This window comes from Pseudophaeobacter profundi (assembly GCF_029697505.1).
In the GTDB taxonomy this organism is placed as follows: Bacteria; Pseudomonadota; Alphaproteobacteria; order Rhodobacterales; family Rhodobacteraceae; genus Pseudophaeobacter; species Pseudophaeobacter profundi.
This window is the reverse complement of the sequence record NZ_JARJEF010000006.1, coordinates 1-55699: the sequence shown is the minus strand read 5'-3', so window position 1 is coordinate 55699 and position 55699 is coordinate 1. Positions and strand designations below refer to the sequence as shown.

Below are 55699 nucleotides of genomic sequence, written 5' to 3'. Positions count from 1 at the left end.
GTTGCTTAGTCGGCGCTGGGAACCAGCGGCGCATTGTCGCCTTCGGCCGGTGGCAGCAGATCGCTGCCCAGGGGCGCGCTTGGCGCTTCAGCGGCTTCACCACCCTCTGTGCTTTGTATCTGGATGCCATCGGCAACCGAAGAACCAGCAGATTTCTGTGCCGCCAGAATGGTGAGGGTGATTGAGGTCGCAATAAAGGCCGCGGCCAGGACCCAGGTGACTTTGCTCAGCGCGGTTGCGGCTGAACGACCAGACATGGCACCGCCACCTCCGCCACCGCCCATGCCAAGGCCACCGCCTTCAGAGCGCTGCAAAAGCACCACGGCAATCAGGCCAAGAGCCAAAAGAAGATGGATGATGAGAACAACGTTTTCCATAGGTTCCTGCGGCTGTTGGCTAAACTATCGGGCGGTTGATAGGCAAGAATGGCGACAGGGGCAAGGGCTCAGTTTGCTTTGTTGCCACTGAGCGGCAGGCCAGACGCCGGGGACCAGGGCTGCAACGGCTGAAACAACCGTCAAATTATTGTCTGTTTCATGGGCCAAGCCGCGCGAAGAGCTGGAAAAAGTGGCTGGACGTGGGCGGCAAGGCTGGGGCATTCTCGGCCTATGCCACATGATCATTCTGACCACCCGCACGCTCTTTTACCGTCTGACCCTGCCTTGCGGGTCAAGGCGCTTGAAACGATTCTGACACGCAAGGGGCTGATTGAACCGGCTGCGTTGGATGAAATCATTGATACCTATCAAAACAAGATCGGGCCGCAAAACGGCGCCCGCGTCGTTGCCAGGGCCTGGAGTGATCCGGCTTTCAAGGCGGCGCTGCTGGCCGATGCCGATCCGGTCTTGGCCGAGCTGGGCTATTATGGCCGTCAGGGGGAGCATATGGTGGTGGTGGAAAACACCCCCGCCCAGCACAACATGGTCGTCTGTACCCTGTGCAGCTGTTACCCATGGCCGCTGCTTGGAATTCCACCCGGCTGGTATAAATCTGATGCGTACCGCGCCCGCGCCGTGCGTGAACCCCGCAGGGTTCTGGCCGATTTTGGCGTGACACTGCCTGCCGATACTGCAGTGCGGGTTTGGGATTCGACGGCAGAGGTGCGCTATCTGGTTCTGCCCATGCGCCCGCAAGGCACTGCGGGTTTGGACGAGCCCGCGCTTGCGGCGTTGGTGTCGCGTGATTCCATGATCGGCACGGCGTTGGTCGGGGCGCCCCAAAGCAACAGCGAGGCACCAGCATGAGCCGGTTGCACGACATGGGCGGGCGAATCGGCGATGGCCCTGTGGTGCCCGATCCGGCGGATGCGCCTGTCTTTGAACATGACTGGCACGCCCGCGCCCTGGCGGTGACCCTGGCCTGTGGTTCTTTGGGCAAGTGGAACATTGATGTGTCACGCCACGCCCGCGAGCGGCTGTCCCCCAAGGATTACACCCGGTTTTCCTATTACGAGAAATGGATCTCGGCGTTGGCGGATCTGCTGGTTGAAAACGGCGTCCTGACCCGCGAAGACCTGCGCGGGCAGGGGGATGCGGGGCCGCATGTGCTGGCGTCCAGGGCGCTCAAGGCGGAAGCCGTTTCCGCAGTTCTGGCCAAGGGCGGCCCTGCCAATCGCGACAGTGATATTGCCGCCGCCTATCGCCCCGGCGACCGGGTAAAGACCCGCCACCCCGGTGGCAGCGCGCTGGTGGATGGCGGCCACACCCGTCTGCCCGACTATGCGGCTGGGGCCTGCGGCGAAATTTTGTTGCAGCATGGGGCGCATGTGCTGCCTGACAGCAATGCCCATGGATTGGGAGAGATGCCAGAACCGCTTTATGCGGTCGCTTTCAAGGCCGGTGAACTCTGGGCGCATCCGGAACACCCCAATGACGATGTCGTGCTGGATCTATGGCAAAGCTATCTGCAACCTGATCCAGAGGCAGCCGGGACATGAGTGACTGTATCAGCCATAGCGCCCCGGAACCCGCCTTTCTGGAACCATGGCATGCCCAGGTCTTTGCGCTGACTGTTTCCCTGAACGAAGCCGGGCGGTTCAGCTGGGCCGATTGGGTCGAGGCGTTTTCGGCAACGCTGCGCCGCAATGGCCTGTCGCGCGAATTGGATGGTGGCGCGGATTACTTCAATGCCTGGCTGCAAACCCTTGAGGCGATTCTGGCCGCCCAGGGCAGTGCCAGCCCGCAAGAGGTGGCGCTGGTGCGCCGTGACTGGGAAGAGGCCTATCTGAATACTCCGCACGGCGATCCGGTGCGGCTGGCGCGCTGAGCCGCAGCCTGCGCGCCATTACTATTTAGCCTGCGGCGTTTTAGTGGTTTCCACGCGGGCGCGGCATCGCTATACGGGGCTCTGGTTTCCACCTGCATACATTTAAACCAGCATACAAAGGACCTGAGATGGCCAATGTCGTGGTAGTCGGCGCCCAATGGGGTGATGAAGGAAAAGGCAAGATCGTTGATTGGCTCAGCGAACGTGCAGATGTGATCGCGCGTTTCCAGGGCGGCCATAACGCCGGCCATACGCTGGTGATCGACAGCAAGGTTTACAAGCTGCACGCGCTGCCCTCGGGTGTTGTGCGCGGCGGCAAGCTGAGCGTGATCGGCAATGGTGTGGTGCTGGACCCATGGCACCTGCTGAAAGAAATCGAAACCGTGCAGGCGCAGGGCGTCGAGATCAGCCCTGAAACGCTGATGATTGCGGAAAATACCCCACTGATTCTGCCCATCCACGGGGAGCTGGACCGCGCCCGCGAAGAGGCGGCCTCCAAGGGCACCAAGATCGGCACCACCGGTCGCGGCATTGGCCCCGCCTATGAAGACAAGGTTGGCCGTCGCGCCATCCGGGTTGCCGATCTGGCCGATGATGCCACCTTGGAAGCCCGCGTTGATCGCGCCTTGCAGCACCATGATCCGCTGCGCAAAGGTCTGGGCTTTGAGCCGGTTGACCGCGACGCGCTGATTGCCCAGCTGCGCGAGGTTGCGCCTGCGATTCTGAAATTTGCCGCCCCCGTGTGGAAAGTGCTGAATGAAAAGCGCAAAGCCGGCAAACGGATCCTGTTTGAAGGCGCCCAGGGTGCGTTGCTGGACATTGATTTTGGCACCTATCCCTTTGTCACCTCGTCAAATGTGATCGCAGGTCAGGCCGCCACCGGTGTGGGCATCGGTCCAGGCTCGATTGATTATGTGCTTGGGATCGTCAAAGCCTATACCACCCGCGTAGGTGAAGGCCCGTTCCCCACCGAACTGCTGGATGCCAATGGCAAGCCTGACGCCGATGGTGAGCGTCTGGGGACACGTGGCCATGAATTTGGCACCACCACGGGCCGTCAGCGCCGCTGTGGCTGGTTTGATGCCTGCCTGGTGCGCCAGACCTGCGCCACCTCCGGTATCACCGGGATCTCCCTGACCAAGCTGGACGTGCTGGACGGGTTTGAAACCCTGAAGATCTGCGTGGGCTATGATCTGGACGGGACCCGGCTCGATTATCTGCCCACTGCCGCCGATCAACAGGCCCGCTGCACCCCGATCTATGAGGAAATGCCGGGCTGGTCCGAGTCGACCGAGGGCGCGCGCAGTTGGAATGAACTGCCCGCCAATGCGATCAAATATGTGAAACGCGTCGAAGAGCTGATCGAATGCCCTGTGGCGCTGCTCTCCACCAGCCCGGAGCGGGACGACACCATTCTGGTGACCGACCCCTTTGCGGACTGATGGCGGATAAACCCGGTCTCAGCTACAAGGCGCGCCGCCGTTGGGCGCTGGTGATCCTGTTGATTGGCATGCCGCTCTATATCATTGTGGCCGTCAATGTTGTCAGCCTGTTCGAGCGCCCACCGATCCTGTTGGAACTGCTTGTCTACGCGGTGCTGGGGGTGCTTTGGGTCCTGCCGTTCAAGTTTGTCTTTCGCGGTGTTGGCAAGGAAGACCCTGAAGAGACGGACCAGTAGGCAGGTCAGTGACCTGTGGCATCTGGCCCGTTGAACCGGGTCTGCCCCAGGCAAAATGCGCCAAAGCCGCAAAGAGAAAGGCCCGACCAGAGGAAACTCTGGTCGGGCCTTCTTGCCATGTGGCGGTTGGGTTTCGCAACCGGCGCTGCCGTCTGGGTCCTAGCCTGCGGCACGCTTGGCAGGGCGGAACCCGATATCGTCTGTGACCGAGAATTGACCGTTGGTGGCACCGCGTTGAATTTTACCCTCGCGCAGCATCTGGCCAAAGAAGCGCAGCCCGTTTTCACGGTTGAAATCGGCATGGCCGACGCTGCGCACCTTGTTCATCAATTGGGGCCGCGAGAAGTAATCGCGCCCTTCCACAAAGCTGAGATAAGCGGCGGCGGCCTCCAGCATCTCGTGCAGTTCGGCTGCACCGCGTTCCTGCACATAGTCGGCAAAGCTGCCAAAGGCAGCAGCCTGCGCCGGAAGTGGTTCTTCCTTGGGGGCCGAAATCCGGCGGGGGCGCACGGGATCAACCGGGCCTTTGGCAGCCGGGTCGATGCGCTGTTCGGCAACCAGTTTCAACGGGGCCGGACGGCTGCCTTTGCTGCGGGCGCGCGGCGTTTTGGCCGCGTTGGTTTCGGGGCGGCGGGGGCGTACCACATTGGCCAGGTCGGCGCGGTAGGGTTCGGCCTCATCCGCCTGGGCGCTGTTGTCACCGGCTGAGCGATCAGCCTCGGCAGCGGCAACAGCGGCGCGCAGATGGCTATAGGTCTCGCGCGAGGTTGCATTGTCGGGATCGCCCAACTTGCTTTCGGCGGCGGCCATCAGGCGAGAGACATCGCTGTCCGGTGACGGGGTCTTGTCGGGGCGTGTCTCTGTGCCTTCCGCCTGCTCGGCCGGTTCCTCTTGCGCGGAGGGCTTGCGGGGCTGCGGGGGCGCGGTTTCGGCGCTGGTTTTGCTGCTGGCCAGAAGATCGGCTTCGACCTCTGCCAGCTCTCGCATCAGGTCGGCTTCTTCTTCCGGGTCCAGCGAGCTGGTGATCTGGCTCTCGGCGCTTTCAGCGCTCATGGTCAGATCGTCTGCGTCGTCTTCCTCTGTGATCTCTTCCAGGTCGCCCGCGGCCATGGCGCTTTCTAGATCTGCGCGCTTCACCTTGACGATGCGCGCCCGCCGCTGGGGCTTGCTGGCATCTGTGGTCGGCGCTGGGGACGGGATAGCCGCTGCGGCGACCTCGGCCTGGGGTGCGGGGCTGTCAGGGGCGGCTGGCTCTGGCTGCCCCATTTCAGTTGCTTCCGCTTCTGTCTGTTCTGGTTGTTGCTGCTGAGGCAGGTTGAGACGAATCCCGCGTTTGGGGCTGCGGGGGCTTTCGTTCTGGGCCTCTGGCAGTGTGTCGTCCCGCTGTGTTTCGGCGCGCTTTTCCTGCGGCACGGGTTTCGCTTCGGCTTCAGGCTCAGCTTCCGACACGGGCTCGGCTTCAAGTTCGGCGGTGTGGTCGGCAGGTGCAGCGGCTGCAAGGCTTCCGGCGAGGTCAAGCCGATCCAGAATGCGGGAAATTTCATCGCCTTCTGCCTCGTCCTCTCCCTCTTCAGAGGTAAGATCCGCGCCCTCTGTGTCGTCGGCCTGTGCGAGGTCTGCGTGGACGGCGTCGATAAAGGTTTCGGCGTGCTCGTCTTCAGAGAACTCGTCATCGGCTGGCTGGCTATCGGGTGATTTGGCCACGACAGCGCGAATACGCTGCAGCTTGGCGGCAATGCTGTCAGCAGCGGGCGCCGACGCATCTGCAGTGTCGCGTGTAGTGGCTTTGTCGTTGCCCATGTCTTCAGCAAGGTCTTCAGCAGGCGCTGTTGCGGCGGTCTCTGTGGGCTCGGCGGATACGGCGGCCGAGATGGCGGCAATGGTGGCCATATCAACCGAGGCCGCAGGGGCTGTATCTGGCTCGGGGACGGGCTGTTGCTCCGCCATTTTCCCTGCCACTTTCTCTGCCTGTGACGCGACCTGCATCTCAGCCTCAGGTTCTGGTTCTGGTTGTGCCTGGGGTTCGACTGGTACTTCGGCTGCGGGCTCTTCTTCCTCTGCCTCTGCGGCGGCGGCCTCTGGTGCGGTTTTTGCCATATCCTGTTGTGCCACGGCCTCTGGCGTATCCTCCGCAGGATTGGCATCTGCTTCAAACAGATCAACACTGCTGAGATCAAGTTCCTCTGCCTCGGTGGGCTGGGTCACCTCTTGTACTGGGGGCTGTTGCGGCGTTGTGGCTGCTGGCTCTTGTGCCTGTGCAGCTTGTGCGACCAAGGGGGCGCTGGGCACCGGAGCCGAGGTCCGCAGGTGGATACCTGTGCTGCTGGTGCGGGCTTCAACCTGGCGGGCAACTTCGCGCTGGGCAATCCGGGCCAGCATATCCGCATCGGGCTGCGGCGGTTCGGCACCAAAATACCGGTCATCCGAGGCGAGATCACGAAAGTACTCGGCGATGGCCTTCATGGTGTCAAAGGAATCTTCAAAGCCTTCAAGCGTGCAAGAAAAGGTTCCGTAGGAAACCGTGAGAACTTTGTTGTTTTGTACCATCGGTTCGTGCGTCCTCGCCAAAGTAATTGCAATTTACTATATGGGCTAGCTCGTCAAATTATGCTCAAATCCGTGCAATTCATCGTATCATTTTGTGTTTAGATTGTGGCTGGTTTCCAATTCTGCCAGTAATCTCGGCATGAATAAGCTGATTGTAGAACAAAATACCCCTGTGACCTTGATTGGTGGTGGCGAGTTGGGCGAGGCAGACCTTGATCTGGCGCTTTCGCTGGCCTCTTGTCTGGTGGCGGCGGATGGTGGCGCGGCCCACGCCTTGGCGCGGGGGCATCTGCCAAGCGCAATAATCGGAGATTTTGATTCGATTGCACAGGATATTCTTGTGCAGATCCCGCCGCAGCGCCGGTTCCATGAGGTCGAGCAAGACAGCACCGATTTTGAAAAGGCGCTGCGGGCTATCCATGCGCCGCTGGTTCTGGCGGTGGGCTTTCTGGGCGGGCGGGTTGATCATCAACTGGCGGTACTGAATGCGCTGGTGCAGAACCAGGGGCCACCCTGTATTGTGCTTGGCGCGCAGGAGGTGATCTTTCACCTTCCGCCGTGCATTGCCCTGCCGCTTCTGGCCGGAGAGACGGTTTCCGTGTTTCCGCTGCGCCGGGTGCAGGCGCGTTCAACCGGGTTGGAGTGGAAGCTGGACGGGCTGACAATGCAGCCGGGTGGGCAGATTGGCACCTCTAACCGCGCCCTTGGTCCGGTGGAAATCTGGGTGGATCAGCCTGGGCTTCTGGCGCTGGTGCCACGGCACCATCTTGCGGCGGTCATGCAGGCTCTATTGGCTGCTCCGCAGGGGTAGGCTCTTCTGTGGTGGTCAGCGGTGCAGCAGGCAGGCTGGTGCCTGGCGCGGCGGCCAGCATTGCCTCTTGCTGCGCCTGTTGCGCGGCCTGCTGCCGGAGGCTGTGGTGTTCGCGCAGGATTGCATAAAGCCCCGCCGCGACGGTCAGCCCAATCCCGACGCTGGCCAGGCTGTTGGGCAGCTCGTTGAAGATCAGCCAGCCGACCAGGGTGGCGATGGGAATTTCCAGATACTGCATAGAGGCGAGGGTTGCGGCGGGCGCGTAGCGCAGGCTCCAGGTCATCATCAGATGCGCGGCGGTGCCAAACCCGCCGGCCAGCGCCAGCAGGGTCCAGCTGTCCCGGTCGGGCAGGCTGGGGCTTAGGCTGGCGATGTTCCAGCCCTGGCCCAGCCAGAACAGCGGCAGCATCAGCCCTGCTGCAATCACACCGGACATCGCCTGGAGCGGGATCGGGGCGGTATCCTTGGCGATGCGGCGGGTGACCAGCATGAACAGGGCAAAGATAACGGCCACGGCCAGCGGCCACAGCGCATTTGCCCCAACCACCGCAAAGCTGGGCTGGATCACCAAGAGCGTACCGATAAAGCCAACCACACAGGCGGCCAGACGGCGATAGCCGACCTCTTCGCCCAGCACATATTTACCCAACAGCAACATGATAAAGGGCATGACAAAGGCAATTGCCACCGCATCGGCCAGCGGTAGATAGCGCAGAGCGTTGAACATGGCGGTGATGCCTGCCATCTGCAATAGGGTCCGCAGCAGCACCTGCGGCAGCACCGCGCCGGGGATGCGCAGCGATTGCCGCAGCAACAGTGACAGCGGCAGCAGGATCAGCGCCTGGGCGGCAAAGCGCACAAAGACGATCTGCCCCACCGGCACCCGATGGGACAGCAGTTTGGCAATTGCATCGCCAAGCGGGATAAGCAGGCAAAAGCCCAGCATCAGGGCGATGCCGAGCAGGGGGCGATCTTGGGTGGTGTCTTGTGTCATGGCGCCACGCTAGGCGCGGCCGTAGAAAGGTGCAAGCTAAGGTTGCCTTTGAGCCGGTGCTACACCCCCATCAGCAATTTGGCACATTCACCGCCAGGCCGCCAAGCGAGGTCTCTTTGTACTTTTCGTGCATGTCTGCCCCGGTCTGGCGCATGGTTTCGATACAGGCATCCAGCGGCACAAAATGCTGACCGTCGCCGCGCAGCGCCAGCGAGGCAGCCGAGACCGCCTTGATTGCCGCCAGCCCGTTGCGTTCGATACAGGGCACCTGCACCAGGCCCTTGACCGGATCGCAGGTCATGCCAAGGTGGTGCTCCAACGCGATTTCGGCGGCGTTTTCCACCTGTTCAGGCGTGCCGCCCATAACCGCGCAGAGGCCAGCGGCCGACATCGCCGCAGCAGAGCCGACTTCGGCCTGGCACCCGGCTTCGGCACCGGAGATGGAGGCGTTGAATTTGACCAGCCCGGCAATGGCGGCAGCGGTCAGCAGGAAATCCTCTACATGCGATTCTGACGCACTGGGCACATGATCGAGGTAGTAGCGGATCACCGCGGGCAGGGTGCCGGCCGCGCCGTTGGTGGGCGCGGTGACAACCTGACCGCCGGCCGCGTTTTCCTCGTTCACCGCCATGGCGTAGACGCTCATCCAGTCGTTGATGGTATGGGGCGGGCTTTGGTTCATGCCGCGTTCCGCCAGCAGACTGTCATGGATGGCCTTGGCGCGGCGGCGCACAAACAGACCGCCGGGCAGGATGCCTTCGCGTTCTAGCCCGCGATTGATGCAGTCGTTCATCACCTGCCAGATCCTTGCAGTGCCCTTGGACAGGCTTTCCGGGCAACCACGGGCCACCTCATTGGCCCGCTTCATCTGGGCAATGCTCTTGCCGCTGGATTTGGCCATGGCCAGCATCTCATTGGCGGACTTGAACGGGAAGGGAACCGGGGCGCCCTCGTCGGTGTCCTTTCCCTGGGCCAGTTCTTCTTCGGTGACGACGAAGCCGCCGCCGATGGAATAAAACACCTGCCGCAGGATGACATCGCCCTGGGCATCAGTCGCCATCAGGATCATGCCATTGGCATGGCCTTCAAGGGCGTGGTCATAGTCAAAGACCAGATCGGCCTTGGGATCAAAATGCAGCGCAGGCAGCCCTTCGGGCTGCATTTGGTGGGTCTTGGCCAGCTCCGCCAGAAAGGCCTCTGCCTTTTCGTCATCATAGGTGTCGGGCACAAAGCCGCCCAGGCCCAGAATGGTGGCGCGGTCGGTGGCATGGCCCACCCCGGTAAAGGCAAGAGAGCCATGCAGCGAGGCGCGCAGCCCGTGAAATTCGAAGGGCGAGGCGCGCATCATGTCAAGGAACCGCGCGGCGGCGACCATCGGGCCCATGGTATGCGAGGAGGAGGGGCCAATGCCCACTTTGAACATGTCAAAAACGGAGAGGAACATCAGGTGGCTGATCCTTCTGGGGGAATTGCAGGTTGGGGCTGGGTAAAGGGCGCAGGTCCCAGGCCCTCGGCGGTTTGGGCGGCATGGGTGGCTGGACGGTTTTCCAGCCCTGCCAGCATACGGTGCAGATGCGGGTAGTGGTCAAGCTGGTACCAGCTCAGATCATTCTTGGCAGGATAAAGCGCCATCCAGCGCATCATTGCAGCAATATAATAGTCCAGCACCGAGGGTTGTTCAGCCCCCAGCCAGGATGGCGCATGGCTGGCAAGGGTGTCCAAATGTCCCAGATGCACCGCCAGCCGAGACTGCATGCGACGGCGCAACACCGCCTGATCGCCTGGGTCGGGACCAATGTAGATGTCGGGATAGAACGAAATCCGTAGATCCGCATGCAGCGTGTTGGAGGCGAAAAACAGCCATTTCAAGAAGGCGGCCCGCTCTGGGTCGTCGGGCAATGGTGCCAGCTGCTGGTGGCGATCGGCCAGCCAGAGCAGAATGGCGGCGGTTTCAAAGATCGCCCCCTGCGGCGTTTCCAAGACGGGAATCAACCCGTTGGGGTTAAGACTGCGATAGGCGCTACTGTGTTGTGCCCGCGCGCGGCGGTCTACCAGGCAGGTCTCATAGGGTTGGCCAAGCTCTTCCAGCACCAAGCGGATCACCAGAGAGGCATTGTCAGGGGCATAGTGAAGGCGGTAGCTGTGCATCATAGGGCCGTTGTACGGAGCGTGCTGCGGAAAATAGCGCCCGTTTCCGGCGTTTCCAATCGGAAACCCGCCTTTTTGCGACAGTGAACCAACTGGCTGCGGCCGGTGCGGTATCGGGGCAGGCCCCAGGGGGCATGGGACTGGCGTTTCAATTGCCGCTCGCGCTTGTCGGGTGCTTTGCTTATAAGCAAGCAAACGCCAATCACGGAGCCAGCACCATGACCGGAGAACTGTCCCCCATTGACCGGGCCAAATTTGTCGCCGCCAAACGCGCGGCAGGCTTGGTCGAGCCGGGCATGCGGGTTGGTTTGGGAACCGGATCCACTGCCGCCTGGCTGGTGCGCTGCCTTGGCGAGATGGTGCGCGAAGAGGGGCTGCAGATCACCGCAGTGCCAACCTCGACCCGCACGGCTGACCTGGCGCGCGAGGTCGGCATCGCTGTCACCTCGCTGGATGAGGCAAAATGGCTGGACCTGACGATTGATGGCGCCGATGAATTTGACCGGGATCTGAACCTGATCAAAGGCGGCGGCGGGGCCCTGTTGCAGGAAAAGATTGTTGCCGCCGCCTCTGATCAAATGGTGGTGATCGCGGATGCGGGCAAAGAGGTGGAAAACCTTGGTGCCTTTGCCCTGCCGGTAGAGGTCGTGCCCTTTGGCTGGCAGACCAGCCATGCCCTGATCGAGGAAACCCTTGTTTCCATGGATGTTCTCGGTCGTTCCGCCAGTCTGCGGATGCACGGGGATCAGGCCTTTGTCACCGATGAAGGCAACTATATTCTGGATCTGCACCTGAACCGGATTGGCAATGCCCGCCAGTTGGCCCTGGTGTTGAACCAGGTCCCCGGAGTGGTTGAAAATGGCTTGTTTATCGATATCTGTGACACCGTCATTATCGGATACGGCGATGGCAATGTGGAACTGCGTGATATCAATGAAGGCACGGTAGAGCGGGAAAAACTGGATTTTGTCGAAAGCGACAATCTGTTTTCCGATCTCTCCGACTGAAAGGCAAAATTAGAATGAGCTTCGACTATGATCTTTTTGTAATTGGCGGCGGTTCTGGCGGTGTGCGGGCTGCGCGGGTGGCCGCACAGGAAGGTGCCAAGGTGGCCCTGGCCGAGGAAGACCGCTATGGTGGCACCTGCGTCATTCGCGGCTGTGTGCCCAAGAAGCTGATGGTCTTTGCCAGTGAATATTCTGCCATGGTGGGCGATGCCCAGGCCTATGGCTGGGATATCACCGGCGGCGCCTTTAACTGGGATGCCTTCAAGGGCAAGCTGCACGCCGAGCTGGACCGGCTGGAAGGAATCTATCGCAACCTGCTGAAAAACAGCGGCGTAACCAGTTATGATTCCCGCGCCACCCTGGTAGATGCCCATACGGTGGCCTTGGCCGACGGCAGCCAAAAGACTGCCAAGCATATTCTGATAGCGACTGGTGGCTGGCCCAGTGTGCCAGACCTCCCCGGAGCCGAGCTGGCGATCACCTCGAACGAGATGTTCCATCTGGATACCCTACCCGAGAAAATCCTGATTGTTGGCGGCGGCTATATTGCCTCGGAATTTGCCGGCATCATGAATGGGCTGGGGGTGAAAACCACCCAATTCTATCGCGGCACCCAGATCCTGCGCGGTTTTGACGAAGAGGCGCGCGCGGTCGTAGCCGAGGGTATGGTCGCGAACGGTGTTGATTTGCAGCTGGAAACCAATGTGGTTTCGATGGTCAAAGAGGGCGACAAGATCCGCGTTACCGATACCAAGGGGCACGAGCACCTGTTTGACCAGGTGATGTATGCCACTGGCCGTCATCCCAATGCCGACAACCTCGGCCTTGAGGCGCTGGGCGTTGCGCGTGGTAAAAAGGGTGAAATCCTTGTTGATGCTTACAGCCAGACGGGCGTGCCCTCGGTGTTTGCCATCGGCGATGTCACTGATCGGGCCAATCTGACGCCGGTTGCAATTCGCGAAGGCATGGCCTTTGTTGAAACCGTGTTCAAGGGCAACCCCACCAGCCCCGATCACGATCTGATCCCCACGGCGATTTTCACCCAGCCGGAAATGGGCACGGTCGGGCTCAGCGAAGAAGAGGCGGCGGCGCAGGAACCGGTCGAGATTTATTCGGCCAGCTTCAAACCCATGCAGCAAAGCTTTGCCGGGCGGGCGCAAAAGGTTCTGATGAAGCTGATCGTCAGCAAGGCAAGCCGACGGGTTTTGGGCTGTCACATCGTGGCGCCGGGCGCTGGCGAAATGATCCAGCTGGCCGGGATCGCGGTAAAAATGGGGGCAACCAAGGAAGATTTCGATCGCACGGTTGCGGTTCACCCCACCATGTCGGAAGAATTGGTAACACTGAAACAACCAAGTCGAACGACTTGAAATCACAAGACAAGACCATAAATTTGACGATCATGCCGCAGGCAGCGGCAGAAAAGGGATAGGAGACAGATGGCGGGCAATAGCGGTGGCCCCTGGGGGGGCGGAGGCTCTTCTGGTGGCGGAGGCAATCAGGGCGGCAACAACAGCGGCAATGGCAGCGGAAACAACTCTGGTGGGAATAAGGGTGGCGGCGGAGGTCGGCGCCCCGAAGACCCGCAGATCCCCGAAATCGACGAGTTGGTCAAAAAGGGCCAGGAACAGCTGCGCGTCCTGATGGGCGGTCGTGGTGGTGCTGGTCAGGGCGGCGGTCGTGGTCAGGGTGGGGGCGGTGCGCCCCTGTTTACCAAGGGCACCATCGGCATTGCGGCCATTGCGGGTGCGGTGCTCTGGGGTATGGCCAGCTTCTATTCGGTCAAAACCGAAGAGCGCTCGGTCGAGCTGTTCCTGGGGGAATATATGGATACCGGCATGCCGGGTCTGAACTTTGCCCCTTGGCCGCTGGTCACCTATGAGGTGATTCCGGTGCTGGTGGAGCAGACTGAAAACATCGGCTCGGGTTCACGCGGCAGCGATGCCGGGTTGATGCTGACTGGTGATGAAAACATCATCGATGTTGATTTCCAGGTGGTCTGGAACATCAGTGATCCGGCCTTGTACCTGTTCAACCTGCGCGATCCAAAGGCGACCATTCAGGCTGTTTCGGAATCTGCGATGCGTGAAATCATCGCCCAATCGGAATTGGCACCGATTCTGAACCGGGATCGTGGTGCGATCACCACCCGTCTGGAAGAGCTGATCCAATCGACGCTGGACAGCTACGACAGTGGTGTCAATGTGGTGCGGGTCAACTTTGACGGAGCCGATCCGCCAGAGCCGGTGAAAGATGCCTTCCGCGAAGTGCAGTCTGCGGGCCAGGAACGTGACCGGCTTGAAAAACAGGCGGATGCCTATGCCAACCGCAAACTTGCGGCGGCACGTGGTCAATCTGCCCAGACCCTGGAAGAGGCCGAAGGCTACCGCGCCCGCGTGGTGAACGAGGCCCAGGGTGAGGCAAGCCGTTTCTCTGCGGTTCTGACCGAATACGAAAAGGCGCCAGAGGTCACGCGCAAGCGTCTCTATCTGGAAACCATGGAGCGGGTCCTTGGCGATGTGGACAAGATCATTCTTGACCAGCCCACCGGCGAAGGTGGCCAGGGGATCGTGCCCTATCTGCCGCTCAATGAATTGCGCCGCACGGGAGATAAATGATGAATAAGACAACTTTCCTTCTCCCCATTCTGGTGTTGGCCGTGGTGGGGGTGCTGTCTTCGATCTTTATCGTGGACGAGCGTGAAAAAGCCCTGGTGCTGCGCTTTGGTCGTGTGGTTGCCGTACAAGAAGTTCCCGGTCTTGCCTTCAAGGTGCCGCTGATCGACGAGGTTGTCACCTATGATGACCGGATCCTCAGCATTGAGGTTGGCCCGCTGGAAGTCACCCCACTGGATGACCGGCGTCTGGTGGTGGATGCCTTTGCCCGCTACCGGATTGTTGATGTAAAACAATTCCGCGAAGCGGTTGGCGCAGTCGGGGTCAGCGGTGCTGAAACCCGTCTGGACAAGATCATGCGGGCCCAAACCCGCGAGGTCCTGGGCTCTGTCAGCTCCAATGACATTCTGTCATCGGACCGGGCGGCCCTGATGCTGCGGATCCGCAATGGTGCCATCACCGAAGCCGAAGGCTTTGGGCTGGAGGTCATTGACGTGCGCCTGAAACGTACCGATCTGCCGCAGGCCAACCTGGAAGCCACCTTTGCGCGGATGCGGGCGGAACGGGAACGCGAAGCCGCTGACGAAATCGCCCGTGGTGACGAGGCGGCGCAGCGTGTGCGTGCCCTGGCAGACCGGACCGAGGTTGAGCTGGTTTCCGATGCAGAGCGCGAAGCCGAGGTGATCCGCGGTGAAGCCGATGCGGAACGCAACGCGATCTTTGCCGAAGCCTATGGCCGCGACCCGGAATTCTTTGAATTCTACCGTAGCCTGAATGCCTATGAGGGCGCGCTGAAAGGGGGGAACTCTTCCCTGGTGCTGTCGCCGGATTCTGAATTTTTCAATTATCTGAAATCTTCGCGCGGCGCCGCCACATCTAACTAGATCTCTGACCTGAAGAGGTGGAGATCATCAAGGGGCTGACCTTCGGGTTGGCCCCTTTTGTTTTGCGCCTTGGCGATGAACGAAGGCGCGTGATCAAAGGTTCTACTGTTAATGCATTCTTTTCCTTCTTTGTTTTCGACGCCTGATATCGGCAAAAAGGATGCTAAGACTGCCAGAGAGGGGACAATTTGAAGGGGTAACAGGGCTGGGGCGTTGGACGGTTTGGCGTTTCAAGCGGGATGTTGCCTGCTCGATTTCATCACTGTGAAACTGGCCGGCCGTGTTTTACCAGTATTTTCAGGAGCGGCGTTTGACTATGCGGCATTTCACAACGACTTGAACGGCCCGACCGGGTGTTGCGATTGTAAAAACTCCCCCTACATTGAGAGCGTAGTACTATAGGATCTCTGTACCCCCCAAGAAGGATGGTTTGCATAGCAAGGCGGGCGGGCGTTAGGCCAGTGGCAAATGCTCTGACAGAGTTTGCAAGCCCGGTTCTGTGGGAAAGGGCAAGATGATGGCAAAAACAGGAATGGTGATGACAAGGAGTAGCTTCGTGCAGCCTCAGGCGATTGCAGTTTCAAAAGAACAAAACGGACAGGCCACACTGTGGCGGATGCTGTGGCTGGCTGGCGTCAGCCTGGTGATGGTCCTGATGCAGGTGCTCACCGCACAGGCCCGGCCCGAAAGCCTGGCCCCGCTGGCCGACAAGGTCAGCCCGGCGGTGGTGAACATCACCACAACCACGGTGATCGAAGGGCGGACTGGCCCCCAGGGCATCGTGCCAGAGGGATCACCTTTTGAAGATTTCTTCCGCGAGTTCCAGGACCGTAACGGCGGCGACAATGGCAACCGCCCGCAACGCTCTTCGGCGTTGGGGTCGGGGTTTGTGATCTCTGAAGATGGCTATATTGTTACCAATAACCACGTGATCGCAGACGCTGATGAAATCGAGATCGAGTTCTTCCCTGGTGATGGCCAACCCAGAAAGCTGTTACCTGCCAAGGTGATCGGTACCGATCCAAACACCGATATTGCCCTGCTCAAGGTAGAGGCACCGTCTCCCTTGAAATTTGTCACCTTTGGCGACAGTGACACGGCCCGCGTCGGTGACTGGGTGGTGGCGATGGGCAATCCGCTGGGGCAGGGGTTTTCGCTTTCGGCCGGGATCGTTTCTGCGCGCAATCGCGAATTGTCTGGGTCCTATGATGACTACATCCAGACCGATGCGGCGATTAACCGGGGGAATTCGGGCGGGCCGTTGTTCAATATGGATGGCGATGTGGTCGGTGTGAATACCGCAATCCTTTCTCCCAATGGGGGGTCTATCGGGATTGGCTTTTCGATGGCCTCTAATGTCGTCAGCAAGGTTGTGGTGCAGCTGAAAGAATTCGGGGAAACCCGTCGCGGCTGGTTGGGCGTGCGGATCCAGGATGTCGACACCGACGTGGCCGAAGCCATGGGGCTCGACACTGCCAAGGGTGCACTGATCACCGATGTTCCAGAGGGTCCCTCGAAAGAGGCAGGCCTGCTGGCCGGGGATGTGATCCTCAGCTTTGATGGCGCCGAAGTGGCAGATACCCGCAGCCTGGTGCGCACGGTTGGCAACACCGAAGTGGGCAAAACGGTTCGTGTGGTGGTCTACCGGGAGGGCAAGACCGAAACCCTGAAGGTGACCCTTGGCCGCCGTGAAGATGCAGAGCGCCAGTCTGGCGGTTCGGATGATGATGGGTCTGACCCAGATGTCACCGAGAAAGAGCTGCTCGGCCTATCGATTGGGGTGCTGACCGACAAGATGCGCAACGAACTGAACCTTTCGGCGGATACCGATGGGCTGATTGTTCTTTCAGTGAACGAAGCCTCTGAAGCCTGGGAAAAGGGCCTGCGCGGTGGTGATGTGATCACCGAGGCAGGCCAGCAAAAGGTGGCATCGATCAGCGCGCTGGAGGCCCGTATCTCTGAGGCGGAAGAGGCTGGTCGCAAGTCTCTCTTGCTCTTGGTGCGCCGCAACGGCGAGCCGCGCTTTGTCGCGCTGAACCTGCAGTAAGATTGCCAAGCCCTGCGCGCCAGGGCCGCGCATTATCAGGAAAGGCCGGGGGAGATCCCGGCCTTTTTCTATTCAGCGGTGGCTTTGGGCCGGAAGATCGAACCCACAGGTGTAAAAAGGGAAAGAGCCATATGCTGGCGGGCATATGGCTCTTGTTGGAACAGGCAGTCATCGGGATGGAATGATAATGTCTGTCTTGCAGTGACTATGGCAGGATCGGGCAGGGCGCTCTGTGATCTGGTTCACAGCCGGGGCGGGTTTTGAATTTTATTCACCCTCCTTCTGGCAAGAAATGAAGCACTCTCTTGCCGTGAACTGGCAAGAGTTAACGGATTCTTGGCCTCTTTGGGTGCAAAGTCAGGTTGGACGATGACCTAACCCACAACAAGAGTGGCCACCTGATGATGAAAAGAACCTTTGTAAGCGTTGTATTTGCTCTGGCTGCAAACACTGCTGCCGCCTCTGATCTGCCGTTGGGAGATTCCGCCTCGGCGAAGGTGTTTTTACAGCTTAGCGGTATTCAGCAGTTGGCCGCTGTCATGGATCCGCTGCTGTCGGTGCCCGGCGGTGCCTTTCGCATCGTAGAGGGTGATTTCCTGGCTTTGGGGAATTTGCGCATCCGCTTGGCGGGCATTGATGCGCCCGAAATTGCGCAGCGGTGCAACACTGCCCAGGGCATGCTCTGGGAATGTGCCGCGCAGGCAGAGGACCGTATGCGTGATATCCTGCGCGCGGCTGACCGGGTTGAATGCTTTAGCAACGATCAGGACAACTATGGATACTACGTGGCATCCTGCAAGGCGGATGGCGCAGACATCGGCGCCCAACTGGTCTCTGAAGGGCTGGCCTGGGCAGATGAAACACAGGGCTACTACCAGGCCGAAGCAGCCCGGGCACAGGCGGCAAGCTTAGGGATCTGGCAGGCCGAAACCGCCTCTCCATCGGAATGGCGCCGGGCGCATAAATAATCGATAGTATCAGACAGTCCAGCCTAGGCCCACGTTCTGAAACCTGGTTTTCAAGGTTCGGTTGTGAGCGGCGGCTGGTCCGGGGTTAGATTGATTCCGGTTCAGCCAAGAGCGCCAGAGCGCTGCGGTCCAGAATCTGCAGACCGCCACGACTGATTTCAATCAATTGGCTGCGTTTCCAATTCGACAGGGTCTTTGACACGGCTTCGCGGGTGGCGCCAACATATTCTGCCAGTTCGGCCTGAGACAGGGCCAGACGGCCATTGCCATTGTCCGGCGCCAGATACAGCAGTTTGCGCGCAAGACGCACGGGCATTGGCAAAAACACCTGTTCGTTCAATTGCATATTCATCCAGCGCATGCGCTGCCCGGCAAGGCGCAGCAGGTCCCCGGCAAGTTCGGGCTGCTGTTGGATCTGGGCCAGAATATCGCGATTGCGCAGGCGCAGCAGCCTGCTGGGTTCGGCAGCGGTGACGGTTGCAGTGCGCAGGCCGGGATCAAACAGCACGATTTCGCCAAATACTGCCCCGGGGCGCATCAGATCAAGCGAGAGCTTGCGCCCTGCCGCCGAGAGGGTGGAAAATTCCAGCGAGCCTTCGATGATGGCATAAAAGGCATCCCCCGTGTCGCCCTGTTCGAACAGGACCTCGCCATTGGACAGACGCAGCTCGCTCGCCTGGCTTTCCAGCATTTGGCGCAGGGGGGCCGAGGCGGCAGACAAAAAGCCGGTTTCTGGCAAGCGGTCGTTTCGCATGGGATCGGGTCTCCGTCAGTATTGCGTTACGTGCCCAGGCTGGCTGGAAGAGCTGGCGCATAGGGGCCGGGCGGGGACGGAACTGGCGTCGCCACCTGTTGCTGCTGGCTTCTAGCAGAGCGCGGCGGTTTGTGAAACTCTGGCGTTTGCGCTGGCCGCCCTTTGGCGCGGGGGCTTATGTGGCGGGCAGGTGACACGGCTGGCGGTGTCAGCGGCGGCGCGTCTGTTCTACCGGGCGATCGCCACCAGTCCCAACTGGCGTGCTGTCGCAAGTGAAAGCGTGCTGCTATCCAGCCCTGCCTCTTTCTGGTAACGGCGCAGGCCAATCCTGGTGGCGCGATCCATCCGCCCGGTGGGGGCACCGCGATAATAGCCCCGTACGGCAAGGGCCCGTTGAACCGAGGCGATAAAACCTGGGGTCAACTCTGCCGGGCAGGGGGTTTCGACCCAGGTGTCACGCCGCGGCTGAACGATTTCTTGCCGGGTTACAGTGCGAAACACGGCAGGGCGGGTGATCTGGCCTGTGGCATCCTGTTGTGCGGGTGTAACCATGACTTGATCGGTGACGGTCTCGATCACGGCGGGGCTGGTGTTGCGGTGCCAGCAGGTGCCGGGGGGCGCGCCTGGCGGGGCGACGGGCGGGGCATCTGTTGCGGTCGGCGGCGGGGCTGACGGATTGGCAGGGATACAGGCCGCCAGGCCAAGCAGCGCGGTCAGCGACAGGGCCGCAACAAGGAAGTTGTTAGGTCTGCTCATGGCTTGGTGCTCGATCCCTTGGGGTGGTTTAGTCTCGCCCTTTGGGCGAGACTAAACCAGATCTGCAAAGGGCGCAAAGGCGGGATCGTGGCGGGATCTGGTTCGTGTGACGAACCGGCATGCAACAAATATGGAACAGTGGCGGCGCGGATCGGCAGAGGCCTTCGGTTGTCGCAAATTGGGCTGGTGCCGGGGCGGGGCCTTGGCTACATAATCAGCTAAGAACCGAGAAGGGGAAGAACCGACGATGGCAAAGATCACTTATGTCGAACACAATGGCACCAAACATGTCGTGGATGTGGCCAATGGCCTGACCGTGATGGAAGGGGCTCGTGACAACAACATTCCAGGTATTGAAGCAGACTGTGGCGGCGCCTGCGCCTGTTCCACCTGCCATGTCTACATCCATCCCGATTGGGTTGAGAAGCTCCCGGCGAAGGATGACATGGAAGAAGACATGCTGGATTTTGCCTTCGAGCCGGACCCTGTCCGCTCGCGCTTGACCTGCCAGGTCAAGGTCAGCGATGCCCTGGATGGGCTGGTCGTGCAGATGCCTGAAAAGCAGATCTGATGCGCTTTGGGGCCAGGGCGCGGCGTCTGCCGCTTCGCCCTTGGCCCCGTCTTATGCGCCGCGCGCTGCATGTTATGGCGCTTGCGGCAGGTGTTGCTGGTGTAGAGCCGCTGGCGGCTGAGGGTGCCGCAGACCTGTGTTCTGATCCGACCCTTCACTAACAGCATGGCGCGCTTGGGGGGGATCGAATAGAACCGCCGTTTTGTTCATTGGCGCAATAGGGGTGACGTAAGGCGAAGGTCGGCTGCCGACGCGCGGACTGGCATAGCAGGCGTGACCTTGCCCTGAACGCGGGTGTTTGAAGATCTTGCCCCAGGTCTGGTCGATCTTGATGGCGATCAGCGTGGTCAAAAGCGATGTCCAACCGGGCGCGGGGCGGGCGATTTATGATCATCAGGGCAATCCCAGTCGCCACGCCTGCCATCGCCTCCGCTTTCGCTGGCTGCCCAGGATAGGGGCGACGGATCTTGATGGCGGCGAGGGGCTGGGATTGCCTATATCGACCGCCCGTTTGCCGGGCCACCACCCAGCCTGGAGAAGGCGCTGGATCGCCTGTGATTGGCTAGGCTTTAGTCGATCGGCCTGAAATTGATCCGCCTGCGTTCCACCAACCCGTGGGTCTGACGTTTGGGTCGCGATAGCAACCACCGCGCCGCGCCTTGGCGCGGCGCTCGGCCCAAGGGTGCGGCATTCTTTGAATGCCAGAGCGCGCGGGAGCTTCCCCCCTTTTTTCTGCCCTGTTTGCGCCACTTCGCGGGGGCTATGACAAAGATCACATGATGCCGAAGCGCCCCGACCGCAGCCTGCCCAAACAGGACGATCCGGGGACAAATGGCTATCGCTGCGCGACTACGTGATCGCCGCCAATATCCCCCAGCGAAGAAAACAGGCTGGCGGTGTTGTTCACCCCCATTTTCTTCAGCAGCCTTGCGCGATGGACCTCTACGGTGCGGTAGCTGAGATTGAGAGAACGGGCAATTTCCTTGCTGGTCTGGCCTTCGCCAAGCAGGGAATAGACCTCTCTTTCGCGGCGGGTCAGTGGCAGATAGGGGCGGGATCCGGATAGATCGACAAAGCTCCAGACGGCGCGCCCCAATGGGGTGTTGGGGGTGAAGCTATGGCCGCGCACCCGAACCCAGAACAATTCGCCGGACCTGCGTCGCATGACCCGTTCGTCCCAGTAGGGATTGCCTGCGCTCAGGTTTTTATCGCCACGGGTGCGCAGGTTCTGGAATTCTTCCTCGGATGGGTAGAGGAAGGCAAAGAGCTGATCCAGCAGATCCTCACGCGGATAGCCGAACATTTCGCAAAAGCGCTGATTGCATTCCCGCACCACCCGGTTTTCGGTGACCACAAGGCCAACAGGGGCAAAGTCAAAGGCAAGTTTCGCCAGATCCCGGTTTGCAAAAAGGGGGTCGAGCGTATCAGAGCAGGGGTATTGTTCCATCGTCCCTCCAGGAGCTTATGGCGATTGTAGCCGCTAAGGACGCGGGTTCAAACAGATTTGACCAGCCGCGCTGAATTGCCACCCGGAGGGGATAGGCACCGCCCGAAGGGGACGGCGCGCGTGTCGCCCCCCCCCTGTGATACGCCCCGCCTTGTTGAGCCCTGCAAGAGGTAGGCAATTGGCGACAGCTCACCCGAGGCAGGTCCAGATATCATTCAGCCCGTATCATTCAGCTTGCGAGGTCGCCGGGCGCTAGTCCAGCGCGCGCCAGCCGATGTCGCGGCGGCAAAAGCCCTGCGGCCAGTCGATCTGATCCACCATGGCATAGGCGCGATCACGGGCTTCTTGCAGGGTGTCACCCCGGGCCGTCACATTCAAAACCCGCCCACCGGTTGCAATGATCGCGCCGTCTTTTTGCGCGGTGCCTGCGTGAAAGACCATATTGGCACTATCCTCGGGCAGGGCATCCAGACCTTTGATCGGGCTACCCTTTTCATAGGCACCGGGATAGCCGTTGGCGGCCATGACCACGGTAATCGCGTGATCCTCGGCCCAGTTTACCTGGGCCTCGGCCAGGCGTGACTCGGCGGCGGCCTGCATCAGATCCAGCGCCTGTGCACCCAGGCGCATCATCAGAACCTGGCATTCAGGATCGCCAAAGCGCACGTTATATTCCACCAACCGGGGCTGACCGTCCTTGATCATCAGCCCGGCATAAAGCACGCCTTGGTAGGGCGTGCCACGCTCTGCCATCACTTTCATTGTCGGTTTGACAATCTGTTCCATGGCGCGGGCTTCGATTTCAGCGCTCAGCACTGGCGCGGGCGAATAGGCCCCCATGCCGCCGGTATTGGGGCCGGTGTCGCCTTCACCGACGCGTTTATGATCCTGGGCGGAACCAATGGACAGAACCTCTTCGCCATCAACCAGCACGAACAAGGAGGCCTCTTCCCCCTCCATGAATTCTTCGATCACCACCTCGGCGCCGGCGCCACCAAAGGCACCGCCAAACATATCGTCAATGGCGGCCTCGGCTTCGGCCTCGGTCATGGCGATGATCACGCCCTTGCCGGCGGCCAGCCCATCGGCCTTGACCACTGTCGGCGCGCCATGTTTACGGATATGCGCCTTGGCAGCCTCGGCATCGGTGAAATGCCCATAGCCTGCGGTCGGGGCCTGGGCCGCATCGCAGACCTCTTTGGTGAAACTCTTGGAGGCCTCCAGTCGCGCCGCCGCCTCGGAGGGGCCAAAGACCAGAACACCCGCATCGCGCAGCCGATCAGCGACCCCGGCTGCCAAGGGGGCTTCGGGGCCGATGATGACAAAGCCGATGGCATTTGCTTCGACAAAATTGGTGACTACGGCCCCATCCATGATGTCGAGGTTGGCGCATTCCGCGATCTGGGCAATTCCGGCGTTACCCGGCGCGACGATCAGCTTGTCGCATTTTGGGTTTTGCATCACAGCCCAGGCCAGGGCATGTTCACGCCCGCCGCTGCCGAGGATAAGAATATTCATTGCGTCGTCTCCGATCTGCTGACCCGGCGCTGCTGTGGCAGAGACCGTGATCAGTTGCGCCCATGAACCCCGAAGCCGCGCGCCGGGGCTTGTCTTGCTTGCGGCGGGTTCTATGCTGCGCGAGCCCGCAAAACAAGAACCCGCAGGTTCTGCGGGTTCAGAACGCAAACTTTGCCGCAGGAGTGCCCCCCGCGTGTCCGACCTATTTGACGACCCCCAACCTGGCCAGAACGCGCCGGAATTCAGCGTTTCCGAAATCTCGGGCGAGGTGAAGCGCACGCTAGAGGGGACCTTTGGCCGCATCCGGGTGCGCGGCGAGGTGGGCCGGGTGTTCAAGGCGCGTTCAGGCCATTTGTATTACGACATCAAGGATGATCGCTCGGTCTTGGCCTGCACCACCTGGAAGGGCCAGATTTCCAGCCTCGCCGTGGTGCCGGAAGAGGGACTGGAGGTGGTGGTCACCGGGCGGCTGACCGCATTTGGGGCGCAGTCGAAATACAACATGAATGTGGATGAGGTGGCCGTCGCGGGGCAGGGGGCCCTGATGGCCTTGCTGGAAAAGCGCAAGAAGCAGCTCGAATCAGAGGGTCTGTTTGCGCCGGAACGCAAGAAACCGCTGCCCTATCTGCCGCATATCATTGGTGTTGTGACCTCGCCGTCAGGCGCCGTGATCCGCGATATTCTGCACCGCCTGCGCGAGCGGTTCCCGCGCAAGGTTCTGGTCTGGCCAGTTGCGGTTCAGGGCAGCAACTGCGCGTCAGAAGTGGCACGCGCCATCGAGGGCTTCAACCAGATGACACCGGGGGGGGCCTTGCCGCGCCCAGATCTGATCATTGTCGCCCGCGGTGGTGGTTCCATCGAGGATCTCTGGGGCTTTAACGAAGAGGTCGTGGCCCGCGCTGCTGCGGCCTCGCAGATCCCGCTGATTTCGGCTGTGGGCCATGAAACCGATACCACGCTGATAGATTTTGTCTCTGACCGCCGGGCGCCAACACCGACGGCAGCGGCTGAACTGGCGGTGCCGGTGCGAATGGAACTGATGGCCTGGGTTGAGGATCAGGGCGCGCGGCTGTTGCGGGCCTCAAATCAGGCGGTGCAGCAGCGCAGCCAGCGGCTGAGCGACCTGTCCCGTGCCATGCCCCGCCCCGAGAGCCTGTTGGATACGCCGCGCCAGCGCCTGGATCATGTCTCTGACCGGCTGCCGCGCGCTCTGATTTCCGGGGTGCAGAATCGCCATGTTGCGCTTAGCCGGGCGTCTGCGGCGCTGCGCCCGGCAACCCTGCGCCATCTCATCGAATCCCGTCGCGAACGGCTGCGCAATCTATCCACGCGGTTGAGCCTGCGCCCCATTACCCAGGAGGCTGCGCGCCAGAAAGTGCAATTGGCCCGGTTGGCAACTGCCCTGGAAACCGCCCAGACATTGCGGCTGGATCGCAACCGGCAACAGCTGAAATCTGCCGGACGTCAGCTGGATATCCTTAGCTATAAGGGAACGCTGGCGCGGGGCTATGCGGTGGTGCGCAGTGAAGATGCTATTGTCACCAGCCGCAAAGAGGCCGCCGCCGCCAGTGGGCTGCGTATTGAATTTGCCGATGGCGAGTTTGATTTAACGGCCCGGCGGGCGGATCAGCACGGCGTGAGCTAGACCCCAACCTCTGGGCCGAGGCAGATCATTTCCTGGTCGACCTCGTTGGCCTCATACAGATGGGTTGCCTGCGGATCGTTCTGGAACCGCGCATTCAGCCCATCGGGCGTCAGAGTAAAGCTCCAGCATTGGGGCGGGCCCAGATTCTGATAGACGAAACAGATCTGGTCTGCCTCCTGGTACCAGATGCCCTCTTGGCAGCGGCCATCGAGAAAGGACCAGATCACCCGATGGTTGGGCAGGTAGCGTTCAGCCCCGTAGGGGCTGCCATCCAGGCCGTAGAACAGCGTCTTGCCCTGTGTGTAGCGATCAAATTCTGCCGCGCTCATGGGCTCAGCCGCCTGGGACGGCAGGGGCAGTACGGCCAGCTCGGCCAAAAAGACGGGCAAGACGGCAAAGGGAATCAACATCTGGCGCATGTCCCAACTGTGCCAGAGCACAAGCGCCAGGCCAAGAATTTAGCGCCAGGGATACAGTGTCGTCGCGGCTGATTTCCTGGCGGCTTGCCTTGGCGTTGCCTTTGACCTGACCCGGTAATCGCGACACAGAGGGTAGATGCGGGGTGCGGAGGGCATAATATGGTCGCAGTGACATGTATCGAGGCAGTGGCAGGGCTGGCGGCGCTGGCCTATCTTGGCTTTACCGCCCGCGCCCCCAATGCGCTGCGGAGCCTGCTCAAAACGGCGGCGGTGGCGTTGCTGGCAGGAGCGGCTTTGGCCACGGGCGCGCCGTTCTGGCTGGTGGTGGGGCTGGGAGCCTGCGCCTTGGGGGATTATTGCCTGTCGCGCAGTGGGGAGACGATGTTCGTGGCCGGGGTTTGGGCCTTTGCGATGGGGCATCTGGCCTATGTCGCGCTGTTTCTGGGCGATGACAGCGCTGTGCTGCGCCAGATCTGGACCCTGCCTGGCCTTGGGCTCACTTCGGTCCTTGTGCTCTTGGGGGGGGGCATGGCAGCGATATTGGCACCTGTTGCGGGGCAGCTGCGCGGCGCAGTGCTGGGCTATATCCCGATCATCCTTGCCATGGGGCTGGCGGCGCTGACCCTGACGGACCCGGGGCTGGTCTGGGTGCTGCCGGCGGCACTGGCCTTTGTGGCTTCGGATGTGGCGCTCGCCTTTGAAACCTTTGTGCTTTCGCCGCAGCATCAACTGCGCCGGGTACTGCCCTATGTGGTCTGGCCGCTCTATTGGGGGGCGCAGGCGGGGTTTTATCTGTCTTTTTCCTGACCAAGGGGCGCATCCGCTTTGCAACCGGGGACAATCCGCATTAGGTGAAGGGGAAACCCTTTTGCGGAGGCCCAGATGGCGTTTTTCTCAAAGCTCAAGGAGCGCTTGTTCAAATCCTCTTCCAAACTGGACGCGGGGCTGGACGCCATTGTCGAAGAGGGCGACGGCGCCGAGCCATTGGCTGCGCCCGTCGCCGCTGCCCCGATCGCCGACCCCGCGCCGAAATCAGCACCACCCGCAGAGCTGAGCGAACCGACATCGCCGCAAACGCCCCCGGTGGCCGCCGCGCCGGATGCAGAAAAACCAAGCGGCGTTCTGGGGCGCCTGATGGGGCGCAGCGGCGGTACAGAACAACGCCGCACCCTTGATGATGAGATGCTCGAACAGCTGGAAGAGCTGCTGATTGCCGCCGATATGGGGGTCAATACCGCGCTGCGCGTCACCGCCAATATGGCAGAGGGACGCCTGGGGAAGAAACTATCGGCTCGTGAAATCAAGGAACTGCTGGCCGCCGAAATCGCGCGGGTGATGGAGCATGTGGCAAAGCCGATGCCAATCTACCCGCATCGCCCGCAGGTGGTTCTGGTTGTTGGGGTCAATGGCTCTGGCAAGACCACCACCATTGGCAAACTGGCCAGTCAGTTCAAGGGCGCAGGCAAAAAGGTTGTTATTGCCGCTGGCGATACCTTCCGCGCTGCCGCAGTAGAACAACTGCAGGTCTGGGGAGAGCGAGCGGGCGTGCCGGTGCTGACAGCACCCGAAGGCTCTGATCCGGCCAGCCTGGCCTTTGACGCCATGACCAAGGCACAAGAGGAGGGGGCTGATCTCCTCATGATCGATACCGCCGGGCGGTTGCAAAACCGGGCAGATCTGATGGAAGAACTGGCCAAGATCATCCGCGTCATTCGTAAAAAGGACGAAAGCGCGCCGCATAATACGCTTTTGGTGCTGGATGCGACTACTGGTCAGAACGCCCTGCGCCAGGTCGAGACCTTTCAAAAACTGGCAGATGTTTCTGGCTTGGTAATGACCAAACTCGACGGCACCGCCAAGGGGGGGGTGCTGGTGGCACTGGCAGATAAATTTGGCCTGCCCATTCACGCCATCGGCGTTGGCGAACAGATCGACGACCTGGATGCGTTTGACCCGGAAGATTTTGCTGCTGCGCTGACCGGTTTGGACCGCACCCGATGATCGCAGCCTCCCGTCTGCCCGCCTTTCCGGACCGCGCTCCGGGCTCAGGCTTCATTTGGCTGCAAATATCCTCCGGGGGTTTGGGGGTGGAAAACCCCCAAGCGCTGCCCCTGCAAGCAATGGATAACGCATGAGCGACTGGCTGATCTCGCTGGAGGGCACCGAGGCGGGCCACCAGGCAGCACTTTGGCTGGCGCTGATGGCGGCCTTTTTACATGCGGTTTTTGGCGCGCTGCAAAAGGGAAAACACGATCCTTGGCTGTCGCGTGGGTCGATTGACGCCTCCTATGGGCTGATGGCGGCCCCCTTTGCGCTGTTTGTGGTGCCCTGGCCCGAACCGCATATGTGGCCTATTTTTGCCATGGTCTGGCTTATTCACGTTATCTACAAGGTCTTGCAGGCGCTGGCCTATACCAAGGGCAGCTATACGGTGGTCTACCCGGTGGTGCGCGGGACCGGGCCGCTGTTCACCGTCATCGGATCTTATTACCTGTTCGGAGAGGTGTTTTCTCTGGTGCAATGGGCCGGTATCGGCGTTTTGCTGGCAGGGATTTTTGGGCTTGCAGCCTATAATTACCGCTATCTGGTGACCGACCGCGATACTCTTGGTCTGGCGATGGCTTTGGCGCTGGTGACGGGTCTCTTTGTGGCGCTTTATACCACATATGATGCCTATGGGATCCGCGCCACTGTCGATCCTTTCACCTTTCTGGCGTGGTTCTTCCTGATAGATTCCCTGGCGCTGCCGCCCTATGCCTATCTGCGCTGGCGACGCATGGCTGATCGGCCAGCTCTGGCGCCGCTTGCCGTGCGCGGGGTGTTTGGCGGGCTGGTGGCCTTTGCCTCCTTTGGCGCGGTGATGCTGGCAACCCGGCTGGACAAGGTGGGCGAGGCCGCAGTCTTGCGCGAAACCTCCACCGTTTTTGCCGCCCTCATCGGCTGGCTGGTGTTAAAGGAAACCGTTGGTCCGCGCCGCATTGCCTTGATGGCTTTGATCGCGCTGGGGGCCGTGATAGTGGAAATGGGGGGCTGATCTCAGTTGGCAGACAGCCCATGGTACAGACCCCAGTCGGGTAAAGAGACAGCAACAGGAGAGCCCATGACGCGCCCAGAAAAAACTGCAGACAAGCAGATCAATCCCACCCTGAAGATGGTGCTGGAGCTTGGTCCTATTGTGCTGTTTTTCATTGGCTACCTGAAGCTGCGCGAGGATGTGTTCTTGATCGCAGGTCAGGAATACAAAGGCTTTATCGTGGTCACGGCCGCCTTTATCCCGCTGATGATCCTGTCGACCCTGGCCCTGTGGAAACTGACCGGGCATTTGTCAAAGATGCAGATTGCAACGCTGGTGCTGGTTGTCTTCATGGGGGGGCTGTCGGTCTGGCTCAATGATGAGCGGTTTTTCAAGATGAAACCGACGCTGATCTATTTGCTGTTTGGTGGCGCGCTGGGGGCTGGGCTGTTGCGGGGGCAAAGCTATCTAAAGCTGGTGATGGAAGAGCTGATGCCGCTGGAACACGAAGGCTGGATGATCCTGACCCGGCGCATCTGCCTGTTCTTTCTGGCGCTGGCCGTCGCAAACGAGGCGATCTGGCGCAGCCAGAGCACCGACACCTGGGTCTATTTCAAGACCTTCGGTTTGCCGGTTGCGATGTTTGCCTTCTTTATGTTTCAGGGGCAGGTCTTTCAGAAGCATGGTATTCCTGATGACGATGAGAACGAGGTCTAGGCCCCTAATCTCTTCAGTCGGCACCCCAGGGGCGAGCGCCTAGGCAATTGTCAAAGCCTTGTCCCGTCGGCGCCTGCCACTGATGCAATGCGATCATTTGCCAAACAATACCTTCTGCGCCTGGCTGTCAGAGCGATCGGCGCGCCTTTCGGCTTCCAATTTGCGCCCGGCAATGACGCCAGGCCGTGCCCATAGGTCCTGCAACCAGCGCGCCATATGCGGCTTGTCTTCAAGGGTTTGTTCCTGCCCCTCCCAGAGAGAGGCCCATGGCCAGATCGCCATATCGGCAATGGTAAAGCTGTCGCCTGCCACAAACTGATGATTGGCAAGCTGGCGGTTCAATACGCCGTAAAGCCGCGCAACTTCGGACCGGTAGCGATCCTGGGCATAGGGGATGGGATTCGGGGCATATTTCAGAAAGTGATGCGCCTGACCGGCCATCGGTCCCAGCCCGCCCATCTGCCACATCAGCCATTGATCCACGGCCAGCCGCTCTCGTTCGGTATCGCCGTAAAACTGCCCGGTTTTGCGTGCCAGATACTGCAGGATTGCACCGCTTTCAAACAGTGAAACGGGCGCGCCATCCGGCCCTTGCGGATCAATGATGGCGGGCATCCGGTTGTTGGGGGAGATTTGCAGGAAATCCGGTGCGAACTGATCCCCCTTGGAGATATCGATCAGGTTGACGCGATAGGGCAGGCACATTTCTTCAAGTGCGATAGAGATCTTCCAGCCATTTGGCGTTGGCCAATAATAAAGCGTAATTGGGTCCTGCATGATCCGTCCTTCTGTAAACCGCGTTGCGCCAAAGCAGAGCATGTGCCGCGCGCAAGAACAAGGTGGCCCTGTCTGGTCTGCGCAATCAGCAGGCTGGCGCGCGGACCCAGACCACCAGGGGCGGACAGGGGGGCTGCCGTTGCCAGACCGGCGTGCGTATCCGCGAAACTTTTTCAATCCGGTGATGGCTATAGTGGCGCAATATTTTTGCACGAGGACCTGTATTTGCGGACCCGGATTACCAAAGCGCTGGGCTATTTTGCGTCAATGGCATGCTGGCAAATCTTGCCGAGGTTCTGACCCAATCGGTCCCTTGCGGGCCAGATCATTCACCCCAATCCATGAGGCCAAACCATGCCACAGACCGATCCATTTGCGACCCAAGCCCGTGGGCTGACCAGCCCGGCGACCCATCATTTCACCATTGCGCCAGCCGATGGCACCGATCTGCCGACCCGCCCCCGCGTGTTGCGCGCGCTGACGTCGGGCGATGTTGCGCTGCGTGATGCCGCCGGGATGGTGATCACCTATCCCGTGGCTGCCGGGGAAACCCTGCAGTTTTCGGCGGTCGGGGTTGAGGCAACCGGCACCACTGCGGTCCTTGTGGGGTGGGTGTAATGCTGGGGCTGGGCCTGGATCTGTGGAGAGGGGGAGTGCCCCAGCCGAATGAGGGGGGCAGCGGATTTAATCCGGCGTCTCTTTTTGCGGGTGGGGAATTGGGGGTCTGGTATGACCCCGCAGACCTATCAACGCTCTGGGCTGATACATCCGGCACGACACAGGCGGGCCTTGGCGATGCCGTTGCACGCATGGATGATAAGTCCGGGAATGGAAATCACATTATCCAGGTCACGGCAGCCTCGCGGCCTATCCTGCGCCAATCAGGCGGTGGAGAGTATTGGCTGGAGTTTGACGGGGTGGATGATTACCTGCTCACTGCACCCGGCGCGCTTGGTGGCAGTGCCACAATCTTCACCATGGCCGCTGGGGTTTCAACTGATGTTGGTGCTGGGGCTTCTGGCAACCACCGCCCCCTGTCCTTGGGTAATGTAACCCATGGCACCGCTACCTCTGGCGCTAAAGAAGCATTCGGCCAAGCTCAGGACGGTACGCTGCGATACGATGGCGCCTTTACGGCTGGTGCCATTTCCGTGCCAAGTGAGATTGTCCGATTGTCCAGCCGCGACGGCGGATCAGTTGTGGATCGGGTGAATGCTGCTGCGAGCATCAACATGGTGGCCCCTCTGGCGCCAACCGTTGATGAGGTGGCAATATGCGCGCCCGGTGGATCAGTCTATGCCCAGGCAAATGTCCATGGCGTGATCGTCATTGGCCGAATTCTAACGGCCCAAGAGATCGCCGATACCGAGGTCTACTTGGCTGAAAAGAGCAGGGTGGCGCTATGAGGGGTACAGCAGCCGCACCAGTTGCCATGCTGAATGATTGCAATGAGTTTGCAATGGCCTTGGCCTTTGGCATCCAGCTGTCGAGCAATCCTTGTGAACTGTGCAGCATCACGCACTTTGGACTCACAGCCGACCTTGCTGTTAGGCGTACCATCGAAGGCTACTACTTAAACCTATAACGGTCTGCTGCCCTGCTGAGGTGTTCGGCGCGGTTGGTTTCAATCACGCCTCTGGGCAGGACGCCGGAACAGTTTTCGAGTAGATCTGTGGCAATGACGCTGGCGACCTGTTGCCAAAGGTCATGTGTGGGCCAGCGGGCGCGGTTGCTGTCACTGGTGGGGCAGGTGTAGCGGATCTTGTCGCAGAGCTCGGCATAGGCGTCGCCAACCATATCGCGCAGATCTTGCCAGCTTCGCATTTCCCAGCGATTGTGCCGTTGCTTGGACGCCATGCGTAGCGCGAACCGCCAGACTTGGCTTGCCAGTCGGTCAGACAGATCCAGGGGCGGGCGGTTCAGTTGGCCGCGAGCGTCGTTCCAGATGGTGAGCCAGCCCAGCTTGCCCCTTTTGCATCACCTCTAGTCGTTTGTCATAGATCGCCTATTGTCTGTTGGCGACGGCCCCGGCGCGCAGGCTGGGGAGGTGTGCGCCGGTGGCGTGGGTTTACTACCGCCGAAGCTGGTGGAGGCCAGGTCTTCCCTGGTCATGACAGAAGCAAACGACGCCTATCCGCAGAGCAAAGTGGACGTCGCCCTCAAACATCACAAAATTGCCTGGCTATATCGCCTGCTGTGAAGCCGTGAACGCGCGTATGGCCATGACAGCGGTGCTCAGAGAAAATTTGGCCCGTACCCTGCCGCGCTGGAAGTGAGCAATCCGGCAGTCATGGTGTCGTGTGAGTGGTCCCGCCTGACGGGGTGGTGCGGGGATGTGCGCCTATCGTTTTGGTTTAGCCTGCTTTATAGATTGGGGTCGCGGTGGAGACCGTTACCAATCATAAAGAAATGATGGCCGATGTCTGCTGGCTGCAGACCAGACATGCCAATAATCACACTCAGCCAAGGACGGCGCAATGACAGACACAACCGCAAACTCCGACAAGACGCACTATATCTGCCAGACATACGTTGAAAAGGCGGGGGCCGCTGGGCAGGTCAGCCTGCAGATCGACAAGCAATTGCAGTATTCGTCAGAATCGCAAGCGCAAGACAGGGCAGACCGAGAGTTTGAGAGGGGAAACTGTGTAGGTGCAGATGCCTATATGATTACGGAGGACGCAGGCTCGGGCGAGGTCAGCCCCCCAACCTTTATCGTAAGGCACGGGACTGTCCCGGATATCGACGATCTTTAATCTGTGGAAATCTAGAACATATCGTTCAAAAGCGTGTGCAAGTACTGCGCAACTAAAATAAGTGAAATCAAATTGGTAAGGCGTGATTTCTTGAGGTCAGCAAAGATCATGCCCACCAATTCTGATCGCCTTGGTGCGGTTGCCACCCTGCATTTCGGGTCAATCGGGCGTCGTGTCAGTCGTTCAATCCAGTATCGCGGCAACCGCACCGATCAGATCAAGCACTACTTTGGTGTCGCGGTCTACTTGGTAGACATAATCGCCAAGCCGATAGTAGGTCTTTCCCGGTTCCAGGCCATATCGGCCGGGTTTTTTGACCAGTGTATAATCGCCTTCAAGGTAGTCTCCGCGCCCAAGTATCCTCTTGGCGTGGCCAGGAGGCAGGCAGCCGTTGTTCTTTCGGGCCAAGCCAGGGGGGCAGCCTTTTGGTCCGCCTGCCAATACCGCAATAGGCGCAACGCAGAGCAGCGTTGCCATCGAGAACTGGATAAGTTTGCGCATCGCAATCTCCTGTAGCTGTGGGGACCGAACCTGGCAAAAACGTTGCGCTTTGCAACGCATCGGGCGGCAAAGCAGCAAGGCTCTGCCGAGCCTATTTGGCGATGGACAGCCTTGTTATCCTGGCACGCGACAGCGGATCGACTTCTGGGTATCTCGGGGCAGGTTCACATGTTTCCTTGCGCACGCGCGAGATTTCTTTTCTGTCGCTTGGGGGTCATTTTGCGCAAACGGTTCACCATAGAGAGCAGTGCCTTGAACTTTTGTCGCGACAGCAGTGCCTTGCATGCGGCCCGAAAAGGGGCGTTGAACAGTTCCAGCTGATACTCGGCGATTTCCAGCTTCTTCTGCAGCAGCTTGATCACGCCGGTCTGGTCGGGGCGCATCTTCTGACAGTCCTTCAGACGTTGGCGATAGGTGTCATGGGCCCGCTGCCAGTTCTTACGTTCCTGCGCGACACCTTGCTGAAAGGATTTTGCTTTTGGCTGAGAAAGCCCCACACCCAGGCGGTAATCGACCAGCGGTTCTGGCACATGGATAATCCGGTCCATCAACGTGGCGCGGAAGAAGAAGATCAGATCATCAAAGGTTGCGTCCCCTTCAATCGGACCAAAGAGGCGCCGAATGTCGGGGTGCCAGGCGCAGGTCGCCCCGATGCCAAGCGCCAGCGAGCCAGCAGTATCTTCCAGTGTCATATCGGCAAGGATCTTTTGGCGTGACGTCGTGGACCCGGTCAGCATGCCGTGCTGATCCATGTTGTTGACGTCCGAATGCACCAAAAGCGGCCGGTCCTGTGCAAAGGCATGATAGAGTTTACTACAACGATCGGGGTGCGAAATGTCATCGCCGGGGGCGTAGACGATCAGACCTCCACGGCTAAGGTCGAAGATCTTGTTGAGATGACCAATAAAGCCCAGGTTTGTTGGGTTTAGGTTCAGTCGCACCTGGTGCGGGCCCTGATAGTCTTGGGCCAGGCGCTGCATGATTTCAAAGGTGCCGTCGGTTGAACCGTCATCCGACAGGATGATTTCAAGATTTGCGTAGGTCTGGGCAAAGGCGGATTTTACCGTTGCCTCGATATAGTCTGCCTGATTGTACGACATGACAAACATCGAAACCAACTCTGGCTCAGGGTTGGGGGATGCTTCTGCAGGGGCGGCCGTTTGGTCGAGTGCAGTGTCTTTTTGTTGCGGCATGATTTTGTCTTCCACTCGTTGCAGGCCCGGGCTGGTCAATACAGCCTGAACAGTACTGGGTGTCCGTGTCATAGAACATGCCGAGCGGTTTATCCACTGGGGGCGATGCATGTCACGCAGGTCGCGGGGTGCGCAAAAAATTGCCAATATCCCGGTTCGAGCGCGCCTCGGCTATTGCCAGACGCAAAAAGCAGTCGCATATTTTGAGGGCTTGTGTATCTCTATGTCGACCTACTGTCTCCTATTTTACGGCGTTCAGACTTCGATTACAGACCAGACAACGCCGGGCTGTCGCACTCCTGCGGGCAGCAAATCAAAAGGGAGAATACGGAAATGGCCACTGGCACCGTGAAATGGTTTAACGCAACCAAAGGCTTTGGATTTATCGCCCCCGATGGCGGCACCAAGGATGTGTTTGTGCATATTTCGGCAGTCGAACGCTCTGGCTTGACCGGGCTGGCTGACAATCAGAAAGTCAGCTTCGATATCGAACCCGGCCGGGATGGTCGTGAAGCCGCTGTGAATCTGGCACTGCTGTAAGGATCCGGTAGGCCAACAAGGCCCGCCAGACTGTGTTTTGTGAACGCGGCCCCGGAAACGGGGGCGCGTTTGTGTTTTCCATGCTTGCACGCACTGCGGGCAGGGGGCGGTGGTTTGGGCATATAAAACATGCCAAGCCAAATACTGAACATGCAGGATTAATGGGGCCTGACCCTAGCGCAGCCCGTTGATGTTCTGCATCAGGGATTCACGCGCCCCCGTGATATGCTGCCGAGTCAAATCGGCCGCCTGGGCGGCATTGCCGTTCACGCAGGCCTCCCAGATTGCGATATGTTCCTCATTGGCCCGCTGCATGCCGTTGGACATGACCAATTGCGCCCGCAGATAGCGATCCACTCGGTCCATCGCATTGTCAATGATGTCCAGATGGTACTGCAGACCGCTGGCCCGGTAGAGCGTGGCGTGAAAGTCCCGGTTTAGCTCTCCCCAGCGCATTGGTTCGGAAGAGGTGGAAAAGGCAGTCCAGGATTCGCGGGCACGTTCTAACGTTTCCTGCGACATCAAAGGCACGGCCCGGCGGATCACCTCTGGTTCTATCAGGGCGCGGAAATCGAAAATTTCTTCGGCCTCAGTTTGCGACAGCCCAGAGACAACGGCCCCCTTGTAGCGCTGGGTTTTGACAAGGCCTTGTTCTTCCAGCCGTGAAATCGCCTCGCGGACAGGGATTCGGCTGGTGTTGAATAGTCGGGCAATTTCATCCTGGCGCAGGGGTTCCCCTTCTTTGACGTCCCCTTCGATGATCGCCTTGCGCAGGGCATCAAAGACGATCGAAGACGCCGAAGCGGTCTTTGAAATATCGACGGAATTCAATTTCATAGGGGCCTCCTTGCGTATTTATACCGGCTTTTCCCGGGGGATGAAAGTTATGAAACAAAATATATTGTAAATTGGATCCAATATGAAATAGAAGATTGGCAGGTGCCGCACCTTCTGCCTTGCTGATACCCAGGGGCAATCCCCTTGGGGCCGTAGGGTTTGCGGCTGTCAATTGCCTGTCGCTTTGTCACCCGCTGGCTGGCCCGCTCGTAAGGAAAAGACCATGACCACAGATATCTTCTCCGGTTGCATTCCAGCCCTGATGACACCCTGCACGGCTGATCGCGGCCCGAATTTTGACGCCTTGGTGCGCAGGGGCCAAGAGCTGATCGCGGCAGGCATGACGGCGGTGATCTACAACAGTCCCTATTACGGCTTTGCCACCCGTGCCGATCTGTCTCTGGTGCTCTACTACAAGCATCTCATGGCGCTGAATGAAGATTGTGAATATGCGCTACGCCTCAACAAGAGTGATGCCCTGACCGATAGCCAGTGCGGCTATGCCGAGGCGCAGTATAGTCTGTTCAAAGCCTGGTATCAGACCTGGACTGCCCAGTCTAAGGCCCGGATCTGATCATGCGTGTCATTGACAGCCACACCGGCGGAGAGCCAACACGTCTGATCCTGACTGGTGGGCCAGACCTTGGCACTGGCCCCCTGGCAGAGCGGGCGGCGCAACTGGCAACCAGCCATGCGGATTTCTGTGCCGCAGTCCTGGCAGAGCCCCGCGGGCATGATGCCATGGTGGGCGCGCTGCTCTTGCCGCCAGAGGATCCGGCCTGTGTGGCTGCGGTGATCTATTTCAACCCGGCTGGCCCTTTGGGCATGTGCGGCCATGCTACCATCGGCCTGCTTGTCAGCCTGTATCATCTGGGGCGTATCGGGCTGGGGCAGCATAAGATTGAAACCCCGGTTGGGGTGATCCTGGCAGAGCTAACCTCGCCCAATCGGGGGGTGGTGCAAAATGTGGCCAGCTATCGCCACTCCAAGGACGTCCACATCGATGTGCCAGGGCAGGGCAGGGTGACTGGTGATGTCGCCTGGGGTGGCAATTGGTTCTTTTTGACCGCCGATTGTCCGGCCCCCCTGCTGCCCGCACAGGTGGGGCGCCTGACCGGGGCGGCGCTTGCCATTCGTGCTGCGCTGGACCGCGCCGGGGTAACTGGTGCACAGGGTGCACGGATTGACCATGTGGAATTCTGCGGTGCCGCCATGTCGCCCCAGGCCGATGGGCGTAACTTTGTGCTATGCCCTGGTGGGGCCTATGATCGTTCGCCCTGTGGTACGGGAAGTTCCGCCAAACTGGCCTGCCTGGCCGCAGATGACCTGCTGGCGCCCGATACGCCCTGGGTGCAGGAAAGCGTCATCGGCAGTTGCTACACCATGCGATATCATCTTGATGGGGCAGGGCAGGTGATCCCCACCATCGCGGGTGAGGCCTATGTCACGGCAGAGGCCTGTTTGGTCTTTGCCGCGCAGGATCCCTATCGCAGTGGGATCCCGGTCTGAGAACAGTGCCACAGAGACCGGGGCACGGCCTTTGCCATTAGCGGGATTGCCTCGCCGACTTTGCTAGGAGGCTGGGCCAGGCACCGCTTTGGTTGCTGGACCCAAAGGACCCGCTGTCGACCCTGCGGCGCTGTGCTTTGTAGCTTGCCCCCCTAGAGATCTTTGATCTGCCCCGGTCGGGCAAAACCTGGCGAACTTCAGGGATGATCTGTGCGTTTTGCGCGCGAAACGGCCGAAGTCAATCTTTTATAAGGCTTTCTGAAACATCATTCAGGCTGCTCACCTCATATGTGGCGAGGCCAGTAGTGCTGGCGAACGAAGGGCAGGATGGCCGCCCCAGATAAGGATCCGGTGATGTTTAATATGAAAAAGCTCCCCCTTACGGCAAAACTGCCGATAGTCATGGTGGCGCTGACAGCGACCTTTCTCGTTACTGTTGCCTTTCTGGTCTATTCGATGGCCGAGAAGAGTATTCGCAAAAACATCTATACGGCACATGAGAGCGAGGCCAAGGCTGGTGCGCAGGCGCTGGAATTCCTGATCTCTTCGGCCCATGCGAACCTGGCAAGCCAAGCAGCCCAGCCAACGGTTTTTCGCGCGGTCAGCAATTTTACCCGTGTGATCGGCATGATCGAAGAGCCGGACCCAATTGCCTATCTCAAGCGTGTCTATGGCAGCGAAAACCCCAATCCGGTTGATCAACGGGCGCAGCTGGTCGATCCGGGGGATGGGTCCTATTACAGCCAGTCGCATGCCAGCTATCACCCGACCTTTCAGCGCATCGTTGACCTGAATGGCTATGAAGATCTCTATCTTTTTGATGAGGCGGGACTTCTGATCTATTCGGTCAACAAGCTGGACGACTACGCCAATAGCTTTGCCACAGGGGAATTGGCCGAAACCGGGTTGGGGCACCTGTTTGCCGAAGCTCTGGCCGTGGAACCGGGCCAAGTGGTGAATTCCGACTTTACCCTCTACGGCCCGGCCGGCGATGTGCCCTCTGCCTTTCTGGCGACCCCGGTGGTCAACAAGCAGCAAAAGACTGTTGGCGTGATCGCCGTGCGTCTGGGCAGTGCTGGGGTGGTTCAGGCCCTGACGAAAAATCTGGAAGACCTGGGGCATCAGAACATCTATCTGGTCAGCCCGGATGGACTGGCGCGCAGCCCCTCTTCGCTGGGGGATCAGTTCGGTGTGTTGGATGCCTTGCCGGATCTGCCGCAAACCCAGGCGGCCCGCACCAGAGAGACAGCCCGTTTTGATGGGGTTCCTGCCATGGCAGGGGGCACGGCAACCGCCCTGGTCATGCCGCTGGAGCTGCCTGGTTTTACCTGGTCTCTGGTGCTGGAAACCGACGAGGCAACCGCCTTTGCAGAGCTGAACCAAATTCGCCTGATTGCCATGGCGGTAATTGGCGGGGCTGTGTTGATTGCTATTGTCGTGTCCTTTGTCGCTGCACGCCGTGTGACGGTGCCTATCCAGGCCCTGCGTCAGGTAACTAATGCCCTGGCCGAAGATGATTATCATATTGAGATTACGGGAAAATCACGCGGAGATGAGCTGGGCGACCTGGCCCGCAGCCTGGACAGTTTCCGTGATAAACTGAAGCAGGCGGATGCCGCCGCCGCCCGCGAGGAGCAGACCGCCCGGCAAACTGCGGCTGTGGTTGATGAAATGAGCCGAGCGCTGTCGCAGTTGCAGGCTGGCAACCTGGCCTGTGATATCCGCGCGCCCTTTGCGGATAACTATGAAACGCTGCGCGAAAACTTCAATCATAGCCTGGCCAACCTGCGCGATTCCATGGGCGAAGTTGTCAGCGCCTCGGAGCATGTCGGTAGGTTTTCCCAAGAACAAAGTACCGCAGCAGATGAGATGGCACATCGTACCGAAAGCCAGGCCTCTACGCTGGAACAGACAGCCACGGCGCTGCGTGATCTGACCGCGAATATCCGAACCACCGCCGAGCAGGCGGCGCAGATGGACAAGGCAATGGGCCGAACCCGGTCCGAGGCCGAAGGCAGTACCAAGGTTGTGACCGCAGCCGTAGGGGCAATGGATCAGATCCAGCAGACCTCTAACGAGATTTCCAAGATTATCAACATGATCGATGACATCGCCTTTCAGACCAACCTGTTGGCGCTGAATGCCGGGGTCGAGGCGGCGCGGGCGGGTTCTTCCGGGGCAGGGTTTGCCGTGGTGGCCTCGGAGGTGCGCGCCCTGGCGCTGCGGACCTCAACGGCGGCCGGGGAAATCCAGCAGTTGACCTCGGCGAGCGAGGCCCATGTGGCCAATGGCGTGGATATGGTGGGCCAGGCCGGAGAGGCCTTGTCGAGGATCATTGGCAAGGTGAGCGAGGTTTCCGGTCTGGTGAGCGAGATCGCTGGCGGGGTGCGCAAGCAATCCAAGGGTCTGGAGGATATCAATGGTTCGATGGAGACCATGGATGGGGTCACCCAGCAGAATGCTGCCATGGCGGAAGAGGCCTCTGCCGCCAGCCAGCTGTTGCAGCAAGAGGCGACCAGCCTGTCAGGCATCGTCGGCCGTTTTGATCTTGGGCAGGGCCAGCTGCCTGCAGATTGGAGAGTGGCGCAGGCCGTCGGTTGGCAAGAACCCACAGACTGGGCGGATGCAGCGGATCAGCAGCAATCAGCCTAGATATGCGCGAAGACCGCTGCAAACGGCAAGGGGCGCAAACAGACGCCGGATACCACACAATGGACGGGCAGGGCCAATGGCGCTGCTATTGGCCTGTAGTGAAAGGGTGGTGGTCGAAAGTGGCGGCGTCAGGGAGAGGCGACAGGCATGAAACTGCGCTGCAAGATCGCCGTGGCCGAGGGCATGCCGTCAGTGCTTGACGCGGAGGAGCGGGAGGCCATGCGCTCCAGGTTGACGATGGTCGACAGCATCAACCGGTCATGACTCCAGTCGCCGGGGCGCTGTATCAACATGGCGGTGGCGAGCACGGCAGTGATCATCATGCCCGAAACCAGTGCCCAGCCAAGGCCCGCTTCGCCATGTGGGGCATTGGTGGTGACCGCAATGATCCGCTGCTGCAGGGTGGAACTGCTCCGGGTTTCGCGGCGATCCACCAGGGCCACAGCAGGGCTGCGGCGGGTAAAGAAGACCCGCTCTCTTGCGGCTTCGGCGCAGGCACGGATCAGGCATTCGCAATAGGCGCGCAGATCCAGACCTGGCCGCGCCATTAGCGCCTGATCACAGGCAAATTCACGCAGATGGCGCACTTCACGACGCCAGAGGAAAAAAGCAGGATTCCAAAACAGCGCCGGGCGCAGCATTTCCAGCAGGAACTCGCATTCGATGTCGCGCTGGCGAAAATGCTGCAGTTCATGCGCCAGGGTCAGCTTGAGATCCTGCGGCGCGGTCAGCAGGGGAGATGGCAGCACCACGTAGCGGTTAATCAGCCCCCGGGTGGAATAGGCTACCGGGGTCTCATCCGAGACCAGGATCCGGGTTTTGCCAATGCTTTTCCACAGGAACGCCCGGCCCAGGGCGCGGCGCAGACGCAGCACCGAGATGACCACATGGATGGCGCAGACCAGCCCGCCCATGGCAAGTGCGGCAGCAACCAGCCGGGTCCAGAGCAGTTGCTGGGAGGACAGTACCCGCACGGTGTCTTCGCGCAGGCCCAGAAGGGTTTCAAAACTGGCGGCGCTCATGCTGACGTTGCCTTGCAAAAACTGCGAGACCATCAGGTCGGAAATATTGGGGGGGTGGGCCATTACCAGCCGGGTGAAGCCAAACATCAAGAGCGGCGACAGCGCCAGCAGCAGCGTCAGCGCATTCATCAGCCGCAGTTGTGCGCCAAAGGCATGTGCCAGCCTGGTAAGGGACAAGAGTTTTCGCGCTGAAAGCCAAAGCAGGGTGCCTGCAAGCACCAGAAGATTCAGATCCAGATATCCATTGATCAGCGCGTCAGTTTCCATTGTCCCCCAACCTTTCGTTCAGCAGCGCCCGCATCTCAACGAGCATGTCGTCGGTAACTTCCTCATCATCAACAAGGCGGGCGACCAGAGCCGCAGGCGCGCCGTTGAACAGCTTGCTCGAAAGGTTTTTCAGAGAGATTTTTTGATACTCTGCTTTGGGAATGGCGGGGCGATAGATCAGCGAACGGTCTGCCCTTTCGCTGGTTAGAAAGCCCTTTTGTTCCATGATCTTGAGCACCGTTGCCACCGATGTGTAGGCGCGTTCCTGTGCCTGGTTCAGCACCGCAAGGATTTCCCTTACGGTACCGCCCCCGGTAGCCCAGACGACGGTCATGAATTCAAGCTCAACCTCGGTCAGCAGTGAATTGTCCTGTTTCTTACGCATGTCGTCTGATGTCCGGTCCATTTTGGTCTTTTCATGATGATAGGGGATGGCGGTGTCTATTGAAAACTATTTCTTTAGCAGCGTGCTGGTTCAGGGCCGAGGGATGTCACAATGAGCGCTTCCGCGCGCCTATTTCTGCCTGGGGCGGGGGTGATATGCCGGCCCTGGCCAGGGGGAAGCTGGCCAGGGGGAAACTGGTAAGGATTTGCTGAGAAGGTCTGAATGGGCAGGACTGTCCATTCAGACCCTTGGCAATTTTGTTCAGGTAGACGCGTCAAGGGCAAGCCGCTGGCGCGGGGCCTTTGTCCCCCTTGACCCGCCACTCCAAGGCGGCGCTGTTACACCTTCCAGAAGGTGAAGATGCCCCAGAGAATGGAAAGCCCCAGCGGGTACCAGAGCGGCATGCCGAACAATCCAAGCCAGGCGAGGAAGATGTAGCTGGTGCCCAGAAGGGTGATGAACAAACGGTCACCGCGTGTGGTGGAGAGCCCCAACACACCTTTGCGTGTATCCCCACCGGGGCTGCGAATTTCCAGCAGGACAAGCACGCCAATGGCAGAGAAAATACCGATAAAGACCAGGGCTGTCGGCCAGGTCCAGGCCATCCAAGAAAGCATTATACCCTCCCCATCGCAAAACCTTTTGCGATATAGTTTCGGACGAACCAGATCACGATGGCCCCCGGAATGATTGTCAATGTGCCCGCGGCCGCCAAGAGGCCCAGTTCATAGCCGGCACTTGATGCGGTTTTGGTCATGGTGGCGGCGATGGGTTTTGCCGCCACGGCTGTCAGGGTCTTGGCCAAGAGCAGCTCCACCCAGGAGAACATGAAGCAGAAGAAGGCGGCAACGCCGACGCCTGCCTTGATCGAGGGGATAAAGATGGTGCCAAAGAAACGCGGGAAGGAATAGCCGTCCACATAGGCGGTCTCGTCCAGCTCCTTGGGGATGCCGCCCATGAAGCCCTCTAAGATCCAGACTGCCAGCGGGATGTTGAACAGGCAATGGGCCAGGGCCACCGCCAGATGGGTGTCAAAGATTCCCACCGCCGAATAGAGCTGAAAGAAGGGCAGCGCAAAGACCGCAGCCGGTGCCATCCGGTTGGTCAGCAGCCAGAAGAACAGCTGCTTGTCGCCCAGAAAGCGGTAGCGCGAAAACGCATAGGCGGCCGGCAGCGCCACGGCGACCGAGATCACCGTGTTGATGCTGACGTAGAGTATCGAGTTGATATAGCCCCAGTACCAGGTCGGATCGGTAAAGATGGTGACGTAGTTTTCCAGCGTGAAGGTCTGCGGGAACAGCGAGAAGCCCGAGAGGATTTCATTGGTGGTCTTGAAGCTCATCGCGACCAGCCAGTAGATTGGCAGCATCAGGAAGAGAATATAGACAATGGGGATGATGGATCGTTTTTGCATCTCTCAAACCCTCCTTAGTTCAGGTCGTCTTTGGTCATCAGCGTATAAAACAGCCAGGAGACCAGAAGCGTGATTGCGAAATAGATGAGCGACATGGCAGCAGCCGGGCCAAGGTCAAACTGACCCAGGGCGATTTTCACCAGATCAATCGACAACAGCGTGGTGGAGTTGCCAGGGCCACCACCGGTGAGCACAAATGGCTCGGTGTAGATGTTGAAACTGTCCATAAAGCGCAACAGAATGGCGATGGTGAGGACGGTTTTCATTTTGGGCAGCTGGATGAACCGGAACACGGCCCAGTTGGAGGCGCCGTCGATTTTTGCCGCCTGGTAATAGGCATCCGGGATCGACACCAGGCCAGCATAGGCCAAGAGCACCACCAATGATGTCCAGTGCCAGACATCCATGGTGACAATGGTCACCCAGGCCGCCAGCGGATTCTGGGTCATGTCATAGGAGACGCCCAGCACATGGTTGAGGAAATAGCCCAGGAGGCCAATGTCGGGCAGGGTAAAGATGTTCCACATCGCGCCAACCACGTTCCAGGGGATCAGCATCGGCAGCGCCATGGTGACCAGACAGACCGGCACCCAGAAGCCTTTGCGCGGCATCGCCAGGGCGATGATAATGCCAAGCGGCACCTCGATGATGAGGATCAGAAAGGTAAACAGGAACTGCCGCCCCAGCGCAGCATGAAAGCGATCAGAGCGCAGGATTTGTTCGAACCAATCCAGGCCCTGCCAGAAAAACACATTGTCGCCAAAGGTTTCCTGCACCGAGTAATTCACCACGGTCATCATCGGGATCAGCGCGTTAAAGGCCACCAGCACCAGCACGGGCAGCACAAAGAACCAGGCTTTTTGGTTTTCGGTTTTCATTGTGTCGCCTCCGCTGCGGTGTCGGGGGTGTCGGGGGTGCTGGCCAGCCAGCCGTCCACATAAAGCCGGGTTTGGTCCCGGCGAAAATCAAGATGCACCGGGGTGCCGGTTGCAGGGCCGGCGCCCTCGATCACTGCGTTGATGCGGCTGCCACTGGCCTGGCACTCCACCACCGTGTGGCGTCCCACATCGGACACTTTGGTCACCGTTGCGGGCAGGCCGGTGTCAGCCAGCGAGACAAATTCCGGGCGGATGCCGACTTCGGTTTTGCCCTGGGGCTTGCCACGGATTGGTCCTTCCAGCGCAATGGTCTGGTCTGCAAAACGGGCCGCGCCGGCCTGCAGGGTGCAGGGCAGGATATTCATCCCCGGCGAGCCGATGAAATGGCCGACAAATGTATGGGCGGGGCGATCAAACAGCTCGACCGGCGTGCCGATCTGCACCACTTCACCGTCCTGCATCACCACCACCTGATCGGCAAAGGTCAGCGCCTCTGTCTGGTCGTGGGTGACGTAGATCATCGTGGCCTTGACGCGCTGGTGCAGTTCTTTCAGTTTTGAGCGCAGCTTCCATTTCAGATGTGGGTCGATCACTGTCAGGGGTTCGTCAAACATCACCACATTGACGTCTTCGCGCACCAATCCGCGCCCCATGGAGATCTTTTGCTTGTTGTCAGGGCTGAGGTTCGCCGCGCGGGTCTGGAGCATGTCGGTGACTTCCAGCATTTCGGCAATCGCCATCACGCGGGTTTTTACCGTCGCTTCATCGCGGCCGCGATTGCGCAGCGGGAAGGCAAGATTGTCGTAGACCGTCATGGTGTCGTAGATCACCGGGAACTGAAACACCTGGGCAATGTTGCGCTGATCCGGCGGCAGGGCGGTAACGTCCTGACCATCAAACAGGATCTGGCCCTCCGAGGGCACCAGCAGCCCCGAAATGATGTTGAGCAGGGTGGATTTGCCGCAGCCGGATGGGCCAAGCAGCGCATAGGCGCCGCCGTCGCTCCAGTCCAGATCAATCTCTTTCAGCGCATAGTCTGACGGGGATTGGGGGGCGGGCATATAGCTGTGTCGCAGCTTTGAGAGTGTAATTTTTGCCATTCTTGAGCCTCAGGCTGCGCGGGAGCCATCGGGTGCAAAGAAGTAGCACGCCGAAGGGTCCATATAGAAATCATGCATTTCGCCAATCTTGTAGGGGTGGACGCCCGCCGAGAGGGATACCCAGTTGGCCTGGGCCTCGCCGCCTGCGGTGCCGCCAAGGCCAAGATCGAAATGCGCAGAACTTTCCGAGCCTGACAGCTCGGTCACCAGTACCCGGCCATCAAGGCGCACAGAGGCCTTTTCGCTGGCGCTGGGCAGGACGTGATAGGGGCGGATGGCGATGGAATAGCTGCCATCGCGCAGACCCGCAGCAGCGCCGTCCAGCTGCCACTGCACATCGGCGCCCAAACGGGCAGTGGTGCCTTCTTTGGTCACCGTTGCGGTATTGATCGGCGGGTCCGAAAACACCCGCGCCGCATCCAGATTGCCGGGGTCGCGGTAGATTTCGGCCGTAGGGCCAAACTGGGTGACGCGCCCGTCGCGCATCAGGGCGGTTTTGCCGCCCAACAGCAGCGCCTCTTCGGGTTCCGATGTGGCATAGACCACCACGGCACCGCGTCCGGCAAACAGCTCGGGCAGCTGGTCGCGCAGCTCTTCGCGCAGCTTGTAGTCGAGGTTGGCCAGCGGCTCATCCAGGAACACCGCGCGGCTTTCCTTGGCGATGGCGCGGGCCAGGGCACAGCGCTGTTGCTGGCCGCCGGACAATTCGTGCGGGCGGCGGTGCAGCATTGGCTCCAGTTGCAGGATTTTGGCCGCTTCCGCGACGCGATCTTCGATCTCGGATTTTGCCATTCCGACCACTTTCAGCGGCGAGGCGATGTTCTCGTAGACCGTCATATGGGGGTAGTTGATGAAAAACTGGTGCACCAGACTGATGTTGCGCTTCTGGGTGCTGAGCCGCGAGACATCCTCGCCCTCCATAAGCACCTGACCGCTGGCCATCGGGTCCAGCCCGGCCATCAGTTTGATCAGCGAGGTCTTGCCCGACCCGGTGGCGCCCAACAGGACGTTAAAGTGACCAGGTTCCAGCAGCAGGGACGTGTCCTTGATATGCTCGATCGCGCCAACGCGCTTGGTCACGTTTCTTAGTTCAAGTGCCATCGTTATTTAACTTTCCGGCAACCGGCCATGCAGCAAAAGCTGACTGGGGCCGTGTCTGTATTTTGCGGGGGAGAAAGAGCCCCGAAGCATTGCAAAACAACGCTCCGGGGCAAAGTGTCGGGCCAGAGACCGAAAGGGTCAGGCCCGACGGGGAGGAGCGGTTACTGCGAGGCCCAGCGGGCGACCAGTTCGTCATAGTTGACGGTCTGGCCTGCAGGTTTTTCGTTCTCCAGTGGTGGCTTGGCGCCGCCATTGGCATACCACCACTCAGCGTCTTTTTCCTCGTTCAGACGCGGGCCGCAGCCGCCGTAGATCTCAGCCTGCTCGTCTGCACGCTGCATCCGGGCCATGGTGATATCCATTTCTTCGGCCAGACGGTTCATCGCTTCTTGCGGGGTAAAGGCCCCCGAGTTCACGTCGCCGATCTGCTGCCACCAGATCTGGGCCAGCTTTGGATAGTCGGGCACGTTCACGCCGGTTGGCGACCAGGCCACACGATCCGGCGAGCGGTAGAATTCTACCAGACCGCCCAGGTTTTCGGCCCGCTCCGAGAAGCTCTCGTGGTTGACCGAGCTGTCACGAATGAAGGTCAGACCCACATGGGACTTCTTCACGTCGACAGTTTTGGACACAACAAACTGAGCATAAAGCCAGGCTGCCTGCGACCGCTCCAGCGGGGTCGATTTGAGGAAGGTCCAGGAGCCAACGTCCTGATAGCCAACTTTCTGACCTTCTTCCCAGTAGGGGCCATGTGGGCTTGGCGCCATCCGCCACAGCGGCTTGCCAGCTTCGTCCACTGTGTTGTTGCCTTCGGACTGCGGCTTTACCATATCGGCGGTAAAGGCGGTGTACCAAAAGATCTGCTGGGCAACATTGCCCTGCGCCAAGGCTGGCAGCGACTGGTAGAAGTCATATGACGCGGCACCGGGAGGCGCATATTTGCGCAGCCATTCGTCCCATTTGCGGATCGCATAAACAGCGGCCGGACCGTTTGCAGCACCGCCACGGGTGACAGATGCGCCAACGGGGTTACAGGTGCCGGCTTCCATGCGGATGCCCCATTCGTCGATTGGCACGCCGTTTGGTTCCCCCTTGGAACCGGCACCGGCCATCGACAGCCAGGCATCGGTCATACGCCAGCCAAGGTCAGGCGCACGTTTGCCGTAATCCATATGGCCATAGATCGCTGTGCCGTCGATTTCCTTTACGTCTTCGCTAAAGAATTCGGCGATGTCCTCATAGGCAGACCAGTTGACCGGAACACCCAGATCATAGCCGTATTTTGCCTTGAAGGCCTCTTGCAGATCGGCGCGGTCAAACCAGTCTTTGCGGAACCAGTAGAGGTTGGCAAACTGCTGGTCGGGCAGCTGATACAGATCCCCATCGGGACCGGTGGTGAACTGGGTCCCCATGAAATCGTCAAGGTCCAGGCCAGGGTTGGTCACCGACTTGAAATCGCCCGCCATCATATCCGTCAGGTTATGGGCCAGCTGCAGCCGCGAGTGGGTGCCGATCAGATCCGAGTCATTGACATAGGCATCATACAGATTGCGCTGTGTCTGCATCTGGGTCTGAACCGCCTGTACCACTTCGCCTTCGCCGAGGATCTGGTGGTTGACCTTGATCCCGGTGATTTCTTCAAACGCCTTGGTCAGAACTTCCGACTCGTAAGAATGCGTCGGAATCCCCTCGGAGAGCACGTTGATCTCCATCCCTTTGAAGGGCTCCGCGGCGGTGATAAACCACTGCATCTCGCTCATCTGTTCATCTTTGGTCAGGACCGAGGGCTGAAATTCCTCATCGATCCATTTAAGTGCGGCTGCTTCATCGGCATAAACCGCCTGTCCCGCAGCCACGGCGCATACCGCTGCTGCGGACAAAAGATACCTGCGCATCTTTTCCCTCCCTAAAAGTCTGTAAGGCCAGCTACGCTTTTTCGCATCTGACTGCTAATTAGCTTTCATGTTGGCGTCACAGTTGTCAAACTAATTTTTTAGTTTGTTTTATTGCATTGAAATATAAATGTTTTCATGGGGGCGCTGTGGTGGCTACGGTTTCCAAACTTGGACACAGATTATAGGGGGTGGTTGTAGTTGTAGCGGGACACCGATATCTGCAGCAAATGATTTTGGGCAGCAGATAGCCCCGCGCGCCCCGCTAGCGCATTGGCTTGAGGCTTTGCAAGGCCGTTTCAAATGGCGCGTTAAAGGCGGTTTGAAAGCCCCCTTTCAACGGTCCTGGATGTGACTGTAATCCGGCCTGAGGTGCCCCCCAGGTGGCGATGACCTGCGCCGCACTCAAGGGCTTGGACGGCGCAAACACGGCTATCTTTCGGGATCGACTAAAGGCCCCGGCTGACTGCCGAAATACCAGCTTCATTTTAGTTGCAACCGCACCCTAGCCAAGGGATTGACGCGGTGCCGAGATCAGCCCAGCCGCAGCCTGCAGGACCGCACATGTCGAGATGTAAATGGCCCACCATCGTTGTGGGCCATTTCGCTTGTTGCCGTATCAGTCAGGCTGGAACGATGATCCCGGGCAGGTCGTTTACCAGCATGGTGTCCGACGGCTGGAAATGGATCACCGACCGGATCGACTTGCCTGCGTGTAACAGGTCAAAGGCCGTGTTGATCTGATCGTGCGTCATATTGTGGGTGATGTAGGGATCGACGTCAAAATCCCCCCGCAGCCATTCATCCACCATGCCCGGTAGCTGGCTGCGCCCCAGCACGCCACCAAAGGCCGATCCGCGCCAGACCCGTCCGGTCACCAACTGGAACGGACGCGTGGCGATCTCGTCACCGGCACCGGCGACACCGATGACCGTGCATTCGCCCCAGCCTTTGTGGCAGCACTCCAGGGCCGCGCGCATGACATTGACGTTGCCGATGCACTCAAAGGAGTAATCGACGCCGCCGCCCGTCATCTCGACGATCACGTCCTGAATGGGCAGTGAGAAGTCCGCCGGGTTGATGCAATCATGCGCACCGAGGCTGCGGGCCAGTTCGAACTTGTTCGGGTTGGTGTCGATGCCGATGATGCGGGAGGCGCCTTGCATTTTAGCGCCCTGGATGACGGCCATACCGACCGCCCCGAGACCAAAAACCGCTACCGTTGCCCCAGGTTCGACCTTGGCCGTGTTGCGCACCGCGCCCATGCCGGTGGGAATGGCGCAGCCCATAACGGAAGCTTTGGCCAGCGGGGCCTCCTTTGAGATCTTTGCCACCGCGATTTCAGGGAGAACCGTGTATTCGCTGAAGGTGGATGTGCCCATATAGTGATGGATCATCTTGCCTTTGTAGCTGAACCGCGAGGTGCCGTCGGGCATCACGCCCTGGCCTTGGGTCTTTCGGATGGTCTGGCAGAGGTTGGTCTTGCCCGACTTGATATAGGGGCAGTTCGGATCCTCGGGCGTATAAAGTGGGATGACATGGTCGCCGGGCGTCAGCGAGGTTACGCCCTTGCCCAGTTCCTCGACGATGCCGACGGCCTCATGGCCCAGAACAGCCGGGAACAGGCCTTCGGGATCAGCGCCGGACAAGGTGAACATATCGGTATGGCACAGGCTGGTTGTGACGATACGGATAAGCACCTCGCCCTCTTTTGGCCCATCGAGATCAATCTCTTCGATTTCAAGCGGACGGTTGGGTTCCCAAGCGATGGCGGCACGGGTTTTCATGGCATTTCTCTCTGTTATGGAGTGGTTGCCTGATGATACACTATCACATTGCAGGGGCGAGGCGTTCGATCCCTCAGATCTGGCCAATCAACGGGCCGTATTGGCCACAATGGGGATCAGACATGTCTGCATATCAGCATCTTGCATCAAGAATGGATCAACGGCGGCCAGTTGCTTTGGTGATCTACCCGGGCTTCAAGACACTGGAGGCGACGGGGCCGCTCAGTGTTCTGGGTTATGCCACGCGACATCTGGCCGAGGCGGGGCACGCCGGGGGGTATGACGTCACCATCGCAGCTCCCGAGGTCGGTCATGTCCCCTCGGATACGGCAATGTCGCTCGAGGCAACGGTCGCCCTAGAGGATTTTGGCGCGCCGGATACGGTCCTGATCGCTGGCGCTGCCCGGATCGAAGAGGTGCTCGGTGGACAACACGCGCTGGTGGACTGGTGTCGCGAGAACGGACCGAGGGTTCGGCGCTGTGCCGCGCTTTGTACGGGGTCGTATTTTCTGGCGGAGGCTGGTCTTCTGGAGGGTCAGCGCGCGGCAACACATTGGAATTACGCCGAACGGCTGCGCCAGCGCTACCCGGAGATTGATGTGGATGCCGATGCGATCTTTGTACAGGCGGGCCGTTTCTGGACCTCTGCGGGGGTCACGGCGGCGATCGACCTGACGCTGGCCTTTGTCGAACAGGATTACGGTCGTGACATTGCGCTCGGGGTGGCGCGCGACATGGTGATGTACCTCAAACGCCCCGGCGGGCAATCACAATTCAGCACCTTGCTGACGGGGCAGATGGCGGGCGCAACCAGCATGACCAAGGTGCTCACCTGGATGAGCGACCGGCTGGATCAACCGCTGAGCCTGAGCGATATCGCCGCCGCGCATGGGATGAGCGTGCGCAGCCTGACCCGCGCGTTCACGGCCGAGTTTGCAGTCGCCCCGATGACCATGCTCGAAGCCCTGCGATGTGATCGGGCCAAGGCGTTGCTGCTCGATACGGACCTGCCATTAAAGACCCTGGCCTACCGCGCCGGGTTTCAGTCGGACGAGCAAATGCGCAAGGCCTTTCGCCGCCGCTTTTCCCTGTCGCCGCGCGACTACCGGGCGCGGTTTGCGACCTCTGGCACACAGCCTGAGTAGCGCCCCGCAGTGCGAACACCTGGGGCGCGTTGCGGTCAGTGCTTGTAGGCCGCCGCCGCTTCCTCTGCCGGATCATTGATCGGGTCGAGCACCAGCAGCAGCCGTGTTTCACCGGTGCCCGCGATGGGCGGCGAGCGGTGCAGCAGCCCCGAGACCGGAGTTTCCGGCCACCGCGTGCCGCGCAGAATGATCGGCGCGCCCGTTGGGACGGTCAGGATCTGCGCGGGGTCGTGGCCATTTTCGGACAGGCCATACTGCGTGCCGGTTCCGCGATAGGTGCAGACCAGACGGGCCTTCACGGCATCGATATGAAACTTGCGACACGCATTGGTATCGACGACGTCCAAGCGCATCCTGACGTAGGCACTGTCCATGACATTCGCAAAAATGGACGCCAGTGCAGAGGCATCTTCGATCAACATGTTGCGCTCCTCACATGTCGGCGTACCGCATTGATTGGCAATATTGATGAGCGCGTCACAGACCGCATCCGGCCGCAGGATCAGCCGCGTCTTTGGCAATTGTTCGGGCGGCAACGCATCGATCCAGCTCTGGAATCGTGGCAGCGGATCGCGCTTCCAGATCGTCGCCGCGCAGGCGGGCTGGTGAATGGCCGTCAGGCCGCTTGGTGCGGTGACCGATGTCGTACAGTCGTCGAGCGCGGGGGGCGTGTCGAGGATCATCTGGCGAACTCCTGTTTCAGGCATTGATTTCAGGGCTGGTAGGGCAGGGACGAATGATGAAGGACGATGCGCAGGGTGCCTGTTTCATCCTTCGTGTAGCCAAAGCTCTTGTCCACCGTGGTGACGGACCCGTCCTTGTTGGTGAGCTTGACCCAGCCCATCCACATCGCGACATCTCCCTGGATGAAGTGGGCCGAAGGGATGCTCTCCATGGCGCGCCAGCCCATGATCGCAAAACCGTTGTCGAGGGGGTATTCATCGGAATGGCCGCAGAAATAGGCCAAGGCCCCGGCTTTGGTCGGACGAAAGGTCTGCGCGCCGCTGGCCATGGTCGGTTTGAACAAGACAGGCCCGAGGGTGTAGCCGTAGTAAGTGTCGATATTGGTAGCGGCGACCGCGCGGGCAGCCTCGATACCGCCGTTCTCAAAGGCCTTCGAGATGGCGATTTTTCCATTCCCCCAGATGGTCAGGGCGTTCTGGATGTCTTTTTCGGTGATCTGCAAGGAAAAATCCTTTTGTTTGTTGGGGTCACAAGGGGGGGCGGTCAGCCCCCTACGGCAGAGTGGGCGACGGGGCCTTATGCGCCGCTGGGAGAACGCGCCTCTGTCACCAGCAGTCGGACCGCCTCTTCCAGGGGCAGGGTCTCGGTCTTGTCGGTTCCGTGGCGCCGGATGGTCACGCTGCACGCGTCTGCCTCGCGCCCGCCGAGCGCGATCTGGACGGGGATCTTTTGCAGCGCGTGTTCGCGCACCTTGTAGCCGATCTTCTCATTGCGCAGATCGGTCTCGACCCGCAGCCCCGCCGCCTTCAGCGCCTGTGCAACCTCGGTGGCCCAGCCATCGGCGGCTCCGGTCACCGTGGCGACAACCGCCTGCACCGGTGCCAGCCACAGCGGCAAATGCCCGGCGTGGTGTTCAATCAGAATGCCGGTGAACCGCTCCAGCGATCCAAACAGTGCGCGGTGCAGCATGACCGGTGCCAGCTTGTCGCCTGACGAGGCCACATAGGTGGTGCCGAACCGTTCCGGCAGATTGAAATCCACCTGAAGCGTGCCGCATTGCCAGTCCCGCCCGATGGCGTCGCGCAGGACATATTCGAGCTTTGGCCCGTAAAACGCGCCTTCGCCTTCAAAGATCGTATAGGGATGACCGGCCTGATCCAGCGCCTGACGCAGCGCATCCTCGGAGCGGTCCCAGCTTTCGTCACTGCCGATACGGTTCTCCGGGCGGGTCGAGAGCTTGATGCGCACATCGTCAAAACCGAAGTCGCGATAGATCGACATCACCAGATCGTTGACCTTCAGGCATTCCTCGGTCAGCTGCTCCGGCGTGCAATAGATATGGGCATCATCCTGCGTGAAACTGCGCACGCGCAAAAGCCCGTGCAAGGCGCCTGACGGCTCGTAGCGATGCACCTTGCCAAATTCGGCGATCTTCAGCGGCAGGTCGCGATAGCTCTTGGTGCCTTGCCCGTAGATCAGCATATGGCCGGGGCAGTTCATCGGTTTGAGCGCGTAGTCGCGGTCGTCCTCGGTCTTGGCGAGGAACATGTTCTGGCGGTAGTTCTGCCAATGGCCCGAGGTCTCCCACAGGGCGCGGTCCATGATGTCGGGAGAGTTGACCTCGATATAGCCCGCTTCCTCCTGGCGCTCGCGCATGTAGCCGATCAGCGTCTGGAACAGGCGCCAGCCCTTTGCGTGCCAAAAGACAGACCCGGGCGCGACCTCCTCAAAGTGGAACAGGTTCATCTCGCGCCCCAGTCGGCGGTGATCGCGTTTTTCGGCCTCGGCCATCATGGACGTATGCGCATCGAGCGCGGCTTTGTCGGCAAAGGCGACCCCATAGATGCGGCTGAGCATCGGGTTGTTGCTGTCCCCACGCCAATAGGCGCCCGCCACGCGGGTCAGTTTGAACGCGCTGCCGGCATCAGCGGTGCTGCGCATATGCGGCCCCCGGCAGAGGTCGAGCCAGTCCCCCTGGCGATAGATCGTGACGGTCTCGCCCTCGGGGATCGCATCAAGCAGCGCCAGTTTGTATCCTTCGCCTGCGGCCTCAAAATGCTGGCGGGCCTCTTCGCGGGTCCATTCCTCGCGGGTGAAGGGGGTTCTGGCGGCGATGATCTGGCGCATCTTTTTCTCGATCACGGGCAGATCCTCGGCGGTGAACGGCGTGTCCCGCTCGAAATCATAGTAGAACCCGTGTTCGATGGCCGGTCCGATGGCGGTCCTGGTGCCGGGCCACAGCGCCTGAACCGCTTCGGCCAACACATGCGCGAGGTCGTGGCGGATCAGCCCCAGCGCCCGCGGGTCATCCCGCGTCACCAGCTCCACCACGGCACCGTCGGGCAGGGGGCGGGACAGATCCGTGACCTCTCCGTCAACAACCGCAGCGACCGTGCGCTTGGCAAGGCTCGGGCTGATGGCGGCGGCAAGGTCGGCGGCGGTGCTGGCAGGCTCAAGCGCGCGGGTTGCGCCATCGGGCAGGCGGATATGGATCATTTCGGGGTCTTTCTGTCAGGGAGGGGAGGCACCGGGTCATAGCCGGATCCTCCCCAGGGATTGCAGCGGGCGAGACGCCGGAGCACAAGCCATGCCCCGCGCCACGGGCCATGGATGTCGAGCGCCTCGATCGCATAGGCAGAGCAGGTGGGTTGAAAGCGGCAGGCATGTCCCAGCCAGGGCGAGAGCAGCAGCCGATAGCCGCGCACGGGAAGGATCATCAGCCAGATCACAAGTCGCGCCAACGGGCCGCGCGACGGATGCGACGGGGCGGCGTCGCGGGTGCAGTAGCAACAGACCGGCATGGCTCAGAACGGCAATTCCAGGGTGTCGACCATCATCCCGCCGGGCAGATCCGGCGGTGCGGCCTCGGCCTTTGGTTTCATCAGGAGCATGTCGAGGCTGGCCTTGAGGTCGGCCTCGTCCATGTCGCGCGCGATGACAACGACCCGGCTTGTGGTATCCGTGCCCGACCAGCTTTTGAGCGGCACAGGGGCGTCAAAAATATGTTGCACCCCGTGAAAGACAAACGGGTATTGCAGACCCTCGACGTGCAGGATGCCCTTCATGCGCAGGATGTTCTGCCCCTTGAGCGCAATCAGCGAGTCCAGCCAGAAATCAAAGACATTTGCGGCAATGGGATCTGTCACTGCGATCGAGGCGGAGGTGATCCGATGGTCATGTGTGGCGGGCGCTGATGGGCTGAAGGCCGGCGGGGCCGGGGGCGTTGCCGCGGCGGCAAAACCGGACAACCCGGCCAGCGGATCGGGCTGTGCCATCTCTTGCGACAGTCCCAGCCAGCGGTCCACCTCCGGCGCGGCCACGCCCTCGCGCAGGGCGGAAAGGCCAAACAACGCGCCCACGGGCACGCGCCCATGGTCGGCCCGGATGCGCGGGGCGGTGGCGTTCAGACCGTCCAGGCGTTTTTCAAGCCGGGACAGGTCAAACCCGTCGGTCAGATCGGTTTTCGACAGGACCAGCGTATCGGCCATGGCGACCTGCTGCACTGCCTCGAACTGCCGGTCGAGCGTTTCCATGCCCGTCGCCGCATCCACCAGGGTCACCACCCCATCCAGCCGGAAGGCCTGTGCAATCTGGTAATCGGTCGTCAGCGTGTGCACGATCGGTGCCGGATCGGCGATGCCGCTGGTTTCAATCACCACCCGGTCAAATTGCACCTGACCCGCGTCCCGCTTTGCGATCAGGCCCTCGAACGTCTTGGCCAGATCCCCCAGGATCGCACAGCACAGGCAGCCCGATGGCAGCAGGATGGTCTCTTCGGTGGCTTCTTCGATCAGGTCGTGGTCCAGGCCGATATCGCCGAATTCATTCATGATGACGGCAATCCGCCCCGCGTTTGGGTCGCGGATCAGATGGTTCAACAGCGTGGTTTTCCCGGCCCCCAGAAACCCGGTCAGCAAGGTCACGGGAATGCGTTTGTCCTGCTCGGTCATCACGACGCTGGCCCCTTTACAGTGTGTTGCCTTTCGTTTAAACTTGTTACGTTATAACGAAACGTTTTACAAGGAGCCGGAGAAGGCGATATGACACAACTGTACTTCCAGCCCCGCACCACCGTGGAACAGGTCGAGGAAAGCACCGACCTTGCGCCCAAATTCGGCGAGGATGGTCTGATGCCTTGTATCACCACGGATGCAACCACGGGCGAGGTGCTGATGCTGGGCTGGATGAATGCCGAAGCCTTTCGTCTGACCATCCAAACGGGCGAGGCGCATTATTTCAGCCGCGCCCGGCAGGTGCTGTGGCACAAGGGGGCGACCTCTGGCCTGATTCAGACCGTGGTCGAAGCGCGGATTGACGACGATCAGGACGCCCTGTTGTTGATTGTCACTGAGAACTGACCCGGTATGCCGATAAATTGTCACTGAGAATTGACCCATGTGAACACACTGCCCCGACGGTTTTCGTTGGGGGGATTGGGAGTGATAGACATGGGAT

Annotated in this window: 56 protein-coding genes and 1 pseudogene; 28 read left to right on the top strand and 29 right to left on the bottom strand. The window is 60.1% G+C overall.

The window, feature by feature from the left end; genetic code table 11:
- Positions 1-5: 5 nt before the first annotated feature.
- Complete coding sequence (gene secG, locus P2081_RS11240; protein ID WP_278922964.1) at positions 6-377, bottom strand: preprotein translocase subunit SecG; 372 nt, start codon at positions 375-377, stop codon at positions 6-8.
- Between the two features lie 231 nt (positions 378-608).
- On the opposite strand from secG, the gene nthA reads away from it, so the two are divergent.
- The 5 genes from nthA to P2081_RS11215 all read left to right on the top strand — a co-directional run bounded on the left by nthA (position 609) and on the right by P2081_RS11215 (position 3943).
- A complete protein-coding gene (gene nthA, locus P2081_RS11235; protein WP_278922963.1) occupies positions 609-1244 on the top strand; it encodes a nitrile hydratase subunit alpha in 636 nt (211 codons plus the stop codon).
- Positions 1241-1936, top strand: coding sequence for a nitrile hydratase subunit beta (gene nthB, locus P2081_RS11230; protein ID WP_278922962.1), 696 nt, complete (start codon positions 1241-1243; stop codon positions 1934-1936). Before nthA ends, nthB begins: the two co-directional genes overlap by 4 nt.
- On the top strand, positions 1933-2265 hold the full coding sequence (locus tag P2081_RS11225; protein WP_278922961.1) for a nitrile hydratase accessory protein: 333 nt from the start codon (positions 1933-1935) through the stop codon (positions 2263-2265). The genes nthB and P2081_RS11225 overlap by 4 nt, the downstream gene beginning before the upstream one ends.
- Before the next feature lie 128 nt (positions 2266-2393).
- On the top strand, positions 2394-3707 hold the full coding sequence (locus P2081_RS11220; RefSeq protein WP_278922960.1) for an adenylosuccinate synthase: 1314 nt from the start codon (positions 2394-2396) through the stop codon (positions 3705-3707).
- Positions 3707-3943 (top strand): DUF2842 domain-containing protein, encoded by a 237-nt coding sequence (locus tag P2081_RS11215; protein WP_278922959.1) that lies wholly within the window; start codon positions 3707-3709, stop codon positions 3941-3943. Before P2081_RS11220 ends, P2081_RS11215 begins: the two co-directional genes overlap by 1 nt.
- A 159-nt stretch (positions 3944-4102) precedes the next feature.
- Here P2081_RS11215 and P2081_RS11210 read toward each other — a convergent pair whose 3' ends face one another.
- A complete protein-coding gene (locus tag P2081_RS11210; RefSeq protein WP_278922958.1) occupies positions 4103-6490 on the bottom strand; it encodes a chemotaxis protein CheA in 2388 nt (795 codons plus the stop codon).
- Positions 6491-6629: 139 nt separating this feature from the next.
- Between P2081_RS11210 and P2081_RS11205 the strand changes: the two genes are divergently transcribed.
- Positions 6630-7301 (top strand): thiamine diphosphokinase, encoded by a 672-nt coding sequence (locus P2081_RS11205; protein WP_278922957.1) that lies wholly within the window; start codon positions 6630-6632, stop codon positions 7299-7301.
- Here P2081_RS11205 and P2081_RS11200 read toward each other — a convergent pair.
- The 3 genes from P2081_RS11200 to P2081_RS11190 all read right to left on the bottom strand — a co-directional run bounded on the left by P2081_RS11200 (position 7267) and on the right by P2081_RS11190 (position 10446).
- Positions 7267-8295 carry a DMT family transporter gene (locus P2081_RS11200; protein ID WP_278922956.1) on the bottom strand — a complete coding sequence of 343 codons (1029 nt, stop codon included), beginning with the start codon at positions 8293-8295 and terminating at the stop codon, positions 7267-7269. The genes P2081_RS11205 and P2081_RS11200 overlap by 35 nt on opposite strands.
- Before the next feature lie 70 nt (positions 8296-8365).
- Entirely contained in the window at positions 8366-9739 is a 1374-nt protein-coding gene (locus P2081_RS11195; RefSeq protein ID WP_278922955.1) for an L-serine ammonia-lyase, read from the bottom strand.
- Complete coding sequence (locus P2081_RS11190) at positions 9739-10446, bottom strand: glutathione S-transferase family protein (protein ID WP_278922954.1); 708 nt, start codon at positions 10444-10446, stop codon at positions 9739-9741. Before P2081_RS11190 ends, P2081_RS11195 begins: the two co-directional genes overlap by 1 nt.
- Positions 10447-10661: 215 nt before the next feature.
- On the opposite strand from P2081_RS11190, the gene rpiA reads away from it, so the two are divergent.
- The 6 genes from rpiA (at position 10662) to P2081_RS11160 (ending at position 17964) form a co-directional block, all read left to right on the top strand.
- Entirely contained in the window at positions 10662-11450 is a 789-nt protein-coding gene (gene rpiA / locus P2081_RS11185; protein WP_278922953.1) for a ribose-5-phosphate isomerase RpiA, read from the top strand.
- A 14-nt stretch (positions 11451-11464) separates the two neighbouring features.
- A complete protein-coding gene (gor, locus tag P2081_RS11180) occupies positions 11465-12820 on the top strand; it encodes a glutathione-disulfide reductase (RefSeq protein ID WP_278922952.1) in 1356 nt (451 codons plus the stop codon).
- A 69-nt stretch (positions 12821-12889) separates the two neighbouring features.
- Positions 12890-14068, top strand: coding sequence for an FtsH protease activity modulator HflK (gene hflK / locus P2081_RS11175; RefSeq protein ID WP_278922951.1), 1179 nt, complete (start codon positions 12890-12892; stop codon positions 14066-14068).
- Positions 14068-14949 (top strand): protease modulator HflC, encoded by an 882-nt coding sequence (hflC, locus tag P2081_RS11170; protein ID WP_278922950.1) that lies wholly within the window; start codon positions 14068-14070, stop codon positions 14947-14949. Before hflK ends, hflC begins: the two co-directional genes overlap by 1 nt.
- Before the next feature lie 517 nt (positions 14950-15466).
- Entirely contained in the window at positions 15467-16996 is a 1530-nt protein-coding gene (locus P2081_RS11165; protein WP_417700922.1) for a Do family serine endopeptidase, read from the top strand.
- Positions 16997-17397: 401 nt separating this feature from the next.
- The gene (locus P2081_RS11160) at positions 17398-17964 is read left to right on the top strand and encodes a thermonuclease family protein (protein ID WP_278922948.1); all 567 of its coding nucleotides are present in this window, start codon (positions 17398-17400) and stop codon (positions 17962-17964) included.
- 85 nt (positions 17965-18049) lie between these two features.
- Here P2081_RS11160 and P2081_RS11155 read toward each other — a convergent pair whose 3' ends face one another.
- Positions 18050-18718: a Crp/Fnr family transcriptional regulator gene (locus tag P2081_RS11155; protein WP_278922947.1), complete on the bottom strand. Its 669-nt coding sequence runs from the start codon at positions 18716-18718 to the stop codon at positions 18050-18052.
- A gap of 228 nt (positions 18719-18946) precedes the next feature.
- Positions 18947-19474: a peptidoglycan-binding domain-containing protein gene (locus tag P2081_RS11150; protein WP_278922946.1), complete on the bottom strand. Its 528-nt coding sequence runs from the start codon at positions 19472-19474 to the stop codon at positions 18947-18949.
- 247 nt (positions 19475-19721) lie between these two features.
- Here P2081_RS11150 and P2081_RS11145 point away from each other — a divergent pair, with 247 nt between their 5' ends.
- On the top strand, positions 19722-20045 hold the full coding sequence (locus P2081_RS11145; RefSeq protein WP_278922945.1) for a 2Fe-2S iron-sulfur cluster-binding protein: 324 nt from the start codon (positions 19722-19724) through the stop codon (positions 20043-20045).
- An 835-nt stretch (positions 20046-20880) separates the two neighbouring features.
- Here P2081_RS11145 and P2081_RS11140 read toward each other — a convergent pair.
- A complete protein-coding gene (locus tag P2081_RS11140) occupies positions 20881-21492 on the bottom strand; it encodes a LuxR C-terminal-related transcriptional regulator (RefSeq protein WP_278922944.1) in 612 nt (203 codons plus the stop codon).
- 252 nt (positions 21493-21744) lie between these two features.
- Positions 21745-23010 (bottom strand): phosphoribosylamine--glycine ligase, encoded by a 1266-nt coding sequence (gene purD, locus P2081_RS11135; protein WP_278922943.1) that lies wholly within the window; start codon positions 23008-23010, stop codon positions 21745-21747.
- A 193-nt stretch (positions 23011-23203) separates the two neighbouring features.
- On the opposite strand from purD, the gene xseA reads away from it, so the two are divergent.
- Entirely contained in the window at positions 23204-24655 is a 1452-nt protein-coding gene (gene xseA, locus P2081_RS11130; protein ID WP_278922942.1) for an exodeoxyribonuclease VII large subunit, read from the top strand.
- Here the strand turns inward: xseA and P2081_RS11125 are convergent.
- The gene (locus P2081_RS11125; RefSeq protein WP_417700811.1) at positions 24652-25074 is read right to left on the bottom strand and encodes a hypothetical protein; all 423 of its coding nucleotides are present in this window, start codon (positions 25072-25074) and stop codon (positions 24652-24654) included. The two genes, xseA and P2081_RS11125, sit on opposite strands and share 4 nt — an antisense overlap.
- Before the next feature lie 159 nt (positions 25075-25233).
- Between P2081_RS11125 and P2081_RS11120 the strand changes: the two genes are divergently transcribed.
- From P2081_RS11120 to P2081_RS11105, 4 genes are all read left to right on the top strand, one after another.
- On the top strand, positions 25234-25881 hold the full coding sequence (locus P2081_RS11120) for a lysoplasmalogenase (RefSeq protein WP_278922940.1): 648 nt from the start codon (positions 25234-25236) through the stop codon (positions 25879-25881).
- A gap of 75 nt (positions 25882-25956) precedes the next feature.
- A complete protein-coding gene (ftsY, locus tag P2081_RS11115; protein WP_278922939.1) occupies positions 25957-27075 on the top strand; it encodes a signal recognition particle-docking protein FtsY in 1119 nt (372 codons plus the stop codon).
- 130 nt (positions 27076-27205) lie between these two features.
- Entirely contained in the window at positions 27206-28108 is a 903-nt protein-coding gene (locus P2081_RS11110; protein WP_278922938.1) for an EamA family transporter, read from the top strand.
- A gap of 66 nt (positions 28109-28174) precedes the next feature.
- The gene (locus P2081_RS11105; RefSeq protein ID WP_278922937.1) at positions 28175-28804 is read left to right on the top strand and encodes an inner membrane-spanning protein YciB; all 630 of its coding nucleotides are present in this window, start codon (positions 28175-28177) and stop codon (positions 28802-28804) included.
- Between the two features lie 93 nt (positions 28805-28897).
- Here the strand turns inward: P2081_RS11105 and P2081_RS11100 are convergent, their stop codons facing one another.
- Positions 28898-29581: a glutathione S-transferase N-terminal domain-containing protein gene (locus tag P2081_RS11100; RefSeq protein WP_278922936.1), complete on the bottom strand. Its 684-nt coding sequence runs from the start codon at positions 29579-29581 to the stop codon at positions 28898-28900.
- A gap of 354 nt (positions 29582-29935) precedes the next feature.
- Between P2081_RS11100 and P2081_RS11095 the strand changes: the two genes are divergently transcribed.
- Both P2081_RS11095 and P2081_RS11090 read left to right on the top strand, forming a co-directional pair.
- Positions 29936-30199, top strand: coding sequence for a spike base protein, RCAP_Rcc01079 family (locus tag P2081_RS11095; RefSeq protein WP_278922935.1), 264 nt, complete (start codon positions 29936-29938; stop codon positions 30197-30199).
- A 35-nt stretch (positions 30200-30234) separates the two neighbouring features.
- The gene (locus tag P2081_RS11090) at positions 30235-30987 is read left to right on the top strand and encodes a hypothetical protein (protein ID WP_278922934.1); all 753 of its coding nucleotides are present in this window, start codon (positions 30235-30237) and stop codon (positions 30985-30987) included.
- 163 nt (positions 30988-31150) lie between these two features.
- Here the strand turns inward: P2081_RS11090 and P2081_RS11085 are convergent, their stop codons facing one another.
- Entirely contained in the window at positions 31151-31405 is a 255-nt protein-coding gene (locus P2081_RS11085) for a hypothetical protein (RefSeq protein WP_278922933.1), read from the bottom strand.
- A gap of 184 nt (positions 31406-31589) precedes the next feature.
- Between P2081_RS11085 and P2081_RS11080 the strand changes: the two genes are divergently transcribed.
- Both P2081_RS11080 and P2081_RS11075 read left to right on the top strand, forming a co-directional pair.
- Positions 31590-31781: a hypothetical protein gene (locus P2081_RS11080; RefSeq protein ID WP_278922932.1), complete on the top strand. Its 192-nt coding sequence runs from the start codon at positions 31590-31592 to the stop codon at positions 31779-31781.
- Between the two features lie 277 nt (positions 31782-32058).
- Positions 32059-32337, top strand: coding sequence for a hypothetical protein (locus P2081_RS11075; protein WP_278922931.1), 279 nt, complete (start codon positions 32059-32061; stop codon positions 32335-32337).
- Positions 32338-32520: 183 nt separating this feature from the next.
- Here the strand turns inward: P2081_RS11075 and P2081_RS11070 are convergent, their stop codons facing one another.
- Positions 32521-32838, bottom strand: coding sequence for an excinuclease ABC subunit A (locus P2081_RS11070; RefSeq protein ID WP_278922930.1), 318 nt, complete (start codon positions 32836-32838; stop codon positions 32521-32523).
- Positions 32839-33002: 164 nt separating this feature from the next.
- Positions 33003-34031, bottom strand: coding sequence for a glycosyltransferase (locus tag P2081_RS11065; protein ID WP_278922929.1), 1029 nt, complete (start codon positions 34029-34031; stop codon positions 33003-33005).
- Positions 34032-34364: 333 nt separating this feature from the next.
- Between P2081_RS11065 and P2081_RS11060 the strand changes: the two genes are divergently transcribed.
- The gene (locus tag P2081_RS11060) at positions 34365-34571 is read left to right on the top strand and encodes a cold-shock protein (protein ID WP_278922928.1); all 207 of its coding nucleotides are present in this window, start codon (positions 34365-34367) and stop codon (positions 34569-34571) included.
- A gap of 174 nt (positions 34572-34745) precedes the next feature.
- Here the strand turns inward: P2081_RS11060 and P2081_RS11055 are convergent, their stop codons facing one another.
- Entirely contained in the window at positions 34746-35408 is a 663-nt protein-coding gene (locus P2081_RS11055; protein ID WP_278922927.1) for a GntR family transcriptional regulator, read from the bottom strand.
- Positions 35409-35631: 223 nt separating this feature from the next.
- On the opposite strand from P2081_RS11055, the pseudogene P2081_RS21320 reads away from it, so the two are divergent.
- The 3 genes and pseudogenes from P2081_RS21320 to P2081_RS11040 form a co-directional block, all read left to right on the top strand.
- A pseudogene (locus P2081_RS21320) lies at positions 35632-35766 on the top strand (dihydrodipicolinate synthase family protein); the annotation flags it as partial.
- Positions 35767-35984: 218 nt separating this feature from the next.
- Positions 35985-36917, top strand: coding sequence for a 4-hydroxyproline epimerase (locus P2081_RS11045; protein WP_278922925.1), 933 nt, complete (start codon positions 35985-35987; stop codon positions 36915-36917).
- A gap of 354 nt (positions 36918-37271) precedes the next feature.
- A complete protein-coding gene (locus P2081_RS11040; RefSeq protein ID WP_278922924.1) occupies positions 37272-39569 on the top strand; it encodes a methyl-accepting chemotaxis protein in 2298 nt (765 codons plus the stop codon).
- Positions 39570-39697: 128 nt separating this feature from the next.
- Here P2081_RS11040 and P2081_RS11035 read toward each other — a convergent pair whose 3' ends face one another.
- From P2081_RS11035 to P2081_RS10995, 9 genes are all read right to left on the bottom strand, one after another.
- A complete protein-coding gene (locus P2081_RS11035) occupies positions 39698-40858 on the bottom strand; it encodes a M56 family metallopeptidase (protein ID WP_278922923.1) in 1161 nt (386 codons plus the stop codon).
- A complete protein-coding gene (locus P2081_RS11030; RefSeq protein ID WP_278922922.1) occupies positions 40848-41264 on the bottom strand; it encodes a BlaI/MecI/CopY family transcriptional regulator in 417 nt (138 codons plus the stop codon). The genes P2081_RS11035 and P2081_RS11030 overlap by 11 nt, the downstream gene beginning before the upstream one ends.
- Before the next feature lie 317 nt (positions 41265-41581).
- The gene (locus tag P2081_RS11025) at positions 41582-41860 is read right to left on the bottom strand and encodes a DUF2160 domain-containing protein (protein WP_278922921.1); all 279 of its coding nucleotides are present in this window, start codon (positions 41858-41860) and stop codon (positions 41582-41584) included.
- Positions 41860-42657 carry a carbohydrate ABC transporter permease gene (locus P2081_RS11020; protein ID WP_232404590.1) on the bottom strand — a complete coding sequence of 266 codons (798 nt, stop codon included), beginning with the start codon at positions 42655-42657 and terminating at the stop codon, positions 41860-41862. Before P2081_RS11020 ends, P2081_RS11025 begins: the two co-directional genes overlap by 1 nt.
- 14 nt (positions 42658-42671) lie before the next feature.
- Positions 42672-43535, bottom strand: a complete 864-nt coding sequence (locus P2081_RS11015) for a carbohydrate ABC transporter permease (RefSeq protein ID WP_027239267.1) — start codon at positions 43533-43535, stop codon at positions 42672-42674.
- Entirely contained in the window at positions 43532-44635 is a 1104-nt protein-coding gene (locus P2081_RS11010) for an ABC transporter ATP-binding protein (protein WP_278922920.1), read from the bottom strand. The genes P2081_RS11015 and P2081_RS11010 overlap by 4 nt, the downstream gene beginning before the upstream one ends.
- A gap of 9 nt (positions 44636-44644) precedes the next feature.
- Positions 44645-45736 (bottom strand): ABC transporter ATP-binding protein, encoded by a 1092-nt coding sequence (locus P2081_RS11005; protein ID WP_278922919.1) that lies wholly within the window; start codon positions 45734-45736, stop codon positions 44645-44647.
- Positions 45737-45897: 161 nt separating this feature from the next.
- On the bottom strand, positions 45898-47631 hold the full coding sequence (locus P2081_RS11000; protein ID WP_278922918.1) for an ABC transporter substrate-binding protein: 1734 nt from the start codon (positions 47629-47631) through the stop codon (positions 45898-45900).
- A 620-nt stretch (positions 47632-48251) separates the two neighbouring features.
- Positions 48252-49415 carry an S-(hydroxymethyl)glutathione dehydrogenase/class III alcohol dehydrogenase gene (locus tag P2081_RS10995; protein ID WP_278922917.1) on the bottom strand — a complete coding sequence of 388 codons (1164 nt, stop codon included), beginning with the start codon at positions 49413-49415 and terminating at the stop codon, positions 48252-48254.
- Positions 49416-49537: 122 nt separating this feature from the next.
- Here P2081_RS10995 and P2081_RS10990 point away from each other — a divergent pair, with 122 nt between their 5' ends.
- Positions 49538-50560, top strand: a complete 1023-nt coding sequence (locus P2081_RS10990; protein ID WP_278922916.1) for a GlxA family transcriptional regulator — start codon at positions 49538-49540, stop codon at positions 50558-50560.
- Positions 50561-50595: 35 nt separating this feature from the next.
- Here the strand turns inward: P2081_RS10990 and P2081_RS10985 are convergent, their stop codons facing one another.
- The 5 genes from P2081_RS10985 to P2081_RS10965 all read right to left on the bottom strand — a co-directional run bounded on the left by P2081_RS10985 (position 50596) and on the right by P2081_RS10965 (position 55194).
- Positions 50596-51243, bottom strand: a complete 648-nt coding sequence (locus tag P2081_RS10985) for a DUF1826 domain-containing protein (protein WP_278922915.1) — start codon at positions 51241-51243, stop codon at positions 50596-50598.
- A gap of 29 nt (positions 51244-51272) precedes the next feature.
- Entirely contained in the window at positions 51273-51746 is a 474-nt protein-coding gene (locus P2081_RS10980; protein ID WP_278922914.1) for a metal-independent carbonic anhydrase family protein, read from the bottom strand.
- Positions 51747-51820: 74 nt separating this feature from the next.
- On the bottom strand, positions 51821-53740 hold the full coding sequence (gene thrS, locus P2081_RS10975; protein ID WP_278922913.1) for a threonine--tRNA ligase: 1920 nt from the start codon (positions 53738-53740) through the stop codon (positions 51821-51823).
- On the bottom strand, positions 53737-53961 hold the full coding sequence (yidD, locus tag P2081_RS10970) for a membrane protein insertion efficiency factor YidD (RefSeq protein WP_278923131.1): 225 nt from the start codon (positions 53959-53961) through the stop codon (positions 53737-53739). The genes thrS and yidD overlap by 4 nt, the downstream gene beginning before the upstream one ends.
- Before the next feature lie 87 nt (positions 53962-54048).
- Complete coding sequence (locus P2081_RS10965; RefSeq protein ID WP_278922912.1) at positions 54049-55194, bottom strand: CobW family GTP-binding protein; 1146 nt, start codon at positions 55192-55194, stop codon at positions 54049-54051.
- A gap of 90 nt (positions 55195-55284) precedes the next feature.
- On the opposite strand from P2081_RS10965, the gene P2081_RS10960 reads away from it, so the two are divergent.
- Positions 55285-55602 carry a phosphoribosyl-AMP cyclohydrolase gene (locus P2081_RS10960; RefSeq protein WP_278922911.1) on the top strand — a complete coding sequence of 106 codons (318 nt, stop codon included), beginning with the start codon at positions 55285-55287 and terminating at the stop codon, positions 55600-55602.
- Positions 55603-55699 lie beyond the last annotated feature (97 nt).

Excerpts from the sequence above, each read along its gene's own strand:
- secG (WP_278922964.1), bottom strand. The coding sequence starts at position 377 with ATGGAAAACGTTGTTCTCATCATCCATCTTCTTTTGGCTCTTGGCCTG.
- nthA (WP_278922963.1), top strand. The coding sequence starts at position 609 with ATGCCACATGATCATTCTGACCACCCGCACGCTCTTTTACCGTCTGAC.
- nthB (WP_278922962.1), top strand. The coding sequence starts at position 1,241 with ATGAGCCGGTTGCACGACATGGGCGGGCGAATCGGCGATGGCCCTGTG.
- P2081_RS11225 (WP_278922961.1), top strand. The coding sequence starts at position 1,933 with ATGAGTGACTGTATCAGCCATAGCGCCCCGGAACCCGCCTTTCTGGAA.
- P2081_RS11220 (WP_278922960.1), top strand. The coding sequence starts at position 2,394 with ATGGCCAATGTCGTGGTAGTCGGCGCCCAATGGGGTGATGAAGGAAAA.
- P2081_RS11215 (WP_278922959.1), top strand. The coding sequence starts at position 3,707 with ATGGCGGATAAACCCGGTCTCAGCTACAAGGCGCGCCGCCGTTGGGCG.
- P2081_RS11210 (WP_278922958.1), bottom strand. The coding sequence starts at position 6,490 with ATGGTACAAAACAACAAAGTTCTCACGGTTTCCTACGGAACCTTTTCT.
- P2081_RS11205 (WP_278922957.1), top strand. The coding sequence starts at position 6,630 with ATGAATAAGCTGATTGTAGAACAAAATACCCCTGTGACCTTGATTGGT.
- P2081_RS11200 (WP_278922956.1), bottom strand. The coding sequence starts at position 8,295 with ATGACACAAGACACCACCCAAGATCGCCCCCTGCTCGGCATCGCCCTG.
- P2081_RS11195 (WP_278922955.1), bottom strand. The coding sequence starts at position 9,739 with ATGTTCCTCTCCGTTTTTGACATGTTCAAAGTGGGCATTGGCCCCTCC.
- P2081_RS11190 (WP_278922954.1), bottom strand. The coding sequence starts at position 10,446 with ATGATGCACAGCTACCGCCTTCACTATGCCCCTGACAATGCCTCTCTG.
- rpiA (WP_278922953.1), top strand. The coding sequence starts at position 10,662 with ATGACCGGAGAACTGTCCCCCATTGACCGGGCCAAATTTGTCGCCGCC.
- gor (WP_278922952.1), top strand. The coding sequence starts at position 11,465 with ATGAGCTTCGACTATGATCTTTTTGTAATTGGCGGCGGTTCTGGCGGT.
- hflK (WP_278922951.1), top strand. The coding sequence starts at position 12,890 with ATGGCGGGCAATAGCGGTGGCCCCTGGGGGGGCGGAGGCTCTTCTGGT.
- hflC (WP_278922950.1), top strand. The coding sequence starts at position 14,068 with ATGAATAAGACAACTTTCCTTCTCCCCATTCTGGTGTTGGCCGTGGTG.
- P2081_RS11165 (WP_417700922.1), top strand. The coding sequence starts at position 15,467 with ATGGCAAAAACAGGAATGGTGATGACAAGGAGTAGCTTCGTGCAGCCT.
- P2081_RS11160 (WP_278922948.1), top strand. The coding sequence starts at position 17,398 with ATGATGAAAAGAACCTTTGTAAGCGTTGTATTTGCTCTGGCTGCAAAC.
- P2081_RS11155 (WP_278922947.1), bottom strand. The coding sequence starts at position 18,718 with ATGCGAAACGACCGCTTGCCAGAAACCGGCTTTTTGTCTGCCGCCTCG.
- P2081_RS11150 (WP_278922946.1), bottom strand. The coding sequence starts at position 19,474 with ATGAGCAGACCTAACAACTTCCTTGTTGCGGCCCTGTCGCTGACCGCG.
- P2081_RS11145 (WP_278922945.1), top strand. The coding sequence starts at position 19,722 with ATGGCAAAGATCACTTATGTCGAACACAATGGCACCAAACATGTCGTG.
- P2081_RS11140 (WP_278922944.1), bottom strand. The coding sequence starts at position 21,492 with ATGGAACAATACCCCTGCTCTGATACGCTCGACCCCCTTTTTGCAAAC.
- purD (WP_278922943.1), bottom strand. The coding sequence starts at position 23,010 with ATGAATATTCTTATCCTCGGCAGCGGCGGGCGTGAACATGCCCTGGCC.
- P2081_RS11125 (WP_417700811.1), bottom strand. The coding sequence starts at position 25,074 with ATGCGCCAGATGTTGATTCCCTTTGCCGTCTTGCCCGTCTTTTTGGCC.
- P2081_RS11120 (WP_278922940.1), top strand. The coding sequence starts at position 25,234 with ATGGTCGCAGTGACATGTATCGAGGCAGTGGCAGGGCTGGCGGCGCTG.
- ftsY (WP_278922939.1), top strand. The coding sequence starts at position 25,957 with ATGGCGTTTTTCTCAAAGCTCAAGGAGCGCTTGTTCAAATCCTCTTCC.
- P2081_RS11110 (WP_278922938.1), top strand. The coding sequence starts at position 27,206 with ATGAGCGACTGGCTGATCTCGCTGGAGGGCACCGAGGCGGGCCACCAG.
- P2081_RS11105 (WP_278922937.1), top strand. The coding sequence starts at position 28,175 with ATGACGCGCCCAGAAAAAACTGCAGACAAGCAGATCAATCCCACCCTG.
- P2081_RS11100 (WP_278922936.1), bottom strand. The coding sequence starts at position 29,581 with ATGCAGGACCCAATTACGCTTTATTATTGGCCAACGCCAAATGGCTGG.
- P2081_RS11095 (WP_278922935.1), top strand. The coding sequence starts at position 29,936 with ATGCCACAGACCGATCCATTTGCGACCCAAGCCCGTGGGCTGACCAGC.
- P2081_RS11085 (WP_278922933.1), bottom strand. The coding sequence starts at position 31,405 with ATGCGAAGCTGGCAAGATCTGCGCGATATGGTTGGCGACGCCTATGCC.
- P2081_RS11075 (WP_278922931.1), top strand. The coding sequence starts at position 32,059 with ATGACAGACACAACCGCAAACTCCGACAAGACGCACTATATCTGCCAG.
- P2081_RS11070 (WP_278922930.1), bottom strand. The coding sequence starts at position 32,838 with ATGCGCAAACTTATCCAGTTCTCGATGGCAACGCTGCTCTGCGTTGCG.
- P2081_RS11065 (WP_278922929.1), bottom strand. The coding sequence starts at position 34,031 with ATGCCGCAACAAAAAGACACTGCACTCGACCAAACGGCCGCCCCTGCA.
- P2081_RS11060 (WP_278922928.1), top strand. The coding sequence starts at position 34,365 with ATGGCCACTGGCACCGTGAAATGGTTTAACGCAACCAAAGGCTTTGGA.
- P2081_RS11055 (WP_278922927.1), bottom strand. The coding sequence starts at position 35,408 with ATGAAATTGAATTCCGTCGATATTTCAAAGACCGCTTCGGCGTCTTCG.
- P2081_RS11045 (WP_278922925.1), top strand. The coding sequence starts at position 35,985 with ATGCGTGTCATTGACAGCCACACCGGCGGAGAGCCAACACGTCTGATC.
- P2081_RS11040 (WP_278922924.1), top strand. The coding sequence starts at position 37,272 with ATGTTTAATATGAAAAAGCTCCCCCTTACGGCAAAACTGCCGATAGTC.
- P2081_RS11035 (WP_278922923.1), bottom strand. The coding sequence starts at position 40,858 with ATGGAAACTGACGCGCTGATCAATGGATATCTGGATCTGAATCTTCTG.
- P2081_RS11030 (WP_278922922.1), bottom strand. The coding sequence starts at position 41,264 with ATGGACCGGACATCAGACGACATGCGTAAGAAACAGGACAATTCACTG.
- P2081_RS11025 (WP_278922921.1), bottom strand. The coding sequence starts at position 41,860 with ATGCTTTCTTGGATGGCCTGGACCTGGCCGACAGCCCTGGTCTTTATC.
- P2081_RS11020 (WP_232404590.1), bottom strand. The coding sequence starts at position 42,657 with ATGCAAAAACGATCCATCATCCCCATTGTCTATATTCTCTTCCTGATG.
- P2081_RS11015 (WP_027239267.1), bottom strand. The coding sequence starts at position 43,535 with ATGAAAACCGAAAACCAAAAAGCCTGGTTCTTTGTGCTGCCCGTGCTG.
- P2081_RS11010 (WP_278922920.1), bottom strand. The coding sequence starts at position 44,635 with ATGGCAAAAATTACACTCTCAAAGCTGCGACACAGCTATATGCCCGCC.
- P2081_RS11005 (WP_278922919.1), bottom strand. The coding sequence starts at position 45,736 with ATGGCACTTGAACTAAGAAACGTGACCAAGCGCGTTGGCGCGATCGAG.
- P2081_RS11000 (WP_278922918.1), bottom strand. The coding sequence starts at position 47,631 with ATGCGCAGGTATCTTTTGTCCGCAGCAGCGGTATGCGCCGTGGCTGCG.
- P2081_RS10995 (WP_278922917.1), bottom strand. The coding sequence starts at position 49,415 with ATGAAAACCCGTGCCGCCATCGCTTGGGAACCCAACCGTCCGCTTGAA.
- P2081_RS10990 (WP_278922916.1), top strand. The coding sequence starts at position 49,538 with ATGTCTGCATATCAGCATCTTGCATCAAGAATGGATCAACGGCGGCCA.
- P2081_RS10985 (WP_278922915.1), bottom strand. The coding sequence starts at position 51,243 with ATGATCCTCGACACGCCCCCCGCGCTCGACGACTGTACGACATCGGTC.
- thrS (WP_278922913.1), bottom strand. The coding sequence starts at position 53,740 with ATGATCCATATCCGCCTGCCCGATGGCGCAACCCGCGCGCTTGAGCCT.
- yidD (WP_278923131.1), bottom strand. The coding sequence starts at position 53,961 with ATGATCCTTCCCGTGCGCGGCTATCGGCTGCTGCTCTCGCCCTGGCTG.
- P2081_RS10965 (WP_278922912.1), bottom strand. The coding sequence starts at position 55,194 with ATGACCGAGCAGGACAAACGCATTCCCGTGACCTTGCTGACCGGGTTT.
- P2081_RS10960 (WP_278922911.1), top strand. The coding sequence starts at position 55,285 with ATGACACAACTGTACTTCCAGCCCCGCACCACCGTGGAACAGGTCGAG.